The sequence below is a fragment of the Actinomyces bovis genome, from assembly GCF_900444995.1.
Lineage (GTDB): Bacteria > Actinomycetota > Actinomycetes > Actinomycetales > Actinomycetaceae > Actinomyces > Actinomyces bovis.
The window spans coordinates 57,672-115,342 of record NZ_UAPQ01000009.1; the positions used below are offsets into that span (position 1 = coordinate 57,672).

Genomic DNA, 57,671 nt, shown 5'->3' on the forward strand with positions numbered 1-57,671 from the left:
CCATAGGCAGACAGGGCCGTGTACTCCCCCAGTGAGTGCCCAGCGAAGGCTGCTCCCTCTACGAGCGCGCCGGCCTCAGCCAGGCGGGCGGTGGTGGCCATAGCAACCGTGGCCAAGGCGACCTGAGTGAACTGGGTCAGGTTCAGCAGCCCCTCAGGGTGGCGGTAGGTCACGCCCCGGGCGGTCATTTCAGTGGGGTTGTCACGCACCAGGGCAATCACGGAGAAGCCAAGCTCAGCGCGGGTGTGGGCGTCGGCCCGCTCCCAGACCTCACGGGCAGCCTTAGAAGCATTCATCTCGTCCAGTCCCATGCCCTGGGTCTGGATGCCCTGGCCGGGGTAGACGTAGGCGGTGGGCTCAGGCTCGGTAACGGCGGTTCCACGGGAGACGACCTCGCCGTCAACTCGGCAGGTCACCTCGATGAACTGTCCGCCACCGCGCACCAGGCCGGTGCGCTCCACGGAGACCTCTACCTCGTCCAGCAGCTCAACCGTGCCGTGCATGGTGTAGGTCCAGCCAATCAGGCGGGCGCCAGGAGTACCGTCAGCGGCAGCGGAGGCTGCAACCTGCTGAGCTGTGGCGGATAGCCACATGCCGTGGACCAGCGGCGCCTGCATGCCCGCTACTTTGGCGGCATGGTAGCTGGTGTGGATGGGGTTGAAGTCTCCGGTCACTCGGGCAAAGGCCGTCATATCGGCGGGGGCGGTGACGCGCACGCGGCGCAGCAGGCGCCGGGCGGCGGGCACGGTTTCGCGGCCAGTGCCCCCAGCGAGCTCGGGAGCGGAGGGCACAGCGGTGCCCTGGGCCCGGCCCCGGATGGCGAAGCGTTCGCGCATCAGCGCCACCAACTGGCCCGTGGCGACGTCGGCCAGCTCTAGGCGCACATCTACGACACGCCCGGCGCTGGACTCCTCAAGCGCCGCGACCCAGCCGTCCACCTGGACCTGGGCCTCTGGCCCGGCCCATGCAGATAGCTCAGCCAAAGGAAGTCGCAGGTCAACGGTGTGGTCTAGGTGTACCGCACCCAGCAGGCCCTCAATCAAGGGCATGCCATCTTCGACGACGCTTCCCAGGGCCGCGTAGACCACCGGCCAGCAGGGGCCGAGCAGCGCGTCAGGCACCAGGGCTGCGGCGCTAAGGCTGGCGGGCAATGCGTCAGCGGTAACAGCGGCGTGGTCGGCGCCAAGCGTATCTGCCAGCGTGAAGCGAGCGTGCACAGTGCCGAAAGGCTGGGTTACAGGATGCCCTAAAGCATCCTTGGCATCCGGCTGGGCCGCCACGACCGCTGGCAGTTGCTCGACTAGATCACCGGTGATCGACACGGCCCCCACGCCCGCAGTGGTGCGCAGCAGGTCGTTCATGGTTTCGGGTACGCGCGTCGGGTCTACCAAGGGTACGGCGCCGTCGCTAGAGCGCTGTAGACGCAGGGGTACCACCAGGCGTCGTACCGCGTGGATCTGGTCTCCGCCGGGGGTCTGATCCCAGTGGGTGTCTAGGTGGATATCTAGGTCGTAGGCGTCGGCGGCGACGTCGGGCCGGTGGGTGACGGTGTAGGCGGCCGGGTCCAGGACTCGGGCAGGGTTGGTGGTCAGGTGTCCGTTCCACAGCACGTGGGGGGCGCAGCGGACCAGTTCGTCAGCGTCGGCCACCGGGCGGGCCTGCGCCCCCAGGCCACAAGACAGGCGGCTTGCAGCCTGCTGCTCGGTTGCCCCGGCAGCCTGCAAGGCCTCCACAGCGGCGGTTTCGAAGCGCCCCAGCAGGTCTCCGATGGGCTCGTTCACAGTGGTGATGCCAGCCACGGACACCGGGCCGGGGATGATACGGACCTGGTCAGCGGTGTAGCGGGGGTCCTGAGACTGCCAGAGGGAGTCAGTGCCCCACCAGCGCAGGATATCGGCGTCGACCACAGGCACGAAGGGCACGGGCTTGGGGTGCTTGCGGCACAGATCCACGAACCAGGCTGCATCACTGGGCTCCACCAGCACGGTGGCGGCCGCCGGGTATGCCTGTGCCAAGGAGGCTAGGGCGGCGTCGGCGTCTAGCACTGCGGCGTGGTCTGCGAAAAGCGTGGGAATTTCGCCGGTGTCAGCGGTGGCCAGGCGGGCCTCCACACGGTGCAGCAGGTCCAGGAAACGGTCGTACCAGCCCTCGTCGGCCCAGTCGGCTTCAGTTGCGGCGCGGCCCTCGTGGGGGGCGACGCATAGCTCGGCGTAGCGGGTGGCCCACTGTTGGTAGGTCATCTTCTCCACGTCGCCGAAATAAGGCTTGGCGGTCTTGGCTAGGGCTGCAATCATCTCCTCGCGGTGGGCAGCCATAGTGGCCTCGTCTCCAGCAAGCTCCTGGATGAGGCGGGAGGCACGGGCGGAAGAGTTGTCGATCTCGTATAGGTCAGCCCGCAGGTGAGACAGGCCGGAGGTCATGCCACCCTGGGAGGCGCCGGAAGCCACCCAGCCACCGTCGCAGGAGGGGTCGGTTCCCGGAGTGTCCACGAGGAGTTGTTTAACGTCCTCGTTGGTTTTGGCTTCCAAAGCGGTCATTGCGGCTGTGCCCACCATGACGCCGTCCACGGGCGCGGCAGGAGTGCCATAGGGCAGGGCCCAACGGCCAGTTAGATAGTCAGCGGCTCGCTCAGGAGTGCCGATGCCGCCGCCGACCACCAAAACCACGTTGCTGGCCTGGCGCACAGCGTCGTAGGTGGCCAGGAGCATGGTGTCCAGGTCTTCCCAGGAGTGGTGGCCACCGGCGTGGCCATCTTCCACCTGCATGATGACCGGGGCGTCTGGCACCTGCTTGGCGATAGCTAGCACCTGGCGGATCTGGTCCACGGTGCCGGGCTTGAAGGCCACATAGGGGAAGCCTTCTGCGTGGAAGCGCTTTAGGAGGGCCACGGCCTCATCTAGCTCAGGGATGCCGGCGGAGACCACGATGCCGTCCACGGGGGCCCCAGAACCCCGCGCCTTGGACAGCAGGCGCTGAGCACCCAGGTGCAGGTTCCACAGGTAGCGGTCCATGAACATAGCATTGAAAGCTGCGGTGCGGCCTGGCTCCAGGAGGCGCTGCAAGCCCTCAAGGTTGTGCGCCAGCACCCCCGGGGTGACCTGGCCGCCGCCGGCCAGCTCAGCCCAGTAACCGGCGTTGGCAGCTGCCGCCACGATCTCGGGGTCAACTGTGGTGGGGGTCATGCCTGCTAGCAGGACGGCGGAGCGACCTGTTAGGCGGGTAAAGGCGGTGTCCAGGGTGAGGCGGCCGTCAGGCAGACGGGTCAGCTTCGGGGCGAAACGGGCACGGTCCACGGTGGGGGTGGGTGCGGCCCCCTCCCGCAGCAGGTCGTCTAGGGCAGCAGCAGTGCCTGCCGGCACGACTGCTGCGCCGGTGCCCGCAAGCACTGCCTCGGTCAGGCGGCTCAGCACATTGCCGGGACCTAGGTCCAGCACCAGGCGAGGCTGGCCGGGGGCATCCATGGCTTTGTGGACGGTGGCAGGCCAGTCCACCGGGTCGATCAGCACGGCTGCGGCTAGATCTCGGGCCAGCGCGGTGTCCAGGCCGCAGCGGTCTGCCCAGGTGACGACGTCGGTGACTGCCTGGGCCAAGAGCTCGGTGTGGAAGGGCACGGAAGTGGCCAGGTATTCAGTTACCGGCGCCAGCACGGCGCCGCCCCGACGACGGTCCTTGCGTTCCTGGGCGCTACGGGCAGCAGCCTGCTCCAGGGCGGCAACAACGAGTTCCAGATCCGCGGGGCGGCCAGAAAGGATATGGGCGGCCCGGCCATTAGTAACGCCTACGCTTACGCGGGCAACTGCAGGGACTCTGGCGAGCACACGGTCCAAGATCGTGCGGGTGACCCCGCGGACGGAGAGCATTGGGGTGGCGTCACCGCTGGTGGACAGTCCGGCGCGGGCGGTGGTGCGGGCTGCTGCCGCACCGATTAGGCGCGCCAGGGCGTGCACCTGCACCGCGTCTGTAGTGGAACCGGCAGCCTTTGCGGCCTCAGAGCATTCCGTTCCCAGGGCCTCCAGCAGGGCTACTCCTAGCACTCCCTGGGAGTGGCCGATTGCTGAGGCGGGAGCATGCTCGGTCAGGTTCAGCCCCAACTCGGCCAGCGATACCAGGATCGCGTGCTGGGCTAGCAGGATGCCCGGCACGGATACATCAGCCGTGTCTGCGGCTGCAGCGCCCGTGGGGGCGGGGCTAGCAGGCTCGGCATTATCGTCCAGCAGTCTCAGGCCGCGTGGGGTGATGGTGAGCAGGTCGGTGGCTACGGGGGCAAGACGTGTGGCCACGGCGGCGTCGAGTTCGCGCAGCATGCCGCTTAGGGAGCGGTCCGTGGAGACCAGCTCGCGCAGAGTCTGCCGCCAGGGGGTGGCCTGGCCGCCGAAGGCGAGCACGTAGGGCTCTCCGGCGGTCAGGCGCGCGAAGGTCGTCTTGGGGGTGGGGGTGGCGGTCATCTGCTTCTCCGTCTGGGCTTGTTAGTTCTTCAGGAAGGTATTTGCTTGGGTGGCGGCTCAGGGCCGCTCACAGGGGAACGTTGTCGTGCTTCTTACTTGGTGCAGGGCCACTGGAGCGTTTAGCTGCCAGGGCGGCCAGGGAATCGACAATCACCTGGCGGGTTTCCTCCGGGGCGATGACGGCGTCGATCTCCCCGATACCCACGGCTTTGTCTGGGTTTATGACGGCCTGCTCGTACTCGGCTACTAGCCGTTCTTGCTCAGCGCTTGCCGCTGCCTCTCCCTGGGCCTCCCGGACCTGCGCGAGTTCGCGGCGATGAATGATGCTGACTGCTCCAGCTGCACCGAGCACGGCGATTTCTGCGCCTGGCCAGCAGAAGTTCAGGTCTGCACCAATGGCCTTGGAGCCCATAACGATGTATGCGCCCCCATAGGCTTTGCGCAGCACCACGGTGACCAGGGGCACGGTGGCGGTGGCGTAGGCGTTGATGACTTTGGCGCCGCGGCGGATGATGCCGGCGTGTTCCTGCTCAGCGCCCGGCCGGTATCCAGGCACGTCTACGAAGGTCACCACTGGCAGTCCAAAGGCATCACAGAAGCGGACGAAGCGGGCTAGCTTCTCGGAGGCGTCCACGTCCAGGGTGCCGGCGTCCACTAGCGGCTGGTTGGCCACGATCCCGACGGGGCGTCCCTCCATGCAGGCGAAGCCCACCACGACATTGGCCGCAAAGTCCTCCTGGATCTGTACTAGCTCGCCGTGGTCCACCAGTGCGGAGACCACCTGCACGACGTCGTAGGGTTGGCGAGTGGAAGCTGGAACTAAGTCGCCCACCGCCGCAGCAGAGGCTTCATCTTGTGCGCGAGTGGCTGCGTCGTAGGCGTAGCGTGGCGCGGACTGTTGGGCGCAGGATGGCAGGTAGGCGAGCAGTGTGCGCACCTGGGCCAGGGCGTCCTCCTCATCCTCGGCTACATAGTGGACCACGCCGGAAACTGAGCCGTGGATTTCCGCACCGCCTAGGTCTTCAGCGCTGATGCGCTCCCCGGTGACGGCGCGGACGACGTCAGGTCCGGTGACGAACATATGGGAGGCCTCACGAGTCGCAATCACGAAGTCGGTCAAGGCCGGGGAGTAGACGGCGCCGCCAGCGCAGGGTCCCAAGATCACGCTGATCTGAGGCACCAGGCCAGAAGCGGCGCAGGTGCGGTTGAAGATGCGCCCGTATTGGCGCAGCGCTCCCACACCCTCCTGGATCTTGGCGCCGCCGGAATCGATCAGCCCGATAACCGGGATGCGCAAGCGCAGAGCGTCGTCCAGCAGGCGCACAATTTTGTCTCCTTCGACGCTGCCTAGGGCGCCGCCAGAGACGGAGAAGTCCTGGGAGTAGACGGCCACTTGCCGTCCATCGATCTGGCCAAAACCAGTCACTACGCCAGAGGGGCGGGCCTGCTCCCCCGCGCCGGAGCCGGTGTAGCGGCCAATCTCCAGGAAGGTGGAGTCGTCCAGGAGCATGTCAATGCGTTCCCGGGCGGTCTGCTTGCCTTTGGCATGCTGGCGCGCGATCGCTTTCTCTTCAGCAGCGCGGCCTACACGTTCGGCGCGTTCCCGGAAGGCACGAGTAGCCGGAGAGGCCGCCATGGTGGTGTCAGGGCCGGCGTCTGGCCGGGCATATGCGTCGGCTGTGGGCGCAGCGTTAGTGGTCATCTCTCAGGCCTCCTGCTGGTCGGGACTGGTGGCCGGGGTGATAGTCAGGAGAACCTCCCCAGCGCAGACGGTCTGCCCGGCGGTAACCGGGATAGTGCTGACGACGCCGTCGTGGGGGGCGTGCACGTAGTTCTCCATCTTCATGGATTCCAGCACCACTAGGAGATCTCCCTCCCGTACCTGGCTGGCTTCGGTGACACAGATGCGGGTGACGATGGCCTGCATGGGTGAGGAGATAGTGCCGTTAGCGGCGTTTAGAGCCTCTGGCACTCCCCTACTGGCGCGGGCGGAGCGGCCCCGTAGGGGCTGGGGCACGCGGTGTGGTCTGGCACCAATGTTGTTTCGAGCACCGGGGCCGCCCAGGATTCCGTCAGGCAGAGTCAAGGACAGGCGACGGCCATTGAGTTCGATGACGTAGGTGGAGCGGGTGCGTTGCCCGGCCCCAGACTCCGGCAGCGGCGGGGTGGGCATATTGCCGAGGCCGGGTACCTCATCGTCAGCTACAGGTGCGGCGATGGCTGGCAGTACTTCGGCCTCGATCCAGCGAGTGGTGACTCCCAGGCCACCGCGTGAGTCCACGGCGGTGAATTCGGGGCGGGTGAGCACATGCTCGTGCAGGGCAGTGCAGACGGTAACGCCCTCGACGAGGGTCTCTGTCAAGGCGCGACGACAGCGAGCTAAGGCCTGCTCGCGGGTGGCTCCGGTGACCACGATCTTTGCAAGCATCGGGTCGAATAGGGGCGTGACGACGTCGCCCTCCATGACGCCAGACTCGATGCGAATGCCGGGTCCGGCAGGCCAGCGCAGGCGAGTGATGGCGCCAGTGGAGGGGGCCAGGCCGCGTGCGGGGTCCTCGCAGGTGATGCGCAGTTCGATGGAGTGGCCACGTGGGGTGGGCACCTCCCCTAGGTGCCCACCGGCAGCAATGCGCAACTGGGCCTCTACCAGGTCTATGCCGGTTACCTCCTCAGAGACGCAGTGCTCCACCTGCAGGCGAGGATTGACCTCTAGGAACCACAGTTCGCCTTCAGGGGTGAGGAGGAATTCGCAGGTCGCTACCCCCACATAGCCGACGCTTTCCAATAGGCGGCGAGAGGCCTCTGCCAGCTGCGTGTCTAGGTCTGCGGGCAGGAAGGGGGCGGGAGCTTCTTCCAGGAGCTTCTGGTTGCGTCGCTGCAGGGTGCAGTCACGGGTGGAGACCACCGCGAAGGCCTCGTGTGAGTCTCGGGCGCATTGGGTTTCAATGTGCCGGGCAGCAGTCACGAATTTTTCCAGGATGAGGGTGCAGCCAGCTGCCTGAGCGGAGTCAAAGGCCGGGGTGGTGCGTACCTCGTCGTCGTTGTGCAGCACGGTGATGCCGCGCCCACCTCCGCCGTCGGTGCGCTTGAGAGCTACGGGGTAGCCATGCTCTGCGGCGAAGGCTATTACGGTCTCTGGGCTGGTTACGGAGTCGGTGATGCCGGGAACCGGGGCGACGCCGGCGCGGTGGGCGGTGGCACGAGCGGAGAGCTTGTCCCCCAAGGCTTCCATGGCTACCGGTGAGGGACCGACCCAGGCTATGCCGGCAGCGGTGACAGCGCGGGCAAAGGCGGCGTCCTCGGAGAGGAAGCCGTAGCCGGGGTGGATGGCGTCAACCGCTTGCTCCTGAGCTAGCTTAAGGATGGCGTCAGCGTCGGTGTAGCCCGATCCCTCTGGCAAGGCGTAAGCCTCGTCGGCTAGCTCTGCGGCAGGGCTGAGGAGGTCCTCTGGAGTGTAGGGAAGGATTGAGGTGGCGCCGAGGTCGCGGACAGTGCGCAAGATGCGCAGTGCAATCTCACCGCGGTTGGCGATGAGGATGCGGTTGAGCTGGCGGGTGGTCAACGGCGTACTCCTCAGGTTGGTCGCTTTGAAGTCCGACGCCGTAGCCCTCGCCTGGATTGTGGGTTTGCACTAGCCCAGGTTCAAGCGGACGCCGGTGCGGAGCGATCTGGTAGATCGCCTAGGACTGGTTACGCCTCGCTAACCTGCCCATCCGGCACCCGGGTTCATACAAAGGAGGTCCAGGGTTCCAGCCGCAAAACCAAGATATTCCAGGCCACCACAACCTGCACCTTGTGGAATCCTCACAAAGTCTTTAGGTGACATTGAAAGGTGGCGCCCAGCTGCTGGCGCGTTCCAAACTGGCACCGCCTTCGTCCACTCAACTTATAGAAATCACACAAGGCTTCCGGCAGGCAATCATTTAACATCGCCTACCCGGGCTATCAAGGTGGCCAGGTACACGGCCTGGAGCCTTACCTAAAGTCCGACTTACGGCGCCCGGCCCGCCAGCGCCGGTGCGAAAACTCAGCTTCAGTGCTGGTGTGCTTGAGCCAGCTCCCGCAAGACTGCGATCTCCGCAATCGCATCATCGGCCCGGTACACCGCTGAGCCCGCCACAAAGGTGTCCGCCCCGGCCTCGGCAGCACGCTCTATGGTGGCGCGAGAGATTCCACCGTCGACCTGTAGGCGCAAGGACAGGTTCTGCTCACTGATCAGCGCTCGGGCGCGCTTGATCTTGGGCAGCATGGCATCAATGAAGGACTGTCCCCCAAATCCTGGCTCCACCGTCATCACCAGCAACAGATCCAGTTCACCCAGCACCGAGTCGACCGCCTCCAGCGGGGTTGCGGGGCGCAAGGCCAGTCCGGCTTGGGCCCCGAGTCGGTGGATCTCGCGGGCTAGGCGGATGGGAGCCTGGGTAGCTTCCACATGCGGTGTGACTATTTGGCAGCCGGCCTCTGCGTAGGCGGGGGCCCAGTGATCAGCGGCCTCGATCATCAGATGCGCATCAACGGGCAGCTCAGTAGAACGAGTTACCGCCTCTGCCACCGGCAGCCCCCAAGACAGATTGGGCACAAAATGGTTGTCCATCACATCCACATGCACGCCGTCTGCATTAGCGATGCGCCCCAGCTCGGCAGCCAGATGGGCAATATCGCAGTTGAGGATTGAAGGAGTGATGGTTGGCTGCGGGGTCATGGCTCTCCTCAGGTGGTCCGTCGGGCACTCGGGCGGCTGCTGTGTAGTTGATCGTGAATTGGCTCCGGTGGGGCTTAATGAGTGCGGCGCAGCAACGCACAAAACATGGCGTCTGTGCCGTCCAGATGTGGCCATAGCTGCAGCAGTTCGCGGTCTGCGCCGGCGGGCGGGCGGGGAGCTACCCGGGTGGCGACATTGCCAGCATGCAGTCGCTCGGTGGTGATGCCTTCACGTGCAAGCGCCCGAATGACGTCCTCAACCACCAGGCGAGTCTCTTGAAGATGCGGTGAGCAAGTCACGTAAGCCACTAGACCTCCCCGGCGCACCGTCTTAAGAGCTGAGCTCAGCAGCTCCTGCTGCAAGCTTGTGAGCTCCTTTACGTCTTGGGGGCTGCGGCGCCAGCGGGACTCAGGGCGACGGCGCAGCGAGCCCAGGCCGGTGCAAGGCACATCCACCAGTACACGGTCATAGCAACCTGGTTCTTGACTGCCATAGCTGCGGCCATCAGCACAGCGCACCTCCACAGCTGCTTCCGACAGGGCGCGCACGGCGGCATCTACCAGGTCGGCGCGGTGAGGCGCCACTTCGCTGGCCACCAGGTGCACGCCGCGCTGGGCTGCACGCGCCCCAAGCAGTGCGGCCTTGCCGCCCGGACCGGCGCACATATCCAGCCAAAGCTTGTCCCGCCCTTCCAGCGGGGCTTCGGAGAGCACCAGGGCCACCAGCTGACTGCCCTCATCCTCCACTCCCGCGCGAGAGGAGCGCACAGATGCGATGCGTCCGGGGTCTCCTCCGGCCAGTACCACGGCGTAGGGGCTACTGTCCCCCAGATGGGGGCGACGCCCGGTAGCAGCGGCTGCCTCCTTGGCCAGGACCTCAGGCGCCACCAGGCCGGGGCGGGCACAGAGGGTTACCTCGGGGTCGGCGTTATTGGCCTCCAGCAGGGCTTCCAACTCTGTGGCGTCTCGGCCGTTATCGATTAGGGCCTGACGCAGGGCTTTGGCCACCCACAGGGGGTGGGAGTTACGGGCTGCCAGTGCGGTGAGTTCATCCGGATTGTCTTCGCTGAGGCGTTCCAGCCAAGCATCGGCATCGTGCTCACCAAGGCGGCGCAGAATGGCGTTGACGAAGCTGGCGGCGCCGGATCCGGCCACATGCCGGCTGAGATCCACGGTGGCGGAAACCGCAGCATGGCTGGGCACGCGCATACTGAGCAGTTGATGGGCGCCTAGCCGTAACAGGTCCAGCACCCGCGGGTCCACATCCTTGAGGGGACGGTCCACGCACTGGGCGATAATCGCGTCGTAGCGGCCCTGTAGGCGCAGAGTCCCGTAGGTCAGGGCGGTGGTGAATGCAGCGTCGCGTTTGTCTAGGCGGTAGGCGTCCAGGAGCGGCGGCAGGGCTAGGTTTGCAAAGGCGCCGTCTTCACGGACTGCCAGCAGCGCCTCGAAGGCACAGAGGCGCGCAGGGTCTTGGTACTCGCGCGGTTGACGGCGGGCGTCAGCCCTTTCGGCTGGGCGGCGGATAGGATTGCGGCGGCCATCGTTATTGCCTTTGCCGCGCTGCCGACCCTGGCCTCGACGTTGGGCGCCTACCTGGCTATGCCGCCCCGACTGACCGTGCCCCCGGGGGCGCTGCCCATCGCCGCCTCGGCCTGCGCCTCCGGCGTGTCCACCTCCTCTAGGCGCACCCATCAGGCCACCCCACCCTGGTTAGTGCCAGGCACTGCGCCCAGGGTAGCTCCGTCCAATCCGTGTGCCCCGCGGGCCCAGGCATCAGCGTCCATCCACTGCTTGCCTGCAGGTGCGACTTGGCCCAGGCGGACGGCGTGGGATGCTGTGCCCACTAGGACTTCATGTTTGCTGGCTCGCACCTGTCCAGGAGCCAGGTCATTGACCTCAGGAGCCAGGGTGACCGGACCAAGGCGCAGGCGTGCCCCCTGGTAGGTGGTGTGGGCGCCGGGGGCTGGGGTGACGCCGCGTATGCGCCGGTCTATGGCTAGGGCCGGGTCGTTCCAGCGCAGGAGTCCGTCCTCGCTGCTCAATGTGGGGGCCTTGGTGGCTTGGGTGTGATCCTGCTGCTCAGGGTGGGCTTGGCCGGAAGCCAGGTCAGTGAGGGCACGCTTAACCAGCTCAGCACCGGCTTGTGCGAGGCTCTGCAGCAGTTCACCGGCAGTGGTGGTAGGACCGATGGCTTGGGTCATCCGCGCGTAGATTGGCCCGGTGTCCAGCCCCTCTTCTAGGCGGAAGACGCAGGCGCCAGTGACCTCGTCGCCGTTGATGACGGCCCACTGCACCGGAGCAGCACCACGCCAGGCAGGCAGGAGGGAGAAGTGCAGGTTGAGCCAGCCGTGCCTAGGCACGTCAAGCAGCGCCGGTGGGACTAGTCGCCCGTAAGCGACTACTACTGCAACATCGGCTTCCAGTGAACGCACCCAGTCTTGAATCTCAGCATCACGGAGGGTTTTGGGGGTGCGCACATCCAGACCAACCTCACGGGCGACAGCCGCCACTGGTGAAGGACGTAGGGCATGACCTCGACCGCTGCGCGCGTCTGCGCGGGTAAGGACACCGACTACTTCATGCTCACTGTTGGCCATGAGCGCCTGTAGGACGGGCAGGGCGACGTCGGGGGTTCCGGCGAAGAGGATTCGCATAGGCTCAGTTTACGGGCGTGCTTGGGGGCTGCTTCGCAGGGCCCGAGATGAGGCCGAGTTCTGTCAGCTCAGCGCGCAAGCGTCCTGCGCCGGTAAATCTGAGTGCTTGCATGCCAACCGCGCGGGCAGCAGCGACATTGGCGGCAGTGTCGTCGATGAACAAGGTGGTGGCCGGGTCTAAGTGGTAGCGCTCCAGGGTTATCCGGTAGATCTGTGGATCTGGCTTGGCTAGATGCTCCGCAGCAGAAATGACCAGGCCTTGGAAGTGCTCCAGTTCCGGGACTAGGCCGCGGGCGTACTCAAAAGGCTCTACGTCGAAGTTGGACAGCAGGTACAGGGGCACCCCAGCGTCCAGCAGCTCGCGGACAATGGCGACGGTTCCGGGCACATGCCCAAGGATGGAGTGTTCAAAGTTTTCCCGGTAGGTGCGCATCATTGCGGGCCATTCAGGGTGCTCGGGGTGGGCGAGTGCGAGGTCTGCAATTACGTCTTCAAAGTCATCGCCCGCGTCTGAGCGCAGGTTCAACGCGTGAAAGTCTGCATCCTCCACAAAGGCGTCCCACTGGTCCAGGGGGATGCGTCCGGAGACCGCACCGGCGGGGTCCCAGGAGATCATCACGTTGCCGTAGTCAAAAACGATTGCCTTGATGGGAGCCTGCGGACGGAGGCTGGGTGCTGTGCTGCTCATGGGGCGACCCTAGTTGTTCCAAGCCGCTGCGGCAGCGTGTCGCCACTGCCAGCTGGCGGCAAAACAAGCCGATCTAGCCGTACCGATGTCTTATGACCGTGAGCGAACTGGGCCCGGTGGGCTCCCCAGGTGGGAGCCGACCGGGCCCAGCAGTTGCCAAGGATCAGAGCTCGTTAGCTCGTGCACTCAGCTCATTTGACGACGACGATCACATCCGCCTTGCCTTGCTCCTGCTTTACCCGAAGCTTGGAGTCGGCAGTGATGCCGTCGACAACTACCTTGGTGGTGGTCGTGCCGGTTAGACGGTTCTGAGTCAGTACCGTCGTCCCGCGACGCAGAGCCAGCGTGTCCTTGCCGTCGTTGTCCCAGTCACCCACCAACACTTCATCGGTGCTGCGGCCAATGGAGATCGAGGCGTAGACCGGGGCATCAACGCGGTTCTCGTTGTAGAAAACCACGCGGGTACCTACGCGCACGGCGTAGGTCAAAGACCCGTTGCCGTCCCAGTCACCCCAGATGACGCGGCCCTTGCTTTCTCCGGCAGCCTCCACGCTGGCCACATAGGCGGGCTTAGCACCCTGCGGCGTCGGCGGGTCACTCGGGTCAGGCTCGGGGTTGGGCGGGGTTACTGCTACCTTGGCCGGGGTGGATAGGCCCACTCGGGCGTTGGCCGTCACTGAACCGCAGGGCTCGGGCGTGGGGCTGGCGGTGCAGTCCACGCCCAGGAGGTCGTTGCTGGTGGCCTTGTCGATCTTGACTAGGCGCAGGTCGTCAACCAGCACTGGCGTACTACCGGCTGCCGCAGCCACCTTGAAGGTGACCTCGGTGCTCTCAGCTCCCACCTTGAAACGCACCGGCACGCGCTGGAAATAGCTGCCGTGCTTCTGGTCAGCGGCAACGTAGTTCTTTGCGAAGGTCGAGTTAATGACCGTGCTGACGCTGCCGGTGGCTTCGGCAGAGTCGGCCGCCGTAGCTACATCCAGGTAGTTCTGGCCCACGACCCCGGCGGCATTGGTGTTCACCTTGACGTCAGTGGGGTCGTCCGCCGGGTCTGCGGGAGTGCCGGGCTGATCCGGCTGGGCCGGGTCGGCGGGGTTGATCTCACCGGTGAGGGCGTTGATCTCCGCGATGGCTAGCAGACCGTCCGGCTCGGTGGGCTTGGTCTTGTAGGAGGAGGTCACCTCCAACTTGATGAGTTTGGCGTCCACCGGGTGGGAGAACACGATGCGCTGCTCCGAACCCGTGTTGGCTAGCTTGCCCTCAGCCACCAGGGTGCCGACATTAGCGGCGTCCTGGCCCACGTAGACCTTGTAGCTTTCGATCCGTCCATTGGCTTGGCCGACGCGCCCGGTGATGGACAGACCAGAGACCTTGGTGGGAGCCACCGCCGTCACATCAGTGCCTTCGTAGAGGCCAAGAAGCACGGTGGAGGGGTGCGGCTGGAGCTTGACCCAGTCCTTGTCGTAGAAGGTTGCCGTCTTCTTGTCCAGCATGTAGGACACAGGGTTGGCTGAGTAGGCGGCCGGTGCTTCGACCACCTGTAGCGCGCCGGTGTAGGGCTTTAACTCAGCTCCAGGAGCCGGAGTGCCCGGACCAGCCTGGTCGATCGTGGCGGTGCCGCAAGCTACACGCGCATTGCCCCAGTCAGCGTGGTCGTTGCCGTTGCTGTCCCCGCCGTCGCCAGAGATGAGGCGGATAGTGCGCATGCCGGTGACGTCACCGGTGATGGTCTTGGCACTAGACGTGGCTCGTAGCACCTCAGTCTGGGGTACCACAGTCTGCCAGGTCGCACCGTCACGGGTGCCCTTCACCTCGAAGGTCACTGAGCCGCGCGAGCTCTGGGCGTCATCAACGCCAACCACCGCCGCAAAGGTGTGGCACTTGCCGTTGAGGTCGAAGCCGACGTCGGAAGGCGCGTGGGCGCCGATGCCCTTGGCGTACTCGGTGCCGTCGATGCTCATAGTCGGCCCGTCGCCCTGTTCCTGCTCACCGTTGCCTTGATCCCGCTCAACTGGTCCCCAACCGTTCTGGTTGTAGGCCGGGTTGAAGGGCAGGTCGGACAGGTAGGTGATGCCATCGGTGGCGACTCCCCCAAGCACCGCCGTGGTGGTGGTGCCCTTGGCGGTGCGCGCGGCACCGTCAACCTTGTAGCTAGCCCTGTGGACCAGCGGGAAGGCCTTGCCGCCGGCGGCTTCCGGCACGGTTACATCCCAGGTGACGGTGAAGACTTCCCCGGGCGCCACCGAGGCGGCGGTGGCGGAACCACGTGGAGTAGCGGTCCAACCTTCGGGCACGGTCAAAGCGGAACTCACCTCGGTGATGGCCACAGCCTCAGCATTGCTGACGGTGGTGGTCACCGTGGCGGTGGTGCCGGCTTGAGCCTCACCGGTGACAGCGACCGAGGCAGCCGCACAGGCGGGCGCGGTGTCACTAGCGCCAAGGTCTTCCACCCGGAAGTTGTCCATGGTGAAGTCAGCAGCGTCTACGCCTCCGCGGAGGTTTTGCAGCCCCACCCAGTAGCTGCCACAGGCTCCGGCCACGAAGTCCGCGGTGAAATGCGTGGGGCTATTGGCTGCGGGCATATCGGTGCTGTTGAGCGTGGTGGTGCGAATTGCGTCAGTTCCCACGCTGTCATAGGCGGTGACCCACTGATAGACGCCGGGGAAGGCGTTTTCGTAGTCGAAGGAAACGCGGTAACGGTGACCCGCCTGGAAGTCCACAGTCTGTGGCACTGTGCGGTAAACCAGGCCGCCGTTCTCTGAGTGAGACTTCAGAGACCAGTGCCCGCCGATGACGTCGTCGGTGGTCTTGACGCGTCCGTTAGGCGTGGTCCAGCCCTTCTGGGTGTAGGGCGCGTTGAGTGGCGCCAAAACGGTGCGCGGATCGGTGGAGCCACCGGCGTCACCTTTAACAAATGGACCCCAGCCCTGCGTGACATGCTCGAAGTCCTCGAAGGTCACGGTGACGGGCTTGTCAGCGGTGGCGGAGGCGGTGTCCTGTCCGGTCTGGGAGCCTGCTGCGCCCACACCCTTGCCGCTGGCAGAAACGGTGACCTCACGCTTGGCGCTACCCTCGCCGATTTCTACCCAGGCCGAGCCCTCGTAGGTGCCCTGATTCAGGGTGAAACTCTGGGCCAGCGAGCCTGAGGCGTCTCCGATCTGCGCGATCGGATCGTTTTGGGCGTCGTGGGTGGCGGTGACGCTGCCGGTGGTGGTGTAAGCCTTCAGGTCTCCAGCGTTGAAGCCGGGGTCGGTGAAGACGGTGCCTGCGCCCCACTGCGGTTCCGCAGCTGTGGCCGGGGTGGTGGAGGGGTACAGCACGAAGGCGGTGGAGGCGCGGTCAACCTCGGCAACGCCCTCGTAGGCGCTGGCGGGAATGGTCACGGAGCCACCGGATACGGGCAGGTCAGCAACCTTGGTCTTGCCTTGGTCAGTCAGCCGGTAGAGCGTAAGTGAGCTCTGCCCGGCGAAAGCCCGAGTCAACTGCCACGTGCTCTCACTAGCAGCGGGGTTGTAGTAGTAGAGGCGAGGCGCGCCAGCTTTGGTGCCGTTGTCGGTCCAGGGCAGCAGATAGCTGTCACCGCGCAGAACGGTGGCGCCGTCGTAGCTGATCTCACGGCTGGCAGCCATATCTGCCCGAATCTGCCCGCCCACGGAATCGCCGTTGGTCCGGTTGGTAACTGCGGTGGTGCCGCTGGCTACGGTACCGTTGGCGGTGGTCCAGATGTGCTTGGTGCCAGAGCCTGCGGCCTGGGTCTCGTGGCGCATCAGGCGTGAGGCTTGGATGAACTTGCTAGGCAGGTTGTTGGACCACACATTGGCGTAGAAAGCGCGCTGGTTCTGGTGACCAGTCCAGCCCTCAAACTCCTTTACCTGGGGGTAGCCCAGCGCCACATCCGGGTTCCAGGTGTCCTTGTTGGAGTTGTCAATGAAGCGGATGATCTCAGAGTTCAGGCCCTTAGAGGAGCTGCCGCCGTATTTCTCATCATTGGCCCAGTGGGACCAGGTGGAGAAACGCTCAAACTTGTCCGACCATTCAGAGCCGACCTCCCAGCCCTGCTGGTTGAGTTCACGACCGAGCCGGTCAGAGGTCCAGCCCGAGCCGTAGTACACGTCAATGTAAAGCCAGCGGAATGCCGGGTAGCTGGCCAGGGGGAACTCGTCGCGCAGCGTCTGGAAGCGGCTGGTGACCTTGCCCTTGCCAAGGTCTTGGCGCTGGTCAATGTAGTAGGACTTGCCTAGCCAGTCCCAGCCAGCCACTCCGGTGAAGTCCAAGGTGCCGAAGGTTTGGGCATCCGGGTAGGCCTCGGTGGTGTTCACGTGGATGCCGTAGATGGCGTTGACGTCTTTGGTGGCGTTAAAGAGGGTCTTAAGGTCGGCGGCGCCACCGGCTCGGTTGTTGACATTGGAGGCATAGTCCGGGTGGGCGGAGTCGTGGCCCTCAGACTCGTAGCCCTTCAGCATTACGCGTTGGCCTAAGCCATCGGTTGCCAGACCGACGCGCTTGACGTCGTCAGCGGTGCGCAGGAAGGGGTGGGTGGCCTGGGAGGCGAAGTTGAAGGGGATGTGGGTGACGACGCGCTTGGCGTTATCTGCCGCGCCACGCACGGCTTCAGCGATGTCGGCGTAGGCAATCGCGGCATCCTGCCAGTCGACGCTGCCAGAGGAGTTCGCGTCGGAGGCGAAGACCAGCGTGGCGTAGGGCCGCTCTTCGTCTCCAATGGCGTCGGTGGCGGCAGCAGAGCGGTAGGTCCAGGCCCCCGCTCCGGCAGTCAGGGTAGGAGCGCCGTCAGCACCGGTGACGACCTGGCGGGCCCAGCGGCTGTTGTTGTTAGCGGTCTGGTGATCTGTTGTGTCCGGGGTCGCGTTGGTCTCCATGCCGACGGCGACCTGCGCGGTGTTAACCAACAGGTAGGCGGAACCAATATCTCTTGCATCCACCGGGGTTTCGGCGGTGATCTGCCCGAAGGTGTCCTGCACTCCCGCCAGGGGATCTTTGGCACTGGCACCCCGAGCTGTGCCGGTGGTGGCGGCGGCGAAGGCGGCCCCGGCGTCGTTGGCAGAGACAGATACCAGGCTTTGACCGGGGATCTTGATTGTGTGACCACCACTGAGCTTGGTGATCCGGAATGTCAGAGTTGGGCGAGTGACATTGGCGGTGCCGTCCGCGTGGGAGGCAACGGTGTCCACCAGGATCTCCGCATCAAATGACGCGCCGCCGCTCAGGCTGACCTGATAGGTGACTTTCGTGTCAGAGCTGCGGGTGGCGGTAACCGACTGCACGGCTTGAGCTTTGCCGTCGATCAGGACCTCACGGACTGTGGCGGCGCGCCCACCCAGGTGGCTGGCGCCCACTTGGTAGCTGACCACCTGCGGGAAGTCTGCAGCCACGGTGGCACTGAGGCCGGGCACCGCAATGGTGGTGGGGGCGTTTAGTGCTGGAGCAGCTTCGGCCGCAGCACTGGCGGCTAGGGGGATGGATAGTGTGAGCGCGCCCAAGATTGCTATTGAGCGGGATAGCGGTAGTCGTCTCATCGGGGCTCCTTTGCCTGATGTGGGGATTGACGTACCTCGTCTCGCTGATCATCGGTGGAATAGCCCCAAATGTCAAGATTTAACTGAAACGCGCATTAACTAATCAATTTCAATCATTTAGATGTTGTGTTCACCACAGCACTGTCGGGTCCAGCTCCACCCTCACCGGAGGCAAATTCTCCAGCGCGCGCCGCACTGTCACCCTCCGCAGCAAACTGGCTAGCTCACGCCCCTGTGCAACTGGCACGCGCACGAGGGCGCGGCGCAAGCCCTCCGCCCCCAAGTCAGCGCTCACCTCCATAGGTGACGGCCCAAGTGTCTCAAAACCCGCACCTCTGGCTTCCTCCAGCACTGCCTCCACCGCTGCACGCGCTCCATCCAACCGGGCGGTGCGCCAGGCCGGTGGCAGATGTAGCTGGTCGCGTTCCAGCAGCTGGGCCCGTGCAAAACCAGGCTGATCCCAGCGCAGGAGCGCCTGGGCGGTATCCGGCTCAGGCCGCCCCAAAAGCAGCACGCGGGCATCCGGAGCAGCTAGTGCGGCTGCGTTAGACCAGCGGCGTAAGGCCTCCGCCTGAGCTCCCAACTCAGGGCGAGAGGAGAGTACGGCCCCGTCTAGCAGCAGCACTGCCCGATAACCGCCCTCCGCAACCGGTTCAGCACCAGGGGTTGCCACCACCAGACGCGGGGCTGCATCTACTTCATGGATCACCCCATGAGAGGCCTTAGTACCAGAGACCACAACTTTTGCCCCGGAGAAAGCCCGGGCGAGCTCCTCGGCGGTGCGAGCCGTGCCCACCGCCACCATGCGCAGTCTCTGCCCACCACAGTGAGCACAACGCCAGTGCCCCACCGGACGGGAACACCAACGGCATGCCGCCGCCCGGTCGGATTGCAGGGCTACCGGCCCACCGCAAAGCTTGCACTTTGCGGCCTGACGGCAGTCTTCACAGGCAACTACCGGCGCATATCCCCCGCGTGGTACCTGTACCAGTACCGGGCCAGCTTCAAGCGCTGCCCGCACGGCGCGATGCGCCAGGGAAGGAATGCGTGCCCCACCGGAAGCACCTTCAGCAGAGAGTTCCGCTGTGCCAGGTACCTCCACGCGCGGACGGTGAGTCAGCACAGTATCCCTTGCCGGCGCTAGGACCGTAGCCCAGCCGCGTTCTACCAATGCCTGTGCTTCTGGAGTCACGGTGTGCCCGGCTATCAACAAACCAGTGCCCTCAATGCTGGAGCGCAGAGCTAGCACCTGCCGCGCATGGGTGTAGGGCGCCCGGCGCTCATCCAGGCGATCATCGCCGTCATCCCAGATCACGGCCAGCCCCAAGTGTTTGACCGGGGCATAGGCGGCAGCGCGCGTGCCGACGACCACACGAGCGTGCCCCAACAGCAGCCGCGTAAAGCTGCGGTAGCGGGCCGCCGGTCCAACCTCGGCTCCCAGTTGCACCACGGCTTCACCTGGGAGCAGCTCACTGAGGCGCTGGCTGATCTCCACCACCTGCTGGTTGGTGGCGAGCAACAGCAACACTCCCCTGCCCGAGCACAGGGTGGCTCGCGCAGCGCGGGCCACGAGTCCCAGCCATGACTGACCGCTAGGCGGGTGGGGTAGGACGTGCCAAATGGCGCGAGGACTGCCGCCGTTAGCGAGCTGGTGCAGCAGCTCCGTTCCACCCATATAGTCAGCCCAGCCTGAAACCTTAGGCTCAGTCCAAGCTGGTGGCCTGGGGGCTGGCTTATCCCGTTCGGAGTTCTCCGCGCCGCGGTGGCGTGGAGGAACAGCTAGGCGGACGACGTCGGCGCGACTGCCGGCGGCACGGGTGGCCACTGCTTCTACTAAGGCGCGGGTGGCTTCGGTTAGCACTGGCATATCCGAGACGACGCGGCGCAGTGGGGCCAGTCGCCCCCGGTGGCTGGTGGAGTCGCTGCGCCCCCAGATCCAGCCGTAGCTTTCCTGCCCTCCAAAGCGCACTACTACCCGGGTGCCTACCTGAGCGGCAGCGTCCAGGGCTGGAGGTACCAGGTAGTCGAAAAGTCGGTCTAGCTGTGGCAGAGGGGTGTCCAGCAACACCTGAGCGACCGGCAGGAGTACGCCGTCTGCTTGAACCCGCCGGGTCACGGGCGCAGGGACGGCGAGCAGTGTCCCCTGCTCACCGACCTCCGCGCTCATCTCAGATCACGGCGCGCAGGGCGTCTACCCGATCGGTGGCCTCCCAGGTGAAACCTGGACGACCAAAATGCCCGTAGGCGCTGGTGTTGCGGTAAATCGGCCGCAACAGGTCCAGGTCACGGATGATTGCGGCCGGGCGCAGATCAAATACTTCCTGCACGGCGGCGACGATCTGCCCCACAGGCACAGTGTTGGTACCAAAGGTCTCCACATACAGGCCCACTGGATGCGCGGCGCCGATGGCGTAAGCCACCTGGATTTCGCAGCGCTGGGCTAGGCCTGCAGCCACCACGTTTTTAGCCACCCAGCGCATCGCATAGGAGGCAGAGCGGTCCACCTTCGAAGGGTCTTTGCCGCTAAAGGCACCACCGCCGTGGCGGGCCATGCCGCCGTAAGTGTCCACGATGATCTTGCGTCCGGTCAGGCCCGCGTCACCAGCTGGCCCGCCGATAATGAACTGGCCAGAGGGATTGACCAGCAAGTCCATCGCCTTGGTGTCCAGTTCCAGGCCGGACTCGGCCTCAGCGACCAGAACCGGAGCCACCACCTCTGCTGCTAGCGCGTCACGCAACCAGGCCTGGCTGCGGTCCGGGTCGTGCTGGGTGGAGACCACCAGGCTGGCCAAGGACACCGGCTTGTCGCCGTCGTAGCCGATGGTTACCTGCGTCTTGCCGTCGGGACGCAGTCCTTCCACGATTCCCTGGCGGCGCACGGCGGTCAGACGCTCGGCTAGGCGGTGGGCTAGATGGATCGGCAGTGGCATGAGTTCAGCGGTGTCAGTGCAGGCGTAACCAAACATAAGGCCCTGGTCGCCTGCGCCCTGCAGATCGAGCTCATCCACTGCGCCTGAATCGGAGCGGGCTTCTAAGGCTTTGTCCACTCCAGCGGCGATATCTGGGGACTGTTGACCAATGGACACCGAGACGCCGCAAGAGCGTCCGTCAAAGCAGACATCCGAGGAGGTGTAGCCGATGCGGGTGATCTCATCGCGGACGATCTGTGGGATTTCCACGTAGGCGCGCTCAGTGGTCACCTCACCAGCCACATGCACCAGGCCGGTGGTGACCATAGTCTCTACCGCCACCCGGGCGGCTGGATCTTGCTCAAGGATGGCATCGAGGATGGCGTCTGAGATGCGGTCACAGACCTTGTCCGGGTGGCCCTCGGTGACCGACTCGGAGGTGAAAAGGCGCAGTGTGGAAGTCACGTGCTGATCGTACCCATGCACCACTGACAACAATGCATGCGCATGGTGGCCTTGCCAACAACCGGGTGCTCAGGAACTGAGGCGCTGGGCCAGCAACTCCACCAAAAGCCGCGCCACGTCGGCCTTAGTGCCGGAGGTACGGGCAACTTCCTGGCCCTGCCGGTCAAGCACCACGACGGCGTTGGGCACATCACCAAAGCCTAAGTGCTCCCCCACGGCGTTCACGGCCAACAGGTCAGCCCCCTTGCGGCGAGCCTTGGCCACGCCGTGCGCCAGCACGTCACCCGTCTCATCGCCGGTCTCAGCAGCAAAACCGACCACAATTTGCCCAGGGTGCAAGGGGTTTCGCACCAGTCCCGCAAGGATGTCAGGGTTCTCCACCAGTTCTAGCCGCAGCGGCTCAGCGGCTTGGTCATCGGCGCCCAAGGGGTGCTTTTTGAGCTTGGTACTGCTGGCCTGCGCCGGCCGGAAGTCGGCCACGGCGGCGGTCATGACCACGGCGTCTGCGCTTGCCCCCTCGCGGTGTACCGCAGCCTCTAGCTCGCGGGCGGTGCCTACCGGCACCACGCGCACGGTGGCCGGCAGGCTTGTGAGCACCTCGGATTCGATATTGGCTGCTACCAGAATCGCCTTGCCACCGGCTTGGGTGACGGCCGCGGCAATCGCGCAGCCCTGACGTCCAGTTGAGCGGTTGCCCAAGTAGCGTACGGGATCCAGGGGTTCGCGGGTGCCTCCGGCAGATACCAGCACGGTGCGCCCGGCAAGCACTCCCCCTTGGCCCAGGACCTCCCGGGGATCTGCAGCGGCCACAGCTTGCCTGCAATCGTGTTGCTCCAAACTGGCCAGGGCCTGCGCCACCACTCGCTCTGGCTCCGGGAAACGTCCTTTTCCGGAATCAGCACCGGTAAGGCGCCCGGTATCTGGCTCAATCACCACCAGCCCACGGCGTCGCAGGGTGGCCACGTTCTCGCGAGTAACGGCCGCCTCCCACATCTGCGTGTGCATGGCGGGCGCCAGGACCACTGGTGCTGACGCGGTCAAGATAGTGGCAGTGAGCAGGTCGTCAGAGCGACCAGCGGTCACGCGAGCCAGCAGGTCCGCGGAGGCCGGAGCCACGAGCACCAGCTCAGCCCATTCGGCGATGGCCACATGTTCAACGGCCGCCGGGTCGTCAAAGACGCCGGTAGCCACTGGTCTGCCGCTGATGGCAGCCAAAGTGGGGGCGCCGATGAAGCGCAGGGCTGCTTCGGTTGGCACCACCTTGACCTCATGTCCTTGAGCGCGCAGGGCCCGGATCACGAATGGTGCTTTGTAGGCGGCTATGGAGCCTGAGACGCCGACGACGACGCGCCGCGACCTAGGTAGGTGCGCGGCGCGTGTGGGCTGTTCAGCCACGCTGGGGTCCTGTGGGCTCAGAACTGGATGTCGCCTAGGTCGACGGCGGGGGCCGCTTCCTCGGCGCCACTAAGGGGCAGGTCCACGTTGATGTCAGCGAACATATCGGCTTCGGCGGCGCGGCGCGCCTCCTCCAGCTCGGCGCGACGAGCCCGCGCCTCCTCACCGGAGATGACTTGCAGCTTCTCGTCCGCGATCTCGCGCAGGGCGATGCCCAGGGGCTTCTCCTCTACCTCGATCTCCACCAGGGGGCCGAAGAACTCGAGCTGGTTGTCTTCAAGCTGCTGGTTGTAGGTGTTGATCTGGCGGGCGCGCTTGGCGGCCTCCACCACCAGCCCGTACTTCGAGTCGACCTTGTCGAGCAGCTCGTCGATCGGGGGGTTGGTGATGCCCTCGGGCTGGGGCGAGGTTCCAAGCATGTGTTTGGCTCCGCTTCTGAGTGGATACTGCACGGGCCAGGTTATTGGCTCGCGGCGCTATACGTCGTCAGATTTTAGCGCGTCAGGCCTATCAGGCACTCGAGCTCATCCGTGGCACGCGACACGGTGTCATTGACGACGACGTGGTCGAACTCGCTTTCAGCAGCCAGTTCTGTGCGGGCGGTGGCCAACCGACGCTGTTGTTCTGCCGCGTTCTCCGTGCCTCGCCCTTGTAGACGCTTGACGAGTTCCTCCCAGCTGGGTGGGGCAATGAAGATCAACTGGGCCGCAGGCATGGAACGGCGGACCTGGCGAGCCCCGTCCAAATCGATCTCCAGCACCGCGGGTTTGCCGGCGGCCAGGCATTCCTCCACCGGGCGGCGAGGCGTGCCGTAGCGGTGGGAACCGTGCACTAGAGCCCCCTCGAGCATCTGCCCCTCAGCCACCAGCTGGTCGAACTGCTGCTCTGTGACAAAGTGGTAGTGCACGCCGTCTACCTCACCCGGACGCGGTGCCCGGGTGGTGGCGGAGATAGAAACAAAGAGACCGGGGTGGCGGCGCCGCAGCTCTGCAACGAGTGTGCCCTTGCCGACGGCGGTCGGGCCAGCAATAACGGTCAGACGGGGGCAGGGATGGACTGGGGAGGTCATGGTGGCATGATGCCGTACCTGCGTCAGTGCTTCATTACCCTTCACTGAAACCACTACTTAACCACCGAAAGACCGAGCTTTTTGGCTGCTTCCTGCATGCCGCCAGCGTCTTGCACGTCTGTGAAGCCTAGGGCCTGCATGCGCTCCACGGCCTTGGCCGAGCGGTTGCCAGAGCGGCAGTACACGGTGTAGCGCTTGGACTTGTCCAGGCTGCCGATCTGCTGGTCAAAGTCACTGCTTTTGACGTCGTAATTCTGCGCCCCTTCCAGGTGACCTCCCCCAAACTCCGCCTCCGTGCGCACATCCAGCACGATGCCGTGGTCTGCAGGGGTACTTCCCTTCGGGGTGGAGGCTTCACTGCTCTTCGCTCCCTTGCTGTCACTGCCGCTGCCACAGGCGCTTAGCGCCAATAGCGGCAAGGCGGGCAGGGCAAAGTTAAGCAAGGTGCGGCGACTGGGAGTGGCTGGCATGCTTCGGCTCCTAGGTGTCTGGGTTTGGGGTTGTGCGGGTGGCTATGGCCTGAGGTTAGTCCCGCAATGCGGCAGTTGCTTCCAAGGTGGCCTGGTCTGCCGCAGCGCGTAGTTCGGCTAGCTGTGGTCCGGCACGCAGGACACCTCGGGAGGTGGAGGCCAATACATTGCGGCGGGCGGCACCAAAGACCGCTTGTAGCTCAGCGGCGCCAGCTCCCTGGGCGCCGACGCCGGGAGCCAGCAAAGGCGCATTCGCCTCAGCCAGATCAATACCTAGGCGCGCTACGGCGTCGCCTGTGGTGGCCCCCACCACCAGCCCAACGCTGCCTAGCACCCCGGAAGCACGGGCGGCAGAGTTGAGTTCCGCCACGCCCTCCACAATATTGCGGGCCACAGCCTCACCGTTTACAGCAGCGGCATGTTGAACCTGTGGTCCCTCAGGATTTGAGGTTAGAGCCAGTACAAAGACGCCACGTTGCTGAGCGGCAGCTAGCTCCAAGGCAGGACTGAGTGAGCCCAGGCCCAGGTAGGGCGAAACCGTAATGGCATCTGCTGCCAGCAAGGAGGTGTCATCCAGATAAGCTTGGGCGTAGCCACCCATGGTGGAGCCGATGTCACCCCGCTTAACATCCAGCACGCTCAAGGTGCCGGCTTCGCGCAACGCTGCCAGTGTCTCTTCCAACACCGCTACCCCGGCGCTGCCGTGGCGTTCGAAGAAAGCCGACTGTGGTTTCACGGCAGCTACATGCCCAGTCACGGCCTCCACTACCCGCAGTGAAAAGTCTCGCAGTCCCCGAGGCGTATCCGGCAGACCCCAGGCCGCCAGCAGAGCGGCATGCGGGTCTATGCCCACGCACAGTGGCCCGCACTCGTCCATTGCCGCAGCCAAACGGGCCCCGAATGGCAGGCGCCCAGGGAAGTCTTGGTCCAATGAGTTCATGCCCAAACCTCCTCGCGTCGCTCGGCAGAGCGCCGGGCACTGCGCTCAGCATCGTGCTCCTGCAGGCTTTTCACAGTGAAAGGACCTCGCAGCTGTGCTTCCAGCGCCTGCACCGCGGCTTGCAACTGCTGCACGGTGGTGATGATGGGCCGGTTGGCGCTGGTGGTGGCAGCCCGGATGGAGTAGCCGTCTGCGCGAGCCCCCTGGCCCTTGGGGGTGTTGATCACCATGTCGATCATGCCTGACTCAATGAGCTGCACAATCGTGGGCTCTCCTGCGGCGCCCTGCCCCTGAGAAACCTTGCGGACAACCGTGGCGGGGATGCCGTTACGGCGTAGCACCTGGGCGGTGCCGGTGGTGGCCAAGACCTGGAAACCCAACTCGGCCAAACGAGCCACCGGCATGATGACCTGCCGCTTGTCGCGGTCAGCCACAGAAACGAACACCGTCCCCTCAGGCGGCAGTCCTCCGTAAGCTCCAGTTTGGGATTTGGCGAAGGCACGCGGGAAGTCGATGTCGTAGCCCATGACCTCGCCGGTAGAGCGCATCTCGGGGCCGAGCACAGTGTCCACCACCTTGCCCTCAGGGGTGCGGAAGCGTCTAAAGGGCAGCACTGCCTCTTTGACCGCGATGGCGTCAAGCGGGTCAGTGAGCCCGGCATCGTAGGCAGGTAGATGCCCTGAGGCGCGCAGCGAAGCGATACTTTCCCCTGCCATGAGCAAGGCCGCGGTCTTGGCCAGCTGTACACCGGTGGCTTTTGACACGAAGGGCACGGTGCGACTGGCGCGGGGATTAGCTTCGATGACGTAGAGCGTGTCGCTCATCAGGGCGAACTGGATATTGAGCAGCCCCCGTACACCTACGCCCTTTGCGATGGCTTCGGTAGAACGGCGAATGCGAGCTATCTCCGCGTCGGAGAGAGTCATGGGAGGCAGCACGCAGGCGGAGTCGCCGGAGTGGATGCCGGCCTCTTCAATATGCTCCATGACGCCGCCGAGGAAGAGCTCAGTGCCGTCGTAGAGGGCGTCGACGTCGATCTCAATGGCGTCATCCAGGAAGCGATCCACGAGCAGTGGGCCGTTGGCGTAGGCTCCGCCCGCCTCCTGCCCAGCACGGCGCAGGTAGTCAACCAGACCGGCCTCGTCGTAGACGATCTCCATACCGCGCCCACCCAACACGTAGCTGGGACGCACCAACACGGGGAAGCCGATATCGCCAGCCACAGCGAGCGCCTGTTCATCGCTGCGGGCGGTGCCATGAGCTGGGGCGGGCAGGCCCGCGTGTTCCAGCACCACGCCGAAGGCCTGACGGTCCTCTGCAGCGTCGATGGCTTCTGGAGTGGTGCCTAAAATCGGCACGCCCGCGGCTTTTAGTCGGGCGGCAAGACTCAAGGGGGTCTGCCCACCTAGCTGGATCACCAAGCCAGCCACGGGACCAGCTGCTTTCTCCGCCTCGTAGACCTCCATGACGTCCTCGAAGGTGAGGGGCTCGAAGTAGAGGCGGTCAGAGACGTCATAGTCGGTGGAGACAGTCTCCGGGTTGCAGTTGACCATGACGGTCTCGTAGCGCTCCGCCAGGGCCATGGTGGCGTGCACACAGGAGTAGTCGAACTCAATGCCTTGGCCGATGCGATTGGGCCCAGAACCCAGGATTATCACGGCCTCGCGCTGCCGTGGCGCTACCTCGGTTTCCAGGTCGTAGGTGGAATACAGGTAGGGGGTTCTGGCGGCAAACTCGGCGGCGCAGGTGTCTACGGTCTTGTAGACCGGCCGAAGCCCGTAAGCGTGACGGAGCTCGCGCACAGTGTCCTCACTCAGGCCACGCAGAGCGGCAAGCTGCTGGTCAGAGAAGCCGTGGCGCTTGGCTTCCACCAGCACGCTGGCAGTTAATGCCGGGGCATTTCTGACAGCCTGAGAGGTCTCCTCCAACAGCAGCATCTGGTCCAAAAACCAGGGGTCAATTTGCGTGGCCATGAAGAGCTGTTCCACGGTGGCTCCGCCTCGTATGGCCTGCTGGAGGTCCAACAGGCGGTGCTCTGTGGGCACCTGCAAAGACTCGATTAGTTCAGGCAGTTCCTTAGCTGTGGGAGCCGGACCATCCCAGTGGAATCCGGTGCCCTGCTTGTCGATGGAGCGCAGGGCTTTCTGCAAGGCCTCAGTGAAATTGCGGCCGATCGCCATGGCCTCCCCCACGGACTTCATGGTGGTGGTCAGCTTTGGATCAGCGCCACGGAACTTCTCAAAGGCAAAGCGTGGAACCTTAACCACCACGTAGTCCAAAGTGGGTTCGAAGGAGGCTGGGGTGGATCCGGTGATGTCATTGGGGATCTCATCCAAGGTGTAGCCAACGGCCAGGCGGGCGGCAATCTTGGCGATTGGGAAACCCGTGGCCTTGGAGGCTAGGGCGGAAGAACGCGAGACGCGCGGGTTCATCTCGATGACGATCACGCGGCCTGTGCTGGGGTCTACCGCGAACTGAATATTGCAGCCACCAGTATCCACACCGACCTCACGGATAACAGCAATGCCAATGTCTCGCAGGCGCTGCAGCTCACGGTCGGTCAAGGTCAGGGCGGGGGCCACCGTGATGGAGTCGCCGGTGTGCACGCCCACGGGGTCCAGGTTCTCAATTGAGCAGACGACGACGCAGTTGTCCGCCTGGTCTCGCATGAGTTCGAGTTCGTATTCTTTCCACCTCTAGGAGGACCTCGGTGCTGCGGGAGGCCGCCAAACCTTGCCCAGCGATGCGCTCTAGGTCCTCGGCGTTATAGGCGACCCCGGAGCCCAGGCCACCCATGGTGAAGGAGGGACGCACGACGACGGGATACCCGCCCAGGGCTTCCACTCCAGCGTGACACTCAGCCATAGTGTGGGCGATGACGCTGCGGGCCACTTCAGCGCCACAGCGTTCGACTACCCGTTTGAACTCGTCACGATCCTCTCCAGCATTGATGGCCTGAGCACTGGCCCCAATGAGCTCCACACCGTACTTTTTCAGCACACCGGACTCGGACAGGCTCATGGCGGCATTGAGCGCCGTCTGCCCGCCCAGGGTGGGCAGGAGGGCGTCAGGCCGTTCCTTGGCGATAATGGAGGTGAGCACTTCGGTGCTGATGGGCTCCACGTAGGTGGCATCAGCTATGCCGGGGTCGGTCATGATGGTGGCCGGGTTGGAATTGACCAGGATGACGCGGATTCCCTCCGCCTTTAGGACACGGCAGGCCTGGGTGCCGGAGTAATCGAATTCGCAGGCTTGGCCGATGACTATGGGGCCGGAGCCAATTACCAGAACAGAGGAGATGTCGGTGCGGCGTGGCATCAGGCGGGCTCCTCACTGCTTGATTTGGTAGCAGAGGTATTGACGTCGTGGGGTATTTGACTATTGCTGGCTCGCGCCCGCTCATGCATAAGCCGGATGAAGCGATCGAAGAGGTGCTCGGCGTCGTGAGGACCGGCGGAAGCCTCCGGGTGGTATTGGACCGAGAAGGCAGGCAGGTCCAGGGCCTCTAGGCCTTCCACAACCTGGTCATTCAGACCCACATGGCTTACGCGCACACGCCCGTAGCGGCCGTTGTCGTAGGGGGCGGTGGAGTCCTCCCCCACGGGCGCATCCACAGCGAAGCCGTGGTTGTGGGCGGTTATCTCCACCTTGCCGGAGCGCCGATCCAGAACGGGCTGGTTGACGCCACGGTGCCCGTAGGCCAGCTTGTAGGTGCCGTAGCCCAGGGCCCGCCCGAAGAGCTGATTTCCCAGGCAGATCCCAAAGAAGGGCAGCCCTGCGTCCAAGATGCCGCGCAGCAGTGCCACCTCGGCGTCCGCGGTGCCGGGGTCTCCCGGGCCGTTGGAGAAAAGCACGCCGTCGGGCCTAAGAGCCAGCAGTTCAGGCAGGGTGGTGGACTGCGGCAGAACGTGCACGCGCACACCGCGTTCCGCTAGCTGCCAGGGAGTGCGTGACTTAATGCCCAGGTCAATTGCGGCCACCACCGCCACGGGCTCCTTACCAGCGTGCTCACCGGAGGGCTCCACCACATAGGCGGCGGAGGTGGTGACCTCGGCAGCTAGGGCCTGTCCAGCCATCTTGGGCGCGGAGCGCACAGCGTCCAGGCAGATATCGATAGCTGCCTGACTGGGAGCTTGGCGGGGTTCGGTGGACACCCCTGCGGGCAGGGCATCACCGGAGAAGATGCCTGCACGCATGGCGCCGCGCTCACGTAGGTGGCGGGTTAGGGCGCGCGTGTCTACTCCGCAGATGCCCACCACGCCAGCCTCACGCAGCTCGTCTTCCAATTCGCGGCGGGCACGCCAGTTGGAGGCGCGGCGGGCCGGGTCACGGACCACATATCCGGCCACCCAGATGCGTTCGGACTCGGGGTCCTCATCATTCACGCCAGTGTTGCCGATATGTGGCGCCGTCATGACCACGATCTGCCGGTGGTAGGAGGGATCTGTGAGGGTCTCCTGGTAGCCGGTCATGCCGGTGTTGAAGACGATTTCGGCTAAAGTCCGCCCGGTGGCCCCGTAGGCGCGTCCCACTAGGGTGTAGCCGTCTTCAAGGACCAGCAGGGCGGGGGCGCGTTCCCCAGCGTTGGGCTGAGCGATGGGTATAGGAGTGCTCATGCCTTCGCCCGCAGGCCGTCACTGACGGGCTGGCCGCCTAGCACGGTGGGGCGCCCGTGGAGGAAGGTCGCCATGACCTGTCCGGGCAGCTCCATCCCGGCGTACGGGGTGTTAGCGGAGCGAGTCCATTGGGCGCGCGGGTCCACGATCCGACGCACGGTGGGGTCAACGGCGGTGAGGTTGGCGGGTTCCCCAACGGCGATGGGGCGGCCTTGGTCGGTGATGCGGCCAATATGTGCGGGCGTCTCAGAGAGCACCCGCGCAACGCCGCGCCAGTCGAGGAGGCCAGGCTCCACCATGGTCTGGATGATTACGGATAGGGCGGTCTCCAGACCGGTCATGCCGAAGGCCCCGGCCTGCCATTCACAGTCCTTGTCCTCCAAGGGGTGGGGGGCGTGGTCGGTGCCGACGACGTCGATAGTCCCATCGGCTAGGGCTGCGCGGAGAGCATCAACATCCGCCTGGGTGCGCAGGGGCGGGTTGACCTTGTAGATGGGCGAGTAGCTGCGGGCCAGCTCATCGGTCAGCAGCAGGTGATGGGGCGTGGCCTCAGCGGTGACGTTAATCCCGCGAGCTTTGGCCCAGCGGATGATGTCCACACTGCCGGCGGTGGACAGGTGGCATACGTGCAGGCGGGAACCTACGTGCTCCGCTAGGAGCACGTCCCGAGCGATGATTGACTCCTCGGCTACGGCGGGCCAGCCGCGCAGACCCAATTCAGCAGAGACGCGGCCCTCATGCATCTGAGATCCCTCGGTGAGGCGCGGTTCCTGGGAGTGCTGGGCGATTACGCCGTCGAAGGCCTTGACGTACTCCAAGGCACGGCGCATGAGCACCGGGTCGGAGACGCATTTGCCGTCGTCGGAGAAGACGCGCACCTGAGCTGCCGAGTCCGCCATAGCGCCCATTTGGGACAGATGCTTACCTTCAAGGTTCTCGGAGACGGCCCCGATGGGGTGCACATCCACCCAGCCGGCTTCGCGGCCCAGGCGTAGAACCTGCTCCACGACTCCAGCATTGTCCTGCACCGGAGTGGTGTTAGCCATGGCAAAGACGGCGGTGTAGCCACCAACGGCGGCTGCGCGCGTGCCGGTGTAGACGGTCTCCGCACTCTCCTGACCGGGCTGGCGCAGATGGGTGTGAATGTCCACCAGGCCTGGCAGCAGCACGAGACCAGCGAGCTCATCGTGGCGAATGGTGTCTGCGGGGGCCTGGGCGGCTGCATCTGTGCCCAGGGCAGCAATCTTGCCGTCTACGACGAGCACATCGGTGGGTTCTTCCCCGTAGGGGCGGACGGCGGGCAAGAGGTGAGAGGTCATAGCTGGTTTCCTTCGTCAGCGAGGAGGAGGTAGAGGGCGGCCATGCGCACGGAGACTCCGTTGCCGACCTGCTCGACAATGCGGGAGCGTGGGTCGTCAGCGGCTGCGGCGCTGATTTCTAGACCGCGGTTCATGGGTCCGGGGTGCATGACAATGGCATGCTCGGGGATGGCAGCGCGGCGCACTGCACCTAGGCCATAGCGGCGGCTGTACTCGCCAGGGCTGGGGAAATAGCCGCCTCCTGCGGCACTCATGCGCTCACGCTGGACTCGCAGCATCATGACTGCGTCTGGCTCTACTTCTTTAAGAGCACGGTCCAGGTCGTAGGACACGGAGCAGGGCCAGTCCTCCATGCCGACGGGCAGGAGGGTGGGTGGGGCTACCAGCGTGACTTGGGCGCCGAGAGTAGTTAATAGGTCCACATTTGAGCGGGCGACGCGGGAGTGGAGGATATCTCCCACGATTACCACGCGTGCACCGGCCAGGTCCTGGCCCTGGGCGGCGGGGCTACCATCGCCGCCGCGTTTGCTGCCGGTTTCGGGCCCGCCGGGGGTGTACCAGCGGCGCAGAGTCATGGCGTCTAAAAGGGACTGAGTGGGGTGTTGGTGAGTGCCATCACCGGCGTTGAGGACTGGCACGTCAATCCAGCCAGCGTGGGCCAAGAGGTGTGCTGCGCCATCAGCGCGGTGGCGGATGACGACGGCGTCGGCGCCCATGGCCATGATGGTTTGGGCGGTGTCCTTGAGAGATTCACCTTTGGACACTGAGGAGCCCTTGGCGGAGAAGTTGATGACGTCGGCGCTCAGGCGCTTGGCCGCTGCCTCGAAAGACAGGCGGGTGCGAGTGGAGTCCTCAAAGAAGAGGTTTACGACGGTTTTGCCGCGCAGGGTGGGGAGTTTCTTGACGGCGTGGCGCTGAGTGGCGGCCATGGCCTCAGCGGTGTCCAGCACCATGACGGCCTCGTCGTGGCTCAGGTCTTTGGCAGAAAGCAGGTGTCTCATCGGGTGGCCTCCTCGCTGCTGGCCTGGGTGGTGGGCGCCTCCACGATGCTGACGGAGTCGTCGGCAGCGCCTAATTCGGTTAGTGAGACAACGACTTTCTCACTGCGGGAGGTAGGCAGGTTCTTGCCTACGTAGTCGGCACGGATAGGCAACTCGCGGTGCCCCCGGTCTACCAGCACGGCCAGTTGGACGGTGGCGGCGCGGCCGATGGTGCCTAGGGCGTCCAGGGCAGCGCGGATGGTGCGCCCGGAGTACAGGACGTCGTCTACGAGCACCACGTTGCGGCCCTCAATGCTGCCTCCGGGAATCTGGGTGGGCTGGGGGACGCGGATGGGGTGGCGGCCCAGGTCATCGCGGAACATAGTGATGTCCAGCGTGCCGACTGGTACGTCTGGGGCTGGGATATTGGGGGCTCCAGCGGCACGAGCGTCATCTGCGGCGGCGATTGCCAGGGCCTTGGCTAGGCGTTGGGCTAGAGGGGCGCCAGCTGAGGGGATTCCGAGGAGGATGAGGTTATCGACTCCTCGGTTGCGCTCGACGATCTCGTGCGCGATACGGAAGAGGGAGCGTGCAATCTCGGGTGCCCCGAGGATCCGCTTCCCAGTGGACTCTAATTTGGCCACAGTAAGTGGACCTCCTTCCCCGCCTCACAGGACGGGCTTCAAGGATGTCTGACGGCCTGATAGTAGCGCATGCAAGGTGGTGCTTTGGCATCTGGCAGAGCTTCGGTCGGCTGACCTCGGGGATCCATGGCTAAGCGGCCAAGCTAAAAGCTGGGTCACCACCAGGCATATGGGGACTTGTGCCTGATCAGAAATCTATCGCCGGTCGCAAAGCTCTGACATGATCGTTTTGGTCCTCTGCTGAAACTAGGGGCCGCAATCCCTGCGCAGGCATATTTCCGTGCCGCTCACTCTAGGGGCCGGCATGCCACTGTGCTTACACCAAGGAAGGCGAGAATATGAGAGCTATCTCTAGACGAAGCGCGTTGGCTGGAGCGAGCGTCGGGGTGGGAGTGGCTGCTGCCAGTATCCTCTCCCCCACCTCTGCGTTCGCGGACGGCTACAAGTACGTGTGGAAACGCTCGATCAATCCCGGCGAGACGATTGAGGAGACGATTGGCGAATGTGGCCCTGACCAGGTGGTCCAAGCCAAGTGGCTCTACGACTACAGTCAGGCACCCGCCACCATCTACATCTCTACTGCTGTGCGTCAGGAGGGAAAGACCTGCTACCGCGCCTTGGTGCACAACACCAAGGGGAATATTTGCCTGCGCTTAGAGCGCTGCGATGAGAAGGGCGCAAAGGTCCTGGCTGAAGGCCCTTCAGTACCGGTTGCTTCGTACACCGGTAGGCGTGAGTGGATTCTGCGCACCACCATCACAGGCAACAAGCTTGAGGCCACGGTCGACGGCGTCGCCGCACTGAAGCTCTCCGCGACTGACAGCACCATCGCACAGGGAACCAACGTCAGCCAGACCTATTACCTGTCCAAGCAGGCTAAGACGGCCACAGACATCCGCGGCAACTCACTTAAAGTGACCTCAACTGGCAGTACGGCCCCCAAGGGTTTCTCCAAGCTGATTTTTGAGGACACCTTCTCCACCGGAACCGACTTTGATCCCACCAAGTGGGCCGAGAAGTACCCCGATTGGGACCCCGCCTACGTCAAGTATGACTGGGGGGTTAACACCCACGATGCTCACCGGGTTCGAGATGGCCTGGGGCAGATTCTGTGGCGCAAGCGTGCTGTGCCAATCACCAAGTGGCCAAACCCTGCTGACGTGCGGGCTGGGGTGCAAACGGTTCGCGATGTAGACACCGCCAATCTGGTCACCCTGGGCAAGTTTGCCTTCACCTACGGACGCATGGAGGTTCGGGTGCGCTTCCCGCAGTCCCATGTGGGTCTATGGGGAGGCATTTGGATGCGTCCTACTAAGGGTGATGACGGCGAGATTGACCTAGCTGAGTCCTGGGGCGGCGGTGTCAACACCGGCAAAGTCTCCGCGGACGTCCACTACTCATATGACTCCAATATGAAGAACCGGCATAACCCCAAGCTGGTTGAGCCGAAGCCGGACCTCACGCAGTTCCACGTCTTTGCCGTGGAGAAGACGCCAGATCGCATCACCTTCTACTTCGATGGCAAGAAGTTCCATGAGGTGCTGAGCACGGAGTACCCGGACCGTTGGGCGCGCGCCTTCGGCCCAGACACCCCCTACTACCTGCGGCTGTGTTCCCAAGCAGGTGACACTCCCCAGACGAAGATCGACACCAAGACCTTTACCGAAGCGTCTATGGACATCGACTACATCCGCGTCTGGGAGATGGACAAGTAGTCCAAGCCTGCTGAAGCTGGAGTGTCCTTCAGCGCAGGGTGTCTGCTAGGTCGCCAAGGCGGCCTAGCAGTCCGCCCAAGAACCGTGGTGAGTCGTCAGTGGAGAGCATTTTGGCCAGGGTGAGCGCCTCATCAACCGCTACGGGGGCGTCGACGTCGTCGTTCCAGATGATTTCCCAGGTGGCCACACGAGCAATCGCCCGGTCCACTGCGGGCATGCGGCTAACGGACCAGTCCTTGGCGTGCGTGTCCAAGGCCTCGTCGATCTCCGCTAGGTGATCAGCTACTCCGGCAAGAATCTCCCGCGTATATGCGGGTGCCTCCGTGTGGTTGGCAGAATTAACGGCGCGTTCTGCAGCTAGTTTACGGAGTCTGGTTGCTGCCGCATTAGAGCCGGTAAGAGCCTCGTCAAAGCGGTCGGCCTCGTTGTGTGAGGCCTTCAGCAGGCCGCGTTGGTCTGCTTCAAACAGAATCTCGACGGCGCGACGGCGAGCCTTGGTGCGGGCAGTAACCGCGTGCTTGGTGCTGCGGCCACGCGCGCCGGAGGGCGCGGTGCTGGCCGCGCCCTCCGGCACTGAGGCCTGGGCCTCGTGATTTGCGTCGGAACTCATGCTCAGTCGGTGATGCGTGAGATGTAGGAGTTGTTGCGGGTGTCCACCTTGACCTTGTCACCCGTGTTGAGGAACAGCGGCACCTGGATCTCGGCGCCGGTCTCTAAGGTGGCGGGCTTGGTGCCGGCGGAGGAGCGGTCTCCCTGGAGGCCCGGCTCAGTGTGGGAGATGGTCAGGACCACGGCAGCGGGCAGCTCTACGAAGAGCACATTGTCCTCGTGGAAGGCAATAATCACATCCTGGCCTTCGAGCATGAGCTTGGCGGCGTCGCCGACGGTGGCTGCGGGAACGTAGGTCTGCTCGTAGGATTTGACGTCCATGAAGACGAAGTCTTCGCCGTCCTTGTAGGAGTACTGCATGTCGCGGCGGTCCACGGTGGCGGTTTCCACTTTGAGTCCAGCGTTGAAGGTCTTGTCAACGGTCTTGCCGGACAGGACGTTCTTGATCTTGGTGCGCACGAAGGCGGGGCCCTTGCCGGGCTTGACGTGCTGGAACTCGACAACCTGCCACAGCTGGCCTTCAAGGTTGAGCACGAGGCCGTTCTTCAGGTCGTTCGTCGTTGCCACGAGCGTTTTCCTCACTGTAGGTGAAAGTCTTGACCGCGCAAGACTACCGTGCCCACGGTCTTGCCTGCGGGGACGCCGGTGTCAGGCCCGTCACGCCCCTTTCGGACAACCTTCTGCCCTCCGGACAACCATTGCAGCGTTCGCAGGTTGTTCGAACGGCGCTACGTTGTCCGAACGGCGTTTGGTTGTCCGAAACTGTTACTGCGCTCGGGTGGCAGCGACGGCGCGGCCCCGCTCGGTGCGCCCCAACTCAGCCAACTTGCGGAAGCGAGCCTCGGCGTAGGGCAGCGACACCGTGCGCAAGAACTCAGCCATGGCCGTCTGCCCCTGTTGCTCCAGCTCATGGGCCAGGCTCTTGAGGTCTTCAGGGTGACGGTTCTGACTCATCTTGGCCTTACCTCGCACCTCCTCCAGGCTCACCTCCACGGCCACGATCGCCCGCGCCATACGTTGCAGGGCCGCATCACCCACTGGCTCGAGCACGTCCGTCTGCTCGTACAGCGCGGTCAACCGCCGGGCGACCCGCAGCGCCGCCTGCGGGTCGGGGTCCACGCGCACCTGCCCGCGCACGTGCACCGTCACATAGTCCCAGGTGGGCACATTCGCTTTGCTGTTGTTGGTGGCGTACCACAGTGGGGAGATGTAGGCGTCGACGTCGTCGAGGATGACCAGGCCGGGGCCGATCACTGGCTCACGGACCTGCGGGTTGTTGCGCACCAGGTGGGTGACCAGGGTGCCGCGTTCCTCATCGAGGTAGAAGGGCACCAGGGAGGCCTCGGGGCCGAAGGCATGGACCGTCACCAGGTTCCCGCGCCGGGGCCGGGTCAGGATCTTGTGGATGTGCTCCTCGGAGAGCGTGAAGTGACCGGGGATGTACATGTGGGTGACCCTAGCTCAGCGCCAGGGTCGCAGCCCGCTGCCGGGTGGTGTCGGTGGTGTCGACGACGGCGTCGGCCAACTCGCGGCAGATGGCTTCACGAGCCTTCAGCAACTGCGTAAAACTATGGTGGACAGTGCCCAAAGCGATCGACCGAGGGGCATCCAAGCCGTTTCGGCTCGCCAGCCGCCGCACCGAGCACACCAAAGCCACCACCCGACCACCAGCTTCACGCAGAGCACCCAGTGCCACCCGCAGACCCTCATCCTGCAAACAGCCTGAGCCCAGAGCCAGCACCCCGCCGTCGGATCTCAGCCGCGCAAGCAAGCGAAGGCCCACCCGAGCCTCAACCTCGCGGTAGCGCTGCTCCCCCACGGCCACTAAGGCGAACTCCTGCGAAACTCCAAGCTCCCTAGCCACCTCATGGGCCAGATCCCAGACCACCGCACCCGTGCGCGCGCCGATCTCCTGCGCCACACTGGTGCAACCTGCTCCGGGTGGGCCCAGCAGCACCAGCGCTTTCACGCGGTGACCTGCTTGGTCACACCGGTCACAGCCTCGTGGGCGGCTTGCAGCACTTCAGGCTCGGGCGTGATTCCTAGCAGGGGCATGCCCACCCCCTCCAAGAGCACCAGGCGTATAACCCCACCGCGTACCTTCTTGTCAGAAAGCATGATCTGCGACAGTTCCTCCCAGCGGCCCGCACCCTGAGAGAAACTAATGGGCAGGCCCGCGGCAAGGAAGGCTTCCCGGTGCAGGCGCAGCGTGTCAGCGTCGAGCAGGCCCTGGCGCCTGGCCACCTCGGCCGCAAAGACGCAGCCCACGGCCACGGCTTCACCGTGACGCCATTGGTATCCGGTAGCCTTCTCGACGGCGTGAGCATAGGTGTGCCCATAGTTCAGGACCTCACGCAGGCCCGCCTCCCGCAAGTCCTGGCCCACGACGCGGGCCTTAACCTGGATGGAACGCTCCACCAACTCAGCTAACAATGGGGAGTCCCACTGCTGGCAGTCCGCCGGATCTGCCAGGACGCGATCCAAAATAACCGGATCCGCGACTAAGCCACATTTGACTACTTCTCCCAGCCCGGCGCGCAACTCATCAGCCGGTAGGCCTTTGAGATTGTCCAGGTCACAGAGCACTGTTGCAGGTGGGTGGAAGGCGCCGACCAGATTCTTGCCAGCGCTGGTGTCGATACCTGTCTTTCCGCCCACGGCAGCGTCAACCATAGAGAGCAGACTGGTGGGCACCTGAATCACCGGCACGCCACGCAACCAGGTGGCGCCGGCGAATCCGGCCAAGTCAGTGGTGGCTCCCCCGCCTAGGCCGACGACGACGCCGTCACGTCCCAGATGGAAGGCCCCCAGGCCTTCCCAAAGGGTTTCCAGCGCCCGGGTGCATTTAGAGCTTTCATCCCCAGCTACTTCAAGCGGCACCACCCGCAGGCCTTCCTCAAGCAGTTCCTGCTCGAGGCGCCGGGCCGCAGCTGCCAAGGGCGCCGCATAGACGATCGCCACTCCCCCGGCACCGCCGCCAGGCGCACGCTTGACTGCTTTGGCAACGGCAGCGTCAAGCCCGTGACCAATCAAAACCTCATAAGGCGCCTCACCCTGGACCAGGACACTACGCGGGTTACCGGGCCAGGTGCGAGCCATCCCCGTTGCCCCCTGCCCATCTGCTGCCGGGCATTTGTGGCGCTGCAGTGTGGCCAGGCTGCGAGATACCGGGGCTACCTGCCCGCCCAAGCCGACAAGCACCAGCGCTGCCACCTGTTCCGGGCTCAAGCCGTCAGTGGGCACTGTGAGGGTGGCGACCTCCTGGTACAGGGGGCGTCTGCGGGCGTCCAGGGCCTGCATGCGCGCCAGCACACCTTCGGCTGTGCCCAACTCCTCACCCCCGGCAGCCTCATCGGAGTCGGCGTCGGGGCGCATAAGTGGCCGCCCTTCCCCTGCCCCAATGTGTTGCGCCGCGGTCTCCGGCTGGGCATCCAGGAAGACGACCGTCCGCCCGTCCAGCAGCACCCGGTTGGCTTCCCGCTCAACCGCCCCGCCGCCAAGGGCCACAACCCCCTGGGCATGGTCCTGGCCGAGTAGCACGTAGCGCAGGGCGCGAGTTTCTCGCTCACGGAAGCCGTCCTCGCCTTCCGCATGGAAGATCTGAGGCACGGTCATGCGAGCTCGGCGTCTGATCTCCGCATCGGTGTCCGTGACCTGCACGCCCAAAGCGGTGGCCAGCAGGCGGGCCACCGTGGTTTTGCCCGCCCCCGGTAAGCCCACCAGGACGATCGGCAGGCGGTTGGGGTCAAGATGCAGGTGTTGGTTGGTGGTGGCGCTCACCAGCTTGTCCTTTCCTCAATCCGGGCCAGGTAGGACTTCAGGTTGCGTCGTGCCTCGGCCACGCTGTCCCCACCGGTTTTCTCCAGCAGGGCATGGGCCAGCACCAGGGCGACCTCCGCTTGCGCGACTACCGCGCCAGGTACCACGGCGCAGACGTCGGAGCGTTGGTGTAAGGCAGAGGCTTCCTCGCCGGTGCGCAGATCGATGGTGCGCAGGGCGCGAGGGACGGTGGAGATGGGTTTGAAGGCGGCCCGCACGCGCAGGGGTGAGCCGTTGGAGATGCCGCCTTCTACCCCGCCGGCGCGATTGGTAACGCGGGTAACTTTGCCGCCGGTGACCTGGAGGATCTCGTCGTGGGCAGCGCTGCCGCGTCGGCTGGCGGAGCTAAAGCCGTCACCGAGCTCCACGCCTTTGACTGACTGAATGCTCATCACAGCCGCAGCCAGCCGAGCGTCAAGCCTGCGAGCAGCGCTGGTGTGGGAGCCCAGGCCCACAGGAACTCCGTAGGCAATTACCTCCACGATGCCGCCGAGGGTATCGCCGTCTTTCCGCGCGGCATCAATCTCCGCGACCATGAGTGCGGAGATCGCGGGATCGGTGCAGCGGACGGGGTCGGCGTCAAGGCGGGCGGTGTCCTGCGCCAACGGCAGCTCGGTATCTATGGGCAGCTCCACGCCACCTATGCGCAGCACGTGACTGACCAGCTCCACGCCGGCTATCTGCCGCAGTATCGCTTCTGCAACAGCTCCCAAGGCCACGCGGGAAGCAGTCTCACGGGCCGAGGCCCGCTCAAGAACCGGGCGCGCATCGTCCAGATCGTATTTGAGCATGCCGGGAAGGTCAGCATGGCCTGGCCGAGGACGGGTCAGGGGCCGGTTGCGGGCCACCTCTCGCTCGTCACCCGTGCCTGCGTCAACCAGCAGACTCTCGGGCGGAACCGGGTCGGCACTCATAACGGTCTGCCACTTAGGCCACTCAGAATTGCCGATCTCTACGGCCACCGGGCCGCCCATGGTGCGTCCGTGCCGCACTCCACCTAGGAGCCTGAGCTCGTCACGCTCAAATGCTTGGCGGGCGCCCCGACCATGTCCCAGGCGACGACGTGCCAAGGCCGCTTGCAGGTCCTGGCTGCTGAGCTCAAGGCCAGCCGGTACGCCGTCGATCACCGCCGTGAGTGCTTGACCATGTGACTCGCCCGCAGTGATCCAATTGAGCATGAGTAGATCATCCCACACCACCTGTGCGCTTGGGTGGAGTATCCGGGTGGCCGAGACTCAAACCCGGTCTGCGAGCTCCTCAAGCAGGGCTGCGCGCATGGCCTCCACCGGCGCTTCCAGGCCAGTCATCAGCCGCACCTGTGCCGCCGCCTGGTGTAGCAGCATCAGCCAGCCGGGGGCACAACGCCCACCCTGCTCTTGCCAAGCTGCGGCTAGCTCCGTGGGCCAGGGTGCATAGACCACGTCTAGCAGCACGGCTCCGGGTTTGATGGTCCCTCCTGCCCCGGCCGCTAGTTGCACGGCGGCTGCATCGGCTACGTGTGCCGGCAGGGTGGAGACAACTAGGTCTGCCTGACCCAGTGCCTGAGCCACCACGGCGTCAGCTGCCGCTTCTCCCGGCTGCCAAGTGATGGTGTCTAGTTCCAATCCCATGTGGTGGGCGGCCGTCAGCACCCGCCCTGGTCCAGCTAGGCGCCGCGCTGCCACGGTGATGCTGGAGGCACCTAATTCCGTGAGTGCGGCTAATGCAGAGCAGGCGGTTGCGCCGGCCCCCAGAACTAGCGCACGGCTGCCAGGAGCCAGTGCTCCGGCCGTCTCCCGCAAAGCATGGCTAATACCAGCTACATCCGTGTTGAAGCCGGTTAGCAGGGCGGGCCCGTGCCCGGAGCGCTGTGCCACCACAGTGTTTACGGCACCAACCACTGTGGCCAGTTGCTCTACGGCGTCTAACAGCGGAATCACCCGCTGTTTGTGCGGCATGGTTACTGACAGGCCAACCGGTATAGCACCACCGGGCGCCACCGCAGCCGCCAACTCCGCCAGCACCACCGGCAACTGCGCGGCCGTGACCTCAGCCAATCCGTAGCCCCAGCCCGTCAGGCCGAGAGCCTGGTAGGCGGCGCGGTGTAGGACCGGTGATAAGGAGTGGGCCACCGGCGCCCCGATCACTGCACAGAAGCGCTCTGCACCTTCAACTCCTGCTGGTACCCAGGGCCTTGGAAACCCGCCAGCAGCATCGCTAGTGGTCACGACCCTGAAGAGGAGCTGGAAGTTCCGCTGCACTGGTCCTTATGAGTGTCGCAATAGGTCTTGAGCTTCTGCACATTGGCTTCGTGCTCTGAGGCCTTGGAAGCAAAGAGAGTCTCACCGGTGGTCAGATCCACCGTCACGAAGTACAGCCAAGAGCCCTCTGCCGGACTCTTTGCCGCTGCCAGCGCCTCCTTGGAGGGACTACCAATGGGGGTTGGCGGCAGGCCCTTGTGCACGTAGGTGTTGTAGGCGTTGTTGCTGTCCTTGGTCTCCGTCTCTGACGGGATACCACCGGAGCGACCGAGCCCATAGAGAACTGTTGAGTCCATTTGCAGTAGACCGTTGGTCTCCCCGGAGGTGTCTGCCAGGCGGTTCTCAATGACGCGGGCCACCTTCGGGTAGTACTGAGCGCTATTCGCTTCGCGTTCAATGATGGAGGCCTTGATCAAGGCGGACTCGTAGTCGGCCTCAGCGATGCCCGCCTCCTCGAGGTGCTTGATAGTGGTGGAGACCATGGTGGCGATGACGTCCTTGGCAGTCGCGTTCTCCTGCAGGTCGTAGGTCTTTGGTGCCAGCCAGCCTTCCACATCACCGTTGGCGACAGCCGGCAGACCAATGCCCTGGGCGTCAGCGAAGGCAGCGTCAATATCGGCTTCAGAGAAGTGGCCGACGGTCTTAAGCCGTTCACGTACCTGGGCCTTGGTGAAGCCCTCAGGAATAGTGAGAGTGTGGTCTGACTTGGAGGCCGGGTCCAGCAAGCCCGCCACCGCCTGCGCGGCGGACATCTTGGTCTTAAGCGTGTAGGTGCCCGGCTGGATGCTGCCGGAGTGGGCGTTGGCGTCAAATGCCTCCACAAAACCCTTTACTGAGGCCACTACGTCGTTCTTCTGCAGGATCTCTCCGATCTGCATGCCAGTAGAGCCTTCGGGGATCGTGATGATCACCTGGGTCTCACCCGGGCCTGGGTAATCGGTTACTGCAGTTGAGCTGGAATTGGCGGCCTTGATCTCGGTTATGGCTTCCCGTCCGATGAAGAACACGCCACTGCCTAACACTGCCAAAACCAAAGCCGTAATGATGGCGCGACGACGACGACGACGTTTGCGGAGCGCACGCTCGGCACGTCGTTCGCTGCGACGACGGCGAGAGCCGTCCGGCGCTGTTGAGCTGCTGCTGTCAGTCAGTCCAACTGCATCCAGAAGGTCCTGGTCGTGGTCAGTCACGCTTTGCCTCTCGTTGTCGGGTTAACGGGCACTCCGGCAGGGACCCCGCTGTGTCGCTCGGCGTCAAGCGCCTGGTTGAGGATCACCACCGCCGCGGCCTGGTCTACGACTGAGCGGAATGAACGCTCATTAAGGCCTGCGCCGTGAAGCGCCTGGTGGGCGCTCACTGTGCTCAGACGCTCGTCGACTAGCCTGACCGTGACGGGAGCCACGATGTCAGCCAGGGCTTGGGCCCAGCCTCGCGCATCCTTGGTAGAGGCTGTGCTTCGGCCCTGGAGGTTGGTTGGCAGCCCAACGACTGCCTCAACCGCACGGTACTCCTCAATTAAAGCAGCTGCCTCATCAATGTCGGCCCCGTAGCGGTCCCGCTTAAGAGTCCGCACAGGCACCGCGAGGATGGCCTCAGCGTCACAGCGAGCGACGCCGACGCGAGCCTTTCCGACGTCGAAAGCAAGCCGTACCCCAGGGCGCAGGCCAACTTGGCTCACGCGGAGAGCTCCTGGCTCACTGCGGCCAGTGCTTCACCAATCTTGCTGACATCCTGGCCGCCGCCCTGAGCTAGATCCGGCTTGCCGCCGCCTCCACCTCCGAGCACTTTGGCAGCCACACGCACCAAGTCGCCTGCCTTGGCACCGGACTTTCGCGCGGCATCGTTCGTCGCAATTACCACCAGTGGCCGACCATTGCTAGCAGCAGCCACAGCAACCACAGTGGGCTCTGCCTCCCCCATGCGGGCGCGAGCATCCAGCACTAGGGAGCGGATGGCGTCAGCACCGGAGACCTCACCAAGGTCGGCACTGGCCAAAAGGTAGGTGCCAAGGTGCTGGGCCTGGGAGACGAACTCTGCGGTGCGGGCACCCAGAGCTGCCTGCTCAGCGGCAGCGAGCTTCTTCTCCGCCTCTTTGAGGCGTCCCAGGAGGTTCTCTACGCGCTCGGGAAGCTCCTCTGGGCGGGCCCCCACCATGGTGGAAAGCTGCGAGACCAGCGCGTGCTCCTTGTGCTGGAAACTATAGGCCGAGTCCGCCACTAGGGCGTCGATGCGTCGCACGCCGGAGCCAATAGATCCCTCACCTAAGACAGCAATGCGGCCGATATGCCCTGTGGAGGGCACGTGGGTGCCACCGCACAGCTCCTTGTCAAAGTTCTCACCGATGGTGACCACTCGTACCTCGGTGCCGTACTTCTCCCCGAATAGGGCAATCGCACCGGCTTTGCGGGCCTCGTCAAGGCCCATGACCTCTGTGGTGACCGGGAGGTTCTCAGCCAGCTTCTCGTTGACCAGAGACTCGATGCCGTCCATCTGTGAGCTGCTCAGCGCCGCTCCGTGGCGGAAGTCAAAGCGCAGCCGGGCCGGGGAGTTTTCAGAACCGGCCTGGGTGGCCTCAGCAGAGACCACCTTGCGCAGTCCGGCGTAGACCATGTGGGTGCCGGTGTGGGCGCGCGCGATAGCCAGACGGCGTACGGAGTCGATCTCCGCGTAGGCGCGGGCACCCACGGTTGCGGTGCCCTCTGTGAGGGTGCCTCGGTGCACCGACAGCCCCTTAATGGGGGCTTGCACGTCGTGCACCTCGATCACGGCGCCATCAGCCAGGCGGATGGTCCCGTGGTCGGCTAGCTGGCCACCCATCTCCGCGTAGAAGGGGGTGCGGTCCAAGATGACCTCAACCTGCGCGGGAGCGGTCACCGCCGGCACCGAGGCGCCGTCTACTAGCAAAGCAGCAACCTTGGCGTCATCTACCGCCAGCTCCGTGTAGCCCAGGAACTCGGAGCCACCTCCCAGCGTCTTGGCTACTTCTTGGAAGACGCGCACATCGGTATGCCCGGTCTTCTTGGCGCGGGCATCGGCGCGAGCGCGCTCCTTCTGCTCGTTCATGAGCGTGATGAAGCCCTGCTCATCCACCTCGACGCCCTGTTCAGCGGCCATCTCCAGGGTCAGATCAATCGGGAAGCCGTATGTGTCATGCAGGGTGAAGGCGTCCTTGCCGGAGACCTGCCCGGCTCCCCCAGCCTGTTTAGCGGCGGCGACGGCGGTGTCCAGGATGGTGGTTCCGGCGGTCAGCGTCTTGCGGAAGGCCTCTTCCTCCCCGTAGGCGACGTCGGAGATCTGGCTCCAGCGCTCTTCGAGCTCCGGGTAGGAGGCCTTCATGGCGTCTTTAGAGACTGTGAGCAGGGTGGGCAGGGCAGCGCCCTCCACGCCGAGCAGGCGCATGGAGCGCACGGCGCGGCGAATGAGGCGGCGCAGCACATAGCCACGGCCGTCGTTGCCAGGGCGCACGCCGTCGCCAATGAGCATGAGGGCACTGCGCACGTGATCGGCCACCACGCGCATGCGCACGTCGTCTAGGTAGGCGGGGCCTGCGGAGGGACCTGCAATACCTAGGCCATAGGTCTTGCCGCTCATCTCCTGGGCGGCGGCGATGACGGGGAAGACCTCGTCTATCTCGTACATATTGGGCTTGTCCTGCAGCAGGAAGGCGATGCGTTCCAGGCCTGCGCCCGTGTCGATGGCGGTCTGGTCGAGCTTGCCTACCAGTTCAAAGTCGTGTCCCTCGCCCTCACCCCGGATGAACTCGTCGAAGACAAGGTTCCAGATCTCCAGGAAGCGGTCCCCCTGAGTGTCAACCGCAGGGCCGCCCTCCGGGCCATAGCCGGGGCCACGGTCGTAGTGGATCTCGCAGCAGGAGCCGGCAGGGCCGGGCTGGCCGGTGGACCAGGAGATCTCCTCGAAGGGGAGCTTCTGAACGTGGGTGGGATCCATGCCAATGGTATTGGTGAGGTAGTCCCAGGAGACCTGGTCCTGCTCCCAGATGGTCATCCACAGGCGGTCGCCGTCCAGACCATAACCACCCTGGGACTGAGGCGTGGTGAGCAGCTCCCAGGCGTACTGGATGGCCCCCTCTTTGAAATAGTCACCAAAGGAGAAGTTCCCGTTCATCTGGAAGAAGGTGCCGTGACGGGTGGTCTTGCCGACGTTGTCGATGTCATTGGTGCGGATGCACTTCTGCACGCTGGCGGCGCGGGGCCAGGGAGCGGGCTCGGTGCCCAGGATGTAGGGAATGAAGGGCACCATCCCGGCCACGGTGAACAGGATGGAAGGCTCCGGGGAGATCAGAGACACGGAAGGGCGAATCTCGTGGTCCTTCGCGGCGAAGAAGTCGAGCCAGCGGGAGCGGATCTCAGAGGTGCGCATTGATGTCCTCGGCTTGGGGCCCGCAGTGGGCGGTGGTGTCTTTGGGATGCCGCGGGGCGGCGTGACGGTTGTACCAAGGGCGAGGCTACTCGCTCTTGGCGCTGTAACGCGCAGCGCCCCGAGCCGGTGACCGGTCGGGGCGCCGCGGCGCAGTCAAGATCAGCGCGAGTAGTACTCGACGACCATCTGGACGTCACAGATGACGGGAACTTCGTTGCGCTTGGGGCGACGCACCAAAGTGGCGGTGAGCTTCTCAAGCTCGACCTTCAGGTACTCGGGTACGGGGGGCAGCACATCGCGGTGCGCACCGGCGGCAGCAACCTGGAAGGGAACCATCACCTGGGAGCGGGGACGGACCTGGATGGTCTGGCCGGGCTTGACGCGGAAGGAGGGGCGGTCCACAACCTTGCCGTCAACCATGATGTGGCGGTGCACGACGTCCTGGCGGGCCTGGGCGATGGTGCGCGCGAAGCCGGAGCGCAGGACGAGGGCGTCTAGGCGCATCTCGAGCAGCTCGACCAGGGACTCACCGGTCAGGCCCTTCTCGCGGCGGGCCTCCTCGAAGACGCGCTGGAGCTGAGCTTCGCGGACGCCGTACTGGGCGCGCAGGCGCTGCTTCTCCTTGAGTCGGACGGCGTAGTCGGACTCGGTGCGACGGCGGGCGCGGCCGTGCTCACCGGGGCCGTAAGGGCGCTTCTCAAAGTAACGGACGGCCTTGGGGGTAAGCGGGATGCCGAGGGCGCGGGAGAGGCGGACCGTGCGGCGGGCGCGGGCGTTTGCCATGTGTTCTTCTTTCCTGTCGGAGTGGTCGCACACCGTGAGCTTGGTGCTCGCGGCGCGGGGTCAGCCTGCTTGGGCCTGGACCCCAGGAGTCGCCTGCTCCGCACTAACGGCCGCAGGCAACTCGGGCACTCTACCGGCCGGTCAGGTCAGGAGGCGAGTCGCGACGCCCGGTTGTGAGCCGATACTCATGATTTCAGCTTCTGCTCCTGCTGCCCCAGCTGGGCGGGAGAAGTTTGGCGACGGCCCTGACGGCGGGCGCGCAGCAAAGTGGTAGTGGCGACCCAGATTAGGAAGAGACTGAAAAGGATACTGCCCTGCTTGGGAGTCACATAAGCCGCCAGCCAGGTCCCAAATGGCGCGGTCACGGCAGCGGCTGTCCCCACGATCACGCCTGCTTTCAGGTCGGCCAGTCCGTGGCGGAGATTGGTCCAGGTGCCGGTGATGGCGGTGGGAAGCATAACGAGCAGGGAGGTGCCCCGAGCTAGCAGGTCGCCCAACCCCACGGCCAGCTCCAGGCCCGGGACGATCACACTGCCGCCACCTACGCCAATCAGCCCAGCCATAATGCCGGAGAGCAAACCCACTCCCACGAGTGCCAGGCCCCGCCAGAGGTCTAGGGACAGGGTGGCTTCACGCACCGGGACGTGCAGCTGTTGCAGCACCACCACCAGGCCCACGAAGCCAATCAGCACCCAGGGCAAGGTGCGGGAAGGCAGTCGGCGCAGCAGCCAGGCCCCCAGCTGGGTGCCCACTAAAGCACCTGGCACTAGGAAGCAGGTAGCCACCAGGGATACCTCACCACGCAGGCCGTAACTGCAGGCACCTACTGCGGCTGTCACCACGATGGCGGCCAGGGAGGTGGCCGAAGCGCGTCTTTGCTCCATGCCCACCACTGCGATTAGAGCAGGCACGATTACTAGGCCACCGCCCACACCGAACAGTCCTGAAAGGAGGCCAGCAGCCACGCCGGTAAGCGCCACCAGGGTGGTGCGACGCCAGCTAGGTGCGGTGGTGCTTAGGTCCTTGCTCAAGCGGACTCCTTGGGTGCGTCACTGCCGCTCTTGCCAGCGGCTCCAGTCGCCTCGGGGTCCTTGGCAGGCGTGGGGCGCAGAATCGCTTGTACGGCTTGCATGCGCTCGCTTAGTCGCCGCTCATTGCCATTGGCGGAAGGGCGCCAGTAACGCACGCCGCGCAGTGTCTCTGGCAGATACTCCTGGGCGACCACGCCGTGTGGATAGTCATGAGGGTAAAGGTAGCCGACACCGTGCCCTTGTTCCTTGGCACCCGGGTAGTGGGCGTCGCGCAGGTGCGGCGGCACGACGCCGGACTTGCCCGCGTGCACATCAGCAAGTGCCGACTCAATGCCTGCAATAACCGAGTTCGACTTGGGGGCTGTGGCCACGGCCAGGGCAGCCTCCGCGAGCACGATGCGTGCTTCCGGCATGCCGATAAGCGCCACCGCCTGTTGTGCGGCCACCGCAGTGGACAGCACGCTGGGGTCAGCCAAACCCACATCTTCAGCCGCATGGATGGTGATGCGACGAGCCACAAAGCGCGGGTCCTCCCCCGCTGCCAGCATGCGGGCTAGGTAGTGCAAGGTGGCGTCGGGGTCCGAGCCGCGCATGGATTTTATGAAGGCACTGATCACGTCGTAGTGCTGGTCTCCGGCGCGGTCATAGCGAACGGCCGCTACATCCGCAGCCCGCTCAACGTCGCCCAGGCTAATCTCCGCGATGACACCGGAGGCTTGACCTACAGCGGTCTGCACAGCTCCCGCAGCGGCTTCTAGAATGGTCAGGGCTTTGCGGGCATCTGAGCCAGCCATGCGGACAATCTGCTCGCGAGCCTTCTCCCCCAGGCGCACGGCCCTATCCAGACCGCGCGGATCCGTAACGGCGCGGTCTAGGAGCGCACGGATAGCGTCAGCTTCCAATGGGTGCAGGGTTAGCAGGAGGGAGCGAGACAGCAGCGGGGAGACCACAGAGAAGCTGGGATTCTCCGTGGTGGCAGCCACTAAAGTCACCCAACGGTTTTCTACCCCTGGCAGTAGGGAGTCCTGTTGAGTGCGAGTGAAGCGGTGGACCTCATCCACAAAGAGCACCGTCTCCTCCCCGGAGGACACGAGTCGACGGCGTGCCTCAGAGACCACTTGGCGAATGTCCTTGACTCCTGCGGTGACGGCGGAGAGTTCCACGAAACGACGTCCGCTGGCACGGGCCACCAGGTAGGCCAAGGTGGTTTTGCCGGTTCCGGGCGGGCCCCAGAGCATCACTGAGGAAACGCCGGCGCCCCGTTGGAAGTCATCTGCCGGCTCAACCAGGCGACGCAGGGGCGAGCCCGCGCCCAGGAGATGGTCTTGACCAAGCACCTCGTCTAGGTTCTTGGGCCGCATGCGCACTGCCAACGGGGCGTGGGCGTTGTTAGGGACGCCGTCGTCGTCAGTACCGAGCGCCTCGAACAAATCCATGTATCCGAGCCTACCTGCCCGGCTTCAACGATCTTGTGCCCTAAAGATGAGACAATACCGCCATGCTCTCCTGGCTATCGCGTCGAATTGTTAAAGACGCCTGGTACATCGTCGGGGTGTGGGCAGCTGTCGCCGCGATACTGGCCACGCTCTCGCTAGTGGGCCTGGGAGGCGGAAGCCTCTTTGACCGCCTTAAGGCTGGTGATGGTCTAGTGACCGGGTCTTCAAGTGCTGAAGGCCAGCAGGTCCTGGACTCACTGTCGGGTGACGGCGTACCTGTCACCCTGCTGGTAACCGGCGTCGATATCAAGAGTGAGGAGCAGCAAAAGCAGGTTGCACAAGCGCTCACCCAAGCTCATGCCGATCTGCGCGAACTCGTGGGCGAGACCAATGTGGTGGACCCCTTTGTGGTCCCGGGCATGCTAAGTGAGCATGCCGCGCAAGCCCTAGCCTCGTCCAAGCTCGATGGCTTCCTGATTGTGGCGAAGGTGGATCCAAACGGCCCAGAAGTAGCCAAGGCGGAAGACGCTAAGCACGCTAAGGAAGTTGAGCGCCTGGTTGCCAAAGTGACCGAGCGGATGCGTCAGGTGCCTGGTGAGCTTGCGGCGGTCGCTCCGCAAGCCAAGGGCATCGTCTCCCACGCGGATCTGATGACTGCTGCCCTGAACAATCAGGTGCAGCAAGACCTCGTGCACGGTGAAGTGGTTTCCTTGCCACTGGCACTGGTGGTGATGGTGCTGGTTTTTGGTGGTTTCCTGCTGGCAGGGATGCCGTTGGCCGGTGCGCTGGTCTCGATCGGTTGCTCACTTGGAGCCTTGTTCCTACTCAGCCACGCCATGGACTTGCAGTCCTTCGTGGTCAATATCGTCTCCGTGATTGGCCTGGGCCTGTCCATCGACTACGGCCTGCTCATTACCTCCCGCTTCCGTGAAGAGCTCAAACGCGCCCAGGAGGGAGCTTCTAAGGCGGGGCAGCAGCAAAGCCGACGGCGCCACGGCCCTGTGCCTGACGCGCTGGAAGTTACTTTGGCGACGGCGGGACGGACGGTGCTGTTCTCAGCCTTGACAGTGGCTATCTGCCTGCTCGGCCTGTTGCTGTTGCGCCCGGCGGTGCTCCGGCTGATTGGCCTGGCTGGGGTCGCGGTGGTGTTGGCCGCCGTGGTGGTTTCCCTAACGCTCGTTCCGGCTCTGCTCAGCATTGCAGGCACGCGTTTGCTGCAGCCCTCTCCCCTGGCACGGATTCCCGGCCTGGGTGCGCTGCAGGCCCGGCTAGGTGATGTGAGTCGCGAGGAGGGAGTCTTCTCCGCGATTGCGCGTCGCGTGCACCAGCACCCCTGGGTGGTGCTGGTTTCCTGCCTGGTGCTGTTGGTGCTGATGGCCGCACCCGTCAGTCACCTACACATGCTCTCCTCCAAGGAGGAACTGCTGCCACCAAACTCCGACCAAAGGGCATATTTGAACACCTTGGCGGAGAACTACCCGGCAGCCCAGGCACCTGATGCCACGGTAGTGCTAGCTGGCTCTGGTGAGAGCGTCCTGGGCTTTGTAAACGACTCTGTGTCCAAAGCTGAGGGCGTGAATGCGGTGCTCCAGACGGCCACCGCCGGGCGATACACCGTGCTCTACCTAGACTTACAGGGAGACCCGGGTTCAACAACGGCGGAGCAGGCTGTGCAGGCCTTGCGCGCCACCACCCCGCCGGTGCCGATGTGGGTCACCGGTCAGGCTGCCAGCCAGGTGGATTTCCATGACGCAGTGCTAAGAGGCGCGCCGGTAGCCGGCCTAGTGATAGTCCTGGCAACCTTTGTACTGCTTTTCCTAATGACCGGATCGCTCTTGGTGCCGGTGAAGGCGCTGATCATCAACGTCATCTCCCTGCTGGCCTCGCTAGGACTGCTGACTTGGGTGTTCCAGGACGGCTATGGCTCCGGCTTGCTGGGATTCACGCCGATTGGCGGCTTGGAGACCTATGTGGTGATCACGGCTGTGGCTGTCGGTTTTGGCCTGGCGATGGACTACGAAGTCTTCCTGCTGTCCCGCATCAAGGAGTTTTGGGACCTTGGGGAGGACAATGACACTGCTGTAGAGCGTGGCTTGCAACGCTCCGGGAGGATCGTCACCTCAGCTGCCCTAATCATGGTGTTGGTCTTCGTGGGCTTCGTCTCTGGTCAGTTGCTGGTGGTCAAGCAGATCGGCTTGGCCATGGCGATCATTGTGGCTCTGGACGCCACACTCGTACGCATGCTGCTGGTGCCTGCCACTATGACGCTGCTGGGCGAGTGGAACTGGTGGGCCCCTGCTCCCCTGCGCAAACTCCACGCACGGATTGCACTAGCGCACTGAGTATTCAGGCCGAGGTTTGAGCACTCGGCCTAAGGCTTCTCAGAGCAAGCTGATATCTCCGGCGCCGGCGCGCACGACCTCTGGCATATCTGCCGTGAGGTCGACGACGGTGGTCGGCTCAGTGGAGCTCACTGGCCCTTCAATCACGACGTCGATCAGGTGTCCCAGGGAGTCCTCGATCTCCCAGCCACTGGTTTCAGGCTGCTCCTGCCCGGGGCGGATGAAGGTTGAGGACAGGATTGGTGCACCGAAGCCCGCTACTAGCGCTTGAGTGATGGCGTGCTTGGGAATGCGCACCCCCAGTGTGTGCTTCTTGGCGTTCAGGCTCATGCGTGGCACTTCTTTGGTGCCCTTGAGGATGAAGGTCCAGGGCCCCGGGGTGAGCCGTTTGATGAGTCGGAAAGCATTGTTGCCGACGATGGCGATGGGGCCCACCTGTCCGAAGTCTGCGCACACGTAGGTGAAATCATGCTTGTCCGAGAGTTGCCGGATGGCGCGGATTCGGTCCAAGCCCTCCTTGTTACCAGGGGCCGAGGCCAGAGCGTAGCCAGAGTCTGTGGGGTAGGCGATCAGGCCGCCGTCGCGCAGCACACTGACGACCTTGTCAACGAGCCGAGCTTGCGGATTGTCCGGGTGAATCTCCAGGTAGCGTGACATGCCCCTATTGTGCGCCAGGATCACTGCTTGCGGCAGGGTTCAGCACCGGCCAAGCGCACCAGCCCGGCGATTCACCAGAATGGAAATGACTCTCAATTCGCGTGGACAACATTCCGAGAATGATTTTCATGCATTGTTTTCGTTCATGAGAGACATTTTCATGTTTGGCATTCGGCAATTCTTGCGTTTATTCTTTTCAGGAAGGAACTGCTGCTCCTCAATGTGATCACCACAGCTCATCTCTTGGGAGCAGCCTAACAATGAGGAGCACGCCATGAGCACCACCACCCACCGTCCTGCCGAGGCCCACCACCACACCCACGGACCTGACTGTGGCCACTTGGCCGTCATCCACGGCGACCACGTCGACTACATCCACGACGGGCACGCCCACCACGAGGACAACGGCCACTACGACGAGTGCGACACCTGCCAGTGCCCCGAGTGCTCCGGCGTCTGCGCCACCTGCACCTGCGAGGACTGCTCCTGCCCCACCTGCAACCACAACACCTGCTCCTGTGAGCACTGCGATGACGCCTGCTCCTCTTGCACCTGCGAAGACTGCAGCTGCGAGACCTGCACCCACGCCGCCTAAGGCACGCTTCCTCAAGTAAGGGCTAGGGCCCAGGACCTCAACGGTCCTGGGCCCTAGCCTCGCTTCGGAACACCAGTTGCCAAGGCCTTCTCAAGCCTTAGTGGAAGCCTTAAGCTCCTCAGCTTTGGCGTCCACACCTGCTTCCTTGCGCTGCTCGGCAGTGATCGGAGCAGGCGCATCGGTTAGCGGGTCGTAACCGCCACCGGACTTCGGGAAGGCGATCACGTCACGAATGGACTCGGCATGCGTAAGCAGAGAAACGATCCGGTCCCAGCCGAAGGCAATGCCACCATGCGGCGGAGCGCCGAATTTAAAGGCGTCGAGCAGGAAGCCGAACTTCTCCTGCGCCTCAGCCTCACCGATGCCCATAACCTTGAAGACTCGCTCCTGCACGTCTCGGCGGTGGATACGGATAGAGCCGCCACCGATCTCGTTGCCATTGCAGACGATGTCGTAGGCGTATGCCAGGGCGCTGCCCGGATCGGTATCAAAGGTGTCCAGGCACTCGGGCTTGGGCGAGGTGAAGGCGTGATGCACTGCGGTCCAGGCGGACTTGCCCAACGCAACGTCGCCGTCAGCACTGGCTTGTGCCGAGGGCTTAAACAGGGGCGCGTCCACCACCCACACAAAGGACCAGGCATCTTCATCGATCAGGCCGCAGCGCTTGCCGATCTCCAGGCGCGCTGCGCCTAGCAGTGCCCGGGAGGCATCGACACCACCGGCAGCGAAGAAGACGCAGTCGCCGGGCTTAGCCCCCACGGCCTCAGCCAGCCCAGCCCGCTCGGCGTCGGTGATGTTTTTGGCCACCGGGCCGCCAAGCTCGCCGGTCTCCGAGATGGTGACATAGGCTAGGCCCTTGGCGCCGCGCTGCTTAGCCCACTCCTGCCAGGCGTCAAAAGTCCGGCGGGACTGCGCGGCGCCACCGGGCATAACCACTGCCCCCACATAGGGGTTCTGGAAGACCCGGAAGGTGGTGTCTTTGAAAAACTCAGTTAGCTCCACCAGCTCCAGGCCGAAGCGCAGATCGGGCTTGTCCGAGCCGTACTTTTCCATGGCGTCTTTGAAAGTCATGTGCGGGATCGGGGTGGGCAGCTCATATCCGATCAGCGCCCAAATCTCTTTAAGGACGTCTTCAGCTACCTTGATGACGTCCTCCTGTTCCACAAAGCTCATCTCCATGTCGAGCTGCGTGAACTCTGGCTGACGGTCCGCACGGAAGTCCTCGTCACGATAGCAGCGGGCGATCTGGTAGTAGCGCTCCATGCCGGCGACCATTAACAACTGCTTAAACAGCTGCGGGCTCTGGGGCAGGGCGTACCAGGAACCGGGTGCCAGCCGGGCAGGGACCAGGAAGTCGCGGGCCCCCTCTGGGGTGGAGCGAGTCAGGGTGGGGGTTTCAATCTCTACGAAGTCATATTCGCCCAGTACCTTGCGGGCAGCCTGGGAGACCTTAGAGCGCAGGCGAATAGCGTGCTGCATCTTGGAGCGGCGCAAGTCTAGGTAGCGGTACTTGAGGCGGACTTCTTCACCAACCTGGCCAGCGTCCTCCGCGTGGTCAGAGACCTGGAAAGGCAGCGCGGCAGCGGGGTTGAGGATTTCTACGTCGGAGACAACCACCTCAATGTCACCGGTCGGCAGGTTGGGGTTGGCATTGCCCTCAGGGCGTGCGGAGACCTCGCCGACGACCTTTAGGACGTACTCAGCGCGCAGGTCATGGGCGACCTCTTCGCGGATAACCACCTGGGCAATGCCAGAGGCATCACGCAAATCGATGAAGGCGACGCCACCGTGGTCACGCCGGCGGTCCACCCAGCCGGTGAGAGTGACTTCTTGGCCGATGTCTCTGGCGCGCAGTGAGCCAGCGGTACGGGTTCGCAGCATGGTGCTGGGTCCTTCCCTTGGGGACACTGAGCCGGTGCCCGGCGGGGCGCACCGCGAGACGGGCGGGCGCCGCAGGCGAGTTTAGCCCGCCCGCTGCGACCGCTCGCCCTCGCCGCCGCTACAAACCCTGCTCACCAAAGCTGAGGGCAAGACGCCGACGTCGGTTAAGCACTATGCCCACCGCCAGTGCCGTCACCACACCGGCCGTTGCCAGCACCGCTCCCGACAGGGGCGAGAATTCTCTCCTGTGCTGCTCGGCTGTGCCTGAGTCATTCGGCATTCCCGTTTCTCCGCCACCTGCGGCTGCCGGTGGCCGATGGGCTGGTGCCGCTCCGATAATCGTTACTTCCCCTACACTAAAGAAGGGGCTTTTGTTTTTCACTGCCGGGCTCGGCGCAGCTGTGGCCTGAGCCGCTCCGCTCGTGAGGCTTGGGCTTGCACCCTGCGTTTGGGCGGCACTGCTAGAGCTTGAAGACGCGGTGGGCAAGGGCGCCGGTTTGCTACGGAAACGCAACCAATGTGGGCCCATACCTATGAGCTTAGGAAGTTCAACCGTGCCTGAGGAGGTGCCGTCTCCCCCAACTGTCACCGTGCCAAGCACCTGGGTCTCGACGTCGTCGAGCAGGATTTCCACCTGAGCTCTCGCTGGAAAGCCACTCAAAGTGTAGCTAAGGGTGCCACCAGCGGCCACGGTCGATGGGCTGACCGTTGACGCCGTGCCAAGGGTCGAATCGGAGTCTTCCACTCCCCAAGCTAATGGCGCCGCCAACGGTGCAGCTAATTGCAACCCCAGCAGGCCTACTGCTGCCAGCACTTGCACTAGCCGCATGCAACAGGCCTCAGCCAACCGGGCGCACACCCCGCTAGAGAAGGAGAAAATAGGCCCCAGGCAGTGCCCTACTCGCATGCTTGAGGATGCCCTCAGATGCCGCGCAGGGTCCTGGGGCGGGTCAGGAAAATGAATCCAGCGGCACCGGCGACGAGCACACCAGCTGCGCCGAGAAGCAACCAGTCGCCTCCCCCCATGCCGCTGTCAGAATCAGCGGCGCCAACAGCTGGGGCCAGGGCATTCCGGCCGTCAGTCTGGTTCTCTTCGGAGATCTCCAGCTGCGCCCAGCCAATTAGCTTTCCGGTGCTGTTAGCCACGGCCAGCTTGTAGGAGCCCGACTTCATACTTGCAATGTTCATGACTATGGAGCGCTCGTTAGACACTTCCAACCAGTCAGTTGCCTGCGCGCCGGGATAGGTGAACACGGAAACCCATTCCTTGGGGCTTACCGCATCAGAAGGCAGGTAGAGGGTCACCTCATTACCCTGGCGACCACCAGAGACGGAACCAGCGTTTTCCTTGGTGAGCTGGTCCGCTGAGCTAACAGGCGCCGTGGGCGCGGCGTCCGGTTTACTGCCAGGTTTGGCACTAGGAGACGAAGACGCTGGAGCCTCTGATGCGGCGGCTGTTGCTGGCTGCGCAGGGTAATGCGGCGCCGCAGTGGCAGCTGCGGGCGGCTGCCCGGCAGCGGGCTGATTCGCGCCGGTGGCAGGCGCCGCGGGGTTTCCCCCAGTGGATGGCGACCTGACCTCTGCCCCCGGGATGATCTGGATATTCCGCTTTGGCTCAGACGGTGCTGCAGGAGGCGCCGGGGCATCTTTTGGTTCTTCAGCGGGCGGGGCGGGCGGGGCCGGTAGCGGCGCAGGATCCTTGTCCGGCGCAGGCTGAGGCATAGGCACCTCTGACGGCGGCTCCGTATGCGGGGTGGAAGTGGGCGTCGGCGTGCTCTTTTCAGGTACCGCCACGCCTACCTGTGGGCCCGCCACTGGGGTTGTGGGCGCGTCAGAAGGGGCAGCGACAGCGCCTGAATCCACTCCGCCAACTGCAATTCCCACTGCCAACACGACGGCGCCAAGACCACTGACCCAGCGGCACGCGAGCCTGCTGGCCCGGCGCCCCGAGGGCGTGAAGCTCAAACCGTCCGACATGAACCAACCATTTCGATAGCGAGGATGTTCTGCGTGTTGGTAGGCAATGGCTGTGCAAAGCTACCGGTCTCTGAACATAGTAGCGGTGGAATGCGGTTCTGCGGCATCCGTGACGAAATTGATGTCAAGGCTGCGGCTTGCTCAACGCCCGGGCCGCCAGGCCAGACCGCCAGCGCCTAGCTCAGGGACCAGGTTCCACATAGGGTTCAAGGGCTAGCCGTTCACGGAAGTCTGCGAAGGCTTGACCGCAAGTAGCAAGGCCGCATTCCAGGTGCTGGAGTAGCTGCTTATCTGTGGCGCCAGGCTCCCAGTCCACCGCTACAGCAGCACCGATGGTAAAGGTCAGGCCGGCGTCATCATTCTCCCGCCAGAAGCACACTGGCCACAGGTGCTCACGGTGCCATTCGTCTATGGCAAAGCGTGCCTCGTCTAGCTTGCTCATGGGTACGTCTTCGAGCATCAGGCCCATAACGTTGAGCATTTCCTCCTGCTCGCCACGCAGCATGAAACTCACAAGGTCGTCATCCCAGCGGCCGGTCAGGTCGCCGTCGTCATCAATCTGGCACTTCCAGCCGCGCGACTCGATGAGCCGGGTCAAGCGGTCTTTGCTAAGCGGAGTGACCGGCGTGCCAGCAGAAATAGTCTGGCCCGGCGCTGGTGGGGTTGCCGCAGCTCCCGCTGCATTGGCAGCCACAGCGGATGTAGCCGGGGCAGCTGCGTAGGCGCTCGATGAGGTTGCCTCCGACTTACGACGGCGAGAGAACCAGGACATGGTCAGGCTCCTTTCAGCGGCCTAGGGACTCGTTAAGTGACTCGAACAAGCGCAAGATGGCGCTGATAGCGCAGTCGACGTGCTGCAGGATTTGGGCATCAGTCACCCCGTGCTCGTAGTCGACCGTGTGGGAGGCGTAGACGCGAATGTCACCCTCGTCGTCAATGCGATAGAAAGCCTTCGGCCATGGACGGCTACGGTGTGAGGTCTCCATAACCTCACGGACCTTCTCCAGGTAGGCGGCGTCAACCGTGCCAGGGTACTGCGCCCTAATGTGCAGAACCTCTTTGTTCTCTCCATGCAACAGGAAGTAGAAGGTAGCGTCCTCCCACGTTCCGCCCAGGTCGCCGTCAGAGTCGATGAAGAAGACATAGCCGCGCTCCTTGAACAAGGCCGCGATGCGTTCCACCGTCAATGGTGTGGGGATCTCTGGCCGCGTGGCCCCGCTAACCTCAGTTGGATCCTGGGGAGTTGGGAGCACGCCCATTGATTCCACCTTTCGTCTGGAACGGCCAGCCCGCGTGGGCTGCTTGAGGCCCCATCGTATCGCCACCAAAGCAGTGGAGGTCCGGCTTGCGCCCGCATCAGTTATGGGTTGCGAG

General features: G+C 64.3%; 40 protein-coding genes and 1 pseudogene (1 of these 41 only partly in view). 3 read left to right on the top strand and 38 right to left on the bottom strand.

Annotated elements, in window-relative coordinates; genetic code table 11:
- The 20 genes and pseudogenes from DR039_RS08470 to pyrR form a co-directional block, all read right to left on the bottom strand.
- Positions 1 to 4,445, bottom strand: the start of a protein-coding gene (locus DR039_RS08470) for a type I polyketide synthase (RefSeq protein ID WP_111836950.1). Its footprint begins 5,005 nt before the window's first position; only the first 4,445 of its 9,450 coding nucleotides appear in the window; its start codon is at positions 4,443 to 4,445; the stop codon falls past the left edge of the window.
- Positions 4,446 to 4,512: 67 nt separating this feature from the next.
- Positions 4,513 to 6,081 (bottom strand): acyl-CoA carboxylase subunit beta, encoded by a 1,569-nt coding sequence (locus tag DR039_RS08475; protein WP_111837080.1) that lies wholly within the window; start codon positions 6,079 to 6,081, stop codon positions 4,513 to 4,515.
- Positions 6,082 to 6,150: 69 nt separating this feature from the next.
- Complete coding sequence (locus DR039_RS08480) at positions 6,151 to 8,007, bottom strand: ATP-binding protein (RefSeq protein WP_111836951.1); 1,857 nt, start codon at positions 8,005 to 8,007, stop codon at positions 6,151 to 6,153.
- A gap of 471 nt (positions 8,008 to 8,478) precedes the next feature.
- Complete coding sequence (rpe, locus tag DR039_RS08485) at positions 8,479 to 9,147, bottom strand: ribulose-phosphate 3-epimerase (protein ID WP_111836952.1); 669 nt, start codon at positions 9,145 to 9,147, stop codon at positions 8,479 to 8,481.
- Positions 9,148 to 9,221: 74 nt separating this feature from the next.
- Positions 9,222 to 10,841, bottom strand: coding sequence for an RsmB/NOP family class I SAM-dependent RNA methyltransferase (locus DR039_RS08490; protein WP_111836953.1), 1,620 nt, complete (start codon positions 10,839 to 10,841; stop codon positions 9,222 to 9,224).
- Positions 10,841 to 11,803, bottom strand: a complete 963-nt coding sequence (gene fmt, locus DR039_RS08495; RefSeq protein WP_111836954.1) for a methionyl-tRNA formyltransferase — start codon at positions 11,801 to 11,803, stop codon at positions 10,841 to 10,843. Before fmt ends, DR039_RS08490 begins: the two co-directional genes overlap by 1 nt.
- Positions 11,804 to 11,807: 4 nt before the next feature.
- Positions 11,808 to 12,491, bottom strand: a complete 684-nt coding sequence (locus DR039_RS08500) for an HAD family hydrolase (protein WP_111836955.1) — start codon at positions 12,489 to 12,491, stop codon at positions 11,808 to 11,810.
- Positions 12,492 to 12,682: 191 nt separating this feature from the next.
- Positions 12,683 to 18,025: an endo-alpha-N-acetylgalactosaminidase family protein gene (locus DR039_RS08505; protein ID WP_111836956.1), complete on the bottom strand. Its 5,343-nt coding sequence runs from the start codon at positions 18,023 to 18,025 to the stop codon at positions 12,683 to 12,685.
- A 130-nt stretch (positions 18,026 to 18,155) separates the two neighbouring features.
- Complete coding sequence (locus tag DR039_RS08510; protein ID WP_170166885.1) at positions 18,156 to 20,192, bottom strand: primosomal protein N' family DNA-binding protein; 2,037 nt, start codon at positions 20,190 to 20,192, stop codon at positions 18,156 to 18,158.
- A 1-nt stretch (position 20,193) separates the two neighbouring features.
- The gene (gene metK / locus DR039_RS08515) at positions 20,194 to 21,399 is read right to left on the bottom strand and encodes a methionine adenosyltransferase (RefSeq protein ID WP_111837082.1); all 1,206 of its coding nucleotides are present in this window, start codon (positions 21,397 to 21,399) and stop codon (positions 20,194 to 20,196) included.
- A gap of 69 nt (positions 21,400 to 21,468) precedes the next feature.
- Positions 21,469 to 22,794, bottom strand: a complete 1,326-nt coding sequence (gene coaBC / locus DR039_RS08520; protein ID WP_111836957.1) for a bifunctional phosphopantothenoylcysteine decarboxylase/phosphopantothenate--cysteine ligase CoaBC — start codon at positions 22,792 to 22,794, stop codon at positions 21,469 to 21,471.
- 17 nt (positions 22,795 to 22,811) lie between these two features.
- Entirely contained in the window at positions 22,812 to 23,213 is a 402-nt protein-coding gene (gene rpoZ / locus DR039_RS08525; RefSeq protein ID WP_111836958.1) for a DNA-directed RNA polymerase subunit omega, read from the bottom strand.
- 74 nt (positions 23,214 to 23,287) lie between these two features.
- Positions 23,288 to 23,863, bottom strand: coding sequence for a guanylate kinase (gene gmk / locus DR039_RS08530; RefSeq protein WP_111837083.1), 576 nt, complete (start codon positions 23,861 to 23,863; stop codon positions 23,288 to 23,290).
- 53 nt (positions 23,864 to 23,916) lie between these two features.
- Entirely contained in the window at positions 23,917 to 24,333 is a 417-nt protein-coding gene (locus DR039_RS08535) for a rhodanese-like domain-containing protein (protein WP_111836959.1), read from the bottom strand.
- Positions 24,334 to 24,388: 55 nt separating this feature from the next.
- Positions 24,389 to 25,273 (bottom strand): orotidine-5'-phosphate decarboxylase, encoded by an 885-nt coding sequence (gene pyrF, locus DR039_RS08540; protein ID WP_111836960.1) that lies wholly within the window; start codon positions 25,271 to 25,273, stop codon positions 24,389 to 24,391.
- Positions 25,270 to 28,591, bottom strand: a pseudogene (carB, locus tag DR039_RS08545) (carbamoyl-phosphate synthase large subunit). The gene pyrF and the pseudogene carB overlap by 4 nt, the downstream one beginning before the upstream one ends.
- A complete protein-coding gene (gene carA, locus DR039_RS08550; RefSeq protein ID WP_111836961.1) occupies positions 28,591 to 29,889 on the bottom strand; it encodes a glutamine-hydrolyzing carbamoyl-phosphate synthase small subunit in 1,299 nt (432 codons plus the stop codon). The pseudogene carB and the gene carA overlap by 1 nt, the downstream one beginning before the upstream one ends.
- Entirely contained in the window at positions 29,886 to 31,208 is a 1,323-nt protein-coding gene (locus tag DR039_RS08555; RefSeq protein WP_111836962.1) for a dihydroorotase, read from the bottom strand. Before DR039_RS08555 ends, carA begins: the two co-directional genes overlap by 4 nt.
- The gene (locus tag DR039_RS08560) at positions 31,205 to 32,209 is read right to left on the bottom strand and encodes an aspartate carbamoyltransferase catalytic subunit (protein WP_111836963.1); all 1,005 of its coding nucleotides are present in this window, start codon (positions 32,207 to 32,209) and stop codon (positions 31,205 to 31,207) included. The genes DR039_RS08555 and DR039_RS08560 overlap by 4 nt, the downstream gene beginning before the upstream one ends.
- A complete protein-coding gene (gene pyrR, locus DR039_RS08565; protein ID WP_111836964.1) occupies positions 32,206 to 32,832 on the bottom strand; it encodes a bifunctional pyr operon transcriptional regulator/uracil phosphoribosyltransferase PyrR in 627 nt (208 codons plus the stop codon). The genes DR039_RS08560 and pyrR overlap by 4 nt, the downstream gene beginning before the upstream one ends.
- A gap of 338 nt (positions 32,833 to 33,170) precedes the next feature.
- Between pyrR and DR039_RS08570 the strand changes: the two genes are divergently transcribed.
- Positions 33,171 to 34,547, top strand: coding sequence for a glycoside hydrolase family 16 protein (locus DR039_RS08570; RefSeq protein ID WP_111836965.1), 1,377 nt, complete (start codon positions 33,171 to 33,173; stop codon positions 34,545 to 34,547).
- 28 nt (positions 34,548 to 34,575) lie between these two features.
- Here the strand turns inward: DR039_RS08570 and nusB are convergent, their stop codons facing one another.
- The 13 genes from nusB to DR039_RS08635 all read right to left on the bottom strand — a co-directional run bounded on the left by nusB (position 34,576) and on the right by DR039_RS08635 (position 48,845).
- Positions 34,576 to 35,157 carry a transcription antitermination factor NusB gene (nusB, locus tag DR039_RS08575; RefSeq protein WP_111836966.1) on the bottom strand — a complete coding sequence of 194 codons (582 nt, stop codon included), beginning with the start codon at positions 35,155 to 35,157 and terminating at the stop codon, positions 34,576 to 34,578.
- 2 nt (positions 35,158 to 35,159) lie between these two features.
- The gene (gene efp / locus DR039_RS08580; RefSeq protein ID WP_111836967.1) at positions 35,160 to 35,723 is read right to left on the bottom strand and encodes an elongation factor P; all 564 of its coding nucleotides are present in this window, start codon (positions 35,721 to 35,723) and stop codon (positions 35,160 to 35,162) included.
- Positions 35,724 to 35,921: 198 nt separating this feature from the next.
- Positions 35,922 to 36,602, bottom strand: coding sequence for an FMN-binding negative transcriptional regulator (locus DR039_RS08585; RefSeq protein WP_111836968.1), 681 nt, complete (start codon positions 36,600 to 36,602; stop codon positions 35,922 to 35,924).
- A 10-nt stretch (positions 36,603 to 36,612) separates the two neighbouring features.
- Positions 36,613 to 37,125, bottom strand: a complete 513-nt coding sequence (locus DR039_RS08590) for a shikimate kinase (protein WP_111836969.1) — start codon at positions 37,123 to 37,125, stop codon at positions 36,613 to 36,615.
- Positions 37,122 to 38,936, bottom strand: a complete 1,815-nt coding sequence (gene aroB, locus DR039_RS08595) for a 3-dehydroquinate synthase (protein WP_111836970.1) — start codon at positions 38,934 to 38,936, stop codon at positions 37,122 to 37,124. Before aroB ends, DR039_RS08590 begins: the two co-directional genes overlap by 4 nt.
- Complete coding sequence (aroC, locus tag DR039_RS08600) at positions 38,933 to 40,153, bottom strand: chorismate synthase (protein ID WP_111836971.1); 1,221 nt, start codon at positions 40,151 to 40,153, stop codon at positions 38,933 to 38,935. Before aroC ends, aroB begins: the two co-directional genes overlap by 4 nt.
- A 57-nt stretch (positions 40,154 to 40,210) precedes the next feature.
- On the bottom strand, positions 40,211 to 41,086 hold the full coding sequence (locus DR039_RS08605; protein ID WP_407641285.1) for a shikimate dehydrogenase: 876 nt from the start codon (positions 41,084 to 41,086) through the stop codon (positions 40,211 to 40,213).
- Positions 41,087 to 41,178: 92 nt separating this feature from the next.
- The gene (gene mltG, locus DR039_RS08610) at positions 41,179 to 42,405 is read right to left on the bottom strand and encodes an endolytic transglycosylase MltG (protein WP_111836972.1); all 1,227 of its coding nucleotides are present in this window, start codon (positions 42,403 to 42,405) and stop codon (positions 41,179 to 41,181) included.
- Positions 42,402 to 42,878 carry a Holliday junction resolvase RuvX gene (gene ruvX / locus DR039_RS08615; protein ID WP_111837085.1) on the bottom strand — a complete coding sequence of 159 codons (477 nt, stop codon included), beginning with the start codon at positions 42,876 to 42,878 and terminating at the stop codon, positions 42,402 to 42,404. Before ruvX ends, mltG begins: the two co-directional genes overlap by 4 nt.
- An 11-nt stretch (positions 42,879 to 42,889) precedes the next feature.
- On the bottom strand, positions 42,890 to 45,595 hold the full coding sequence (alaS, locus tag DR039_RS08620) for an alanine--tRNA ligase (protein WP_111836973.1): 2,706 nt from the start codon (positions 45,593 to 45,595) through the stop codon (positions 42,890 to 42,892).
- 159 nt (positions 45,596 to 45,754) lie between these two features.
- Positions 45,755 to 46,378 (bottom strand): 30S ribosomal protein S4, encoded by a 624-nt coding sequence (gene rpsD, locus DR039_RS08625; protein WP_111836974.1) that lies wholly within the window; start codon positions 46,376 to 46,378, stop codon positions 45,755 to 45,757.
- A gap of 185 nt (positions 46,379 to 46,563) precedes the next feature.
- Entirely contained in the window at positions 46,564 to 47,409 is an 846-nt protein-coding gene (locus tag DR039_RS08630; RefSeq protein WP_111836975.1) for a sulfite exporter TauE/SafE family protein, read from the bottom strand.
- Positions 47,406 to 48,845, bottom strand: a complete 1,440-nt coding sequence (locus tag DR039_RS08635; RefSeq protein ID WP_111836976.1) for a replication-associated recombination protein A — start codon at positions 48,843 to 48,845, stop codon at positions 47,406 to 47,408. The genes DR039_RS08630 and DR039_RS08635 overlap by 4 nt, the downstream gene beginning before the upstream one ends.
- 62 nt (positions 48,846 to 48,907) lie before the next feature.
- Here DR039_RS08635 and DR039_RS08640 point away from each other — a divergent pair, with 62 nt between their 5' ends.
- On the top strand, positions 48,908 to 51,187 hold the full coding sequence (locus tag DR039_RS08640) for an MMPL family transporter (RefSeq protein ID WP_111836977.1): 2,280 nt from the start codon (positions 48,908 to 48,910) through the stop codon (positions 51,185 to 51,187).
- A 39-nt stretch (positions 51,188 to 51,226) separates the two neighbouring features.
- On the opposite strand, the gene DR039_RS08645 is transcribed toward DR039_RS08640, so the two are convergent.
- Complete coding sequence (locus DR039_RS08645; RefSeq protein WP_111836978.1) at positions 51,227 to 51,844, bottom strand: L-threonylcarbamoyladenylate synthase; 618 nt, start codon at positions 51,842 to 51,844, stop codon at positions 51,227 to 51,229.
- Between the two features lie 274 nt (positions 51,845 to 52,118).
- Here DR039_RS08645 and DR039_RS08650 point away from each other — a divergent pair, with 274 nt between their 5' ends.
- Positions 52,119 to 52,439, top strand: a complete 321-nt coding sequence (locus DR039_RS08650; RefSeq protein WP_111836979.1) for a hypothetical protein — start codon at positions 52,119 to 52,121, stop codon at positions 52,437 to 52,439.
- A gap of 90 nt (positions 52,440 to 52,529) precedes the next feature.
- On the opposite strand, the gene aspS is transcribed toward DR039_RS08650, so the two are convergent.
- The 4 genes from aspS to DR039_RS08670 all read right to left on the bottom strand — a co-directional run bounded on the left by aspS (position 52,530) and on the right by DR039_RS08670 (position 57,556).
- Complete coding sequence (gene aspS / locus DR039_RS08655) at positions 52,530 to 54,320, bottom strand: aspartate--tRNA ligase (RefSeq protein WP_111836980.1); 1,791 nt, start codon at positions 54,318 to 54,320, stop codon at positions 52,530 to 52,532.
- A 921-nt stretch (positions 54,321 to 55,241) separates the two neighbouring features.
- The gene (locus tag DR039_RS08660; RefSeq protein WP_111836981.1) at positions 55,242 to 55,625 is read right to left on the bottom strand and encodes a hypothetical protein; all 384 of its coding nucleotides are present in this window, start codon (positions 55,623 to 55,625) and stop codon (positions 55,242 to 55,244) included.
- A gap of 853 nt (positions 55,626 to 56,478) precedes the next feature.
- A complete protein-coding gene (locus DR039_RS08665) occupies positions 56,479 to 57,069 on the bottom strand; it encodes a type III secretion system chaperone family protein (RefSeq protein WP_111836982.1) in 591 nt (196 codons plus the stop codon).
- A 13-nt stretch (positions 57,070 to 57,082) separates the two neighbouring features.
- Positions 57,083 to 57,556 (bottom strand): type III secretion system chaperone family protein, encoded by a 474-nt coding sequence (locus tag DR039_RS08670; protein ID WP_170166884.1) that lies wholly within the window; start codon positions 57,554 to 57,556, stop codon positions 57,083 to 57,085.
- Between the last annotated feature and the right edge of the window lie 115 nt (positions 57,557 to 57,671).

Bases quoted from the DNA above. Each gene is read 5' to 3' on its own strand.
- DR039_RS08475 (WP_111837080.1), bottom strand. From the start codon at position 6,081: ATGGCGGCCTCTCCGGCTACTCGTGCCTTCCGGGAACGCGCCGAACGT.
- rpe (WP_111836952.1), bottom strand. From the start codon at position 9,147: ATGACCCCGCAGCCAACCATCACTCCTTCAATCCTCAACTGCGATATT.
- DR039_RS08490 (WP_111836953.1), bottom strand. From the start codon at position 10,841: ATGGGTGCGCCTAGAGGAGGTGGACACGCCGGAGGCGCAGGCCGAGGC.
- fmt (WP_111836954.1), bottom strand. From the start codon at position 11,803: ATGCGAATCCTCTTCGCCGGAACCCCCGACGTCGCCCTGCCCGTCCTA.
- DR039_RS08500 (WP_111836955.1), bottom strand. From the start codon at position 12,491: ATGAGCAGCACAGCACCCAGCCTCCGTCCGCAGGCTCCCATCAAGGCA.
- DR039_RS08505 (WP_111836956.1), bottom strand. From the start codon at position 18,025: ATGAGACGACTACCGCTATCCCGCTCAATAGCAATCTTGGGCGCGCTC.
- DR039_RS08510 (WP_170166885.1), bottom strand. From the start codon at position 20,192: ATGAGCGCGGAGGTCGGTGAGCAGGGGACACTGCTCGCCGTCCCTGCG.
- rpoZ (WP_111836958.1), bottom strand. From the start codon at position 23,213: ATGCTTGGAACCTCGCCCCAGCCCGAGGGCATCACCAACCCCCCGATC.
- gmk (WP_111837083.1), bottom strand. From the start codon at position 23,863: ATGACCTCCCCAGTCCATCCCTGCCCCCGTCTGACCGTTATTGCTGGC.
- DR039_RS08535 (WP_111836959.1), bottom strand. From the start codon at position 24,333: ATGCCAGCCACTCCCAGTCGCCGCACCTTGCTTAACTTTGCCCTGCCC.
- pyrF (WP_111836960.1), bottom strand. From the start codon at position 25,273: ATGAACTCATTGGACCAAGACTTCCCTGGGCGCCTGCCATTCGGGGCC.
- carA (WP_111836961.1), bottom strand. From the start codon at position 29,889: ATGAGCACTCCTATACCCATCGCTCAGCCCAACGCTGGGGAACGCGCC.
- DR039_RS08555 (WP_111836962.1), bottom strand. From the start codon at position 31,208: ATGACCTCTCACCTCTTGCCCGCCGTCCGCCCCTACGGGGAAGAACCC.
- DR039_RS08560 (WP_111836963.1), bottom strand. From the start codon at position 32,209: ATGAGACACCTGCTTTCTGCCAAAGACCTGAGCCACGACGAGGCCGTC.
- DR039_RS08570 (WP_111836965.1), top strand. From the start codon at position 33,171: ATGAGAGCTATCTCTAGACGAAGCGCGTTGGCTGGAGCGAGCGTCGGG.
- nusB (WP_111836966.1), bottom strand. From the start codon at position 35,157: ATGAGTTCCGACGCAAATCACGAGGCCCAGGCCTCAGTGCCGGAGGGC.
- DR039_RS08585 (WP_111836968.1), bottom strand. From the start codon at position 36,602: ATGTACATCCCCGGTCACTTCACGCTCTCCGAGGAGCACATCCACAAG.
- aroC (WP_111836971.1), bottom strand. From the start codon at position 40,153: ATGCTCAATTGGATCACTGCGGGCGAGTCACATGGTCAAGCACTCACG.
- alaS (WP_111836973.1), bottom strand. From the start codon at position 45,595: ATGCGCACCTCTGAGATCCGCTCCCGCTGGCTCGACTTCTTCGCCGCG.
- rpsD (WP_111836974.1), bottom strand. From the start codon at position 46,378: ATGGCAAACGCCCGCGCCCGCCGCACGGTCCGCCTCTCCCGCGCCCTC.
- DR039_RS08635 (WP_111836976.1), bottom strand. From the start codon at position 48,845: ATGGATTTGTTCGAGGCGCTCGGTACTGACGACGACGGCGTCCCTAAC.
- DR039_RS08640 (WP_111836977.1), top strand. From the start codon at position 48,908: ATGCTCTCCTGGCTATCGCGTCGAATTGTTAAAGACGCCTGGTACATC.
- DR039_RS08645 (WP_111836978.1), bottom strand. From the start codon at position 51,844: ATGTCACGCTACCTGGAGATTCACCCGGACAATCCGCAAGCTCGGCTC.
- DR039_RS08650 (WP_111836979.1), top strand. From the start codon at position 52,119: ATGAGCACCACCACCCACCGTCCTGCCGAGGCCCACCACCACACCCAC.
- aspS (WP_111836980.1), bottom strand. From the start codon at position 54,320: ATGCTGCGAACCCGTACCGCTGGCTCACTGCGCGCCAGAGACATCGGC.
- DR039_RS08665 (WP_111836982.1), bottom strand. From the start codon at position 57,069: ATGTCCTGGTTCTCTCGCCGTCGTAAGTCGGAGGCAACCTCATCGAGC.
- DR039_RS08670 (WP_170166884.1), bottom strand. From the start codon at position 57,556: ATGGGCGTGCTCCCAACTCCCCAGGATCCAACTGAGGTTAGCGGGGCC.